At 71.9% G+C, this 55,367-nt stretch carries 49 protein-coding genes and 2 pseudogenes; 23 read left to right on the top strand and 28 right to left on the bottom strand.

The annotated features are described in order from the left end of the window. Positions 1-8 precede the first annotated feature (8 nt). Together K8612_RS29405 and K8612_RS29410 are read left to right on the top strand one after the other, a co-directional pair. The gene (locus K8612_RS29405; protein WP_223739321.1) at positions 9-206 is read left to right on the top strand and encodes a hypothetical protein; all 198 of its coding nucleotides are present in this window, start codon (positions 9-11) and stop codon (positions 204-206) included. Positions 207-242: 36 nt separating this feature from the next. Then, positions 243-992, top strand: coding sequence for a hypothetical protein (locus tag K8612_RS29410; RefSeq protein ID WP_223764702.1), 750 nt, complete (start codon positions 243-245; stop codon positions 990-992). A 508-nt stretch (positions 993-1,500) separates the two neighbouring features. Here the strand turns inward: K8612_RS29410 and K8612_RS29415 are convergent. Further along, on the bottom strand, positions 1,501-2,292 hold the full coding sequence (locus tag K8612_RS29415; protein ID WP_223764703.1) for an FRG domain-containing protein: 792 nt from the start codon (positions 2,290-2,292) through the stop codon (positions 1,501-1,503). Between the two features lie 111 nt (positions 2,293-2,403). Continuing rightward, positions 2,404-2,640, bottom strand: coding sequence for a hypothetical protein (locus K8612_RS29420; protein ID WP_223739317.1), 237 nt, complete (start codon positions 2,638-2,640; stop codon positions 2,404-2,406). Positions 2,641-2,915: 275 nt separating this feature from the next. Here K8612_RS29420 and traC point away from each other — a divergent pair, with 275 nt between their 5' ends. Further along, positions 2,916-4,730 carry an outer membrane exchange accessory lipoprotein TraC gene (gene traC, locus K8612_RS29425; protein WP_223739316.1) on the top strand — a complete coding sequence of 605 codons (1,815 nt, stop codon included), beginning with the start codon at positions 2,916-2,918 and terminating at the stop codon, positions 4,728-4,730. A gap of 6 nt (positions 4,731-4,736) precedes the next feature. Here the strand turns inward: traC and K8612_RS29430 are convergent, their stop codons facing one another. Continuing rightward, positions 4,737-5,990: an MFS transporter gene (locus tag K8612_RS29430; RefSeq protein WP_223764704.1), complete on the bottom strand. Its 1,254-nt coding sequence runs from the start codon at positions 5,988-5,990 to the stop codon at positions 4,737-4,739. 185 nt (positions 5,991-6,175) lie between these two features. Here K8612_RS29430 and K8612_RS29435 point away from each other — a divergent pair, with 185 nt between their 5' ends. Beyond that, positions 6,176-7,081 carry an AEC family transporter gene (locus K8612_RS29435; protein ID WP_223739314.1) on the top strand — a complete coding sequence of 302 codons (906 nt, stop codon included), beginning with the start codon at positions 6,176-6,178 and terminating at the stop codon, positions 7,079-7,081. A gap of 105 nt (positions 7,082-7,186) precedes the next feature. On the opposite strand, the gene K8612_RS29440 is transcribed toward K8612_RS29435, so the two are convergent. After that, positions 7,187-7,396 (bottom strand): hypothetical protein, encoded by a 210-nt coding sequence (locus K8612_RS29440; RefSeq protein ID WP_223739313.1) that lies wholly within the window; start codon positions 7,394-7,396, stop codon positions 7,187-7,189. A gap of 276 nt (positions 7,397-7,672) precedes the next feature. Here K8612_RS29440 and K8612_RS29445 point away from each other — a divergent pair, with 276 nt between their 5' ends. Both K8612_RS29445 and K8612_RS29450 read left to right on the top strand, forming a co-directional pair. Continuing rightward, positions 7,673-7,888 (top strand): hypothetical protein, encoded by a 216-nt coding sequence (locus K8612_RS29445; protein WP_223764705.1) that lies wholly within the window; start codon positions 7,673-7,675, stop codon positions 7,886-7,888. Continuing rightward, on the top strand, positions 7,881-8,171 hold the full coding sequence (locus K8612_RS29450; RefSeq protein ID WP_223739311.1) for a hypothetical protein: 291 nt from the start codon (positions 7,881-7,883) through the stop codon (positions 8,169-8,171). The genes K8612_RS29445 and K8612_RS29450 overlap by 8 nt, the downstream gene beginning before the upstream one ends. A 61-nt stretch (positions 8,172-8,232) precedes the next feature. Here the strand turns inward: K8612_RS29450 and K8612_RS29455 are convergent, their stop codons facing one another. Continuing rightward, entirely contained in the window at positions 8,233-9,420 is a 1,188-nt protein-coding gene (locus K8612_RS29455; protein ID WP_223739310.1) for a hypothetical protein, read from the bottom strand. Positions 9,421-9,524: 104 nt separating this feature from the next. On the opposite strand from K8612_RS29455, the gene K8612_RS29460 reads away from it, so the two are divergent. The 4 genes from K8612_RS29460 to K8612_RS29475 all read left to right on the top strand — a co-directional run bounded on the left by K8612_RS29460 (position 9,525) and on the right by K8612_RS29475 (position 18,658). Further along, positions 9,525-12,635: an MG2 domain-containing protein gene (locus K8612_RS29460; RefSeq protein ID WP_223764706.1), complete on the top strand. Its 3,111-nt coding sequence runs from the start codon at positions 9,525-9,527 to the stop codon at positions 12,633-12,635. Continuing rightward, positions 12,632-15,001 carry an alpha-2-macroglobulin family protein gene (locus tag K8612_RS29465; RefSeq protein WP_223764707.1) on the top strand — a complete coding sequence of 790 codons (2,370 nt, stop codon included), beginning with the start codon at positions 12,632-12,634 and terminating at the stop codon, positions 14,999-15,001. The genes K8612_RS29460 and K8612_RS29465 overlap by 4 nt, the downstream gene beginning before the upstream one ends. A gap of 209 nt (positions 15,002-15,210) precedes the next feature. Beyond that, complete coding sequence (locus tag K8612_RS29470) at positions 15,211-16,248, top strand: trypsin-like peptidase domain-containing protein (protein ID WP_223764708.1); 1,038 nt, start codon at positions 15,211-15,213, stop codon at positions 16,246-16,248. 58 nt (positions 16,249-16,306) lie between these two features. Then, positions 16,307-18,658: a hypothetical protein gene (locus tag K8612_RS29475; RefSeq protein ID WP_223764709.1), complete on the top strand. Its 2,352-nt coding sequence runs from the start codon at positions 16,307-16,309 to the stop codon at positions 18,656-18,658. Between the two features lie 2 nt (positions 18,659-18,660). Here K8612_RS29475 and K8612_RS29480 read toward each other — a convergent pair whose 3' ends face one another. The 3 genes from K8612_RS29480 to K8612_RS29490 are packed head-to-tail and all read right to left on the bottom strand — an operon-like array spanning position 18,661 to position 21,045. Next, a complete protein-coding gene (locus K8612_RS29480; RefSeq protein WP_223764710.1) occupies positions 18,661-19,461 on the bottom strand; it encodes an SDR family oxidoreductase in 801 nt (266 codons plus the stop codon). 28 nt (positions 19,462-19,489) lie between these two features. Further along, positions 19,490-20,284 (bottom strand): ZIP family metal transporter, encoded by a 795-nt coding sequence (locus K8612_RS29485; protein WP_223764711.1) that lies wholly within the window; start codon positions 20,282-20,284, stop codon positions 19,490-19,492. Continuing rightward, positions 20,266-21,045, bottom strand: coding sequence for an alpha/beta fold hydrolase (locus tag K8612_RS29490; RefSeq protein WP_223764712.1), 780 nt, complete (start codon positions 21,043-21,045; stop codon positions 20,266-20,268). The genes K8612_RS29485 and K8612_RS29490 overlap by 19 nt, the downstream gene beginning before the upstream one ends. 88 nt (positions 21,046-21,133) lie before the next feature. On the opposite strand from K8612_RS29490, the gene K8612_RS29495 reads away from it, so the two are divergent. Next, the gene (locus tag K8612_RS29495; RefSeq protein ID WP_223739302.1) at positions 21,134-21,673 is read left to right on the top strand and encodes a nuclear transport factor 2 family protein; all 540 of its coding nucleotides are present in this window, start codon (positions 21,134-21,136) and stop codon (positions 21,671-21,673) included. Positions 21,674-21,806: 133 nt separating this feature from the next. After that, positions 21,807-22,208 carry a hypothetical protein gene (locus K8612_RS29500; RefSeq protein ID WP_223739301.1) on the top strand — a complete coding sequence of 134 codons (402 nt, stop codon included), beginning with the start codon at positions 21,807-21,809 and terminating at the stop codon, positions 22,206-22,208. 24 nt (positions 22,209-22,232) lie between these two features. Here K8612_RS29500 and K8612_RS29505 read toward each other — a convergent pair whose 3' ends face one another. Together K8612_RS29505 and K8612_RS29510 are read right to left on the bottom strand one after the other, a co-directional pair. Beyond that, the gene (locus K8612_RS29505) at positions 22,233-23,333 is read right to left on the bottom strand and encodes a PE-PPE domain-containing protein (protein WP_223764713.1); all 1,101 of its coding nucleotides are present in this window, start codon (positions 23,331-23,333) and stop codon (positions 22,233-22,235) included. Positions 23,334-23,399: 66 nt separating this feature from the next. Beyond that, complete coding sequence (locus tag K8612_RS29510) at positions 23,400-25,076, bottom strand: amidase (protein WP_223764714.1); 1,677 nt, start codon at positions 25,074-25,076, stop codon at positions 23,400-23,402. Between the two features lie 78 nt (positions 25,077-25,154). On the opposite strand from K8612_RS29510, the gene K8612_RS29515 reads away from it, so the two are divergent. Beyond that, positions 25,155-26,126, top strand: a complete 972-nt coding sequence (locus K8612_RS29515) for a hypothetical protein (protein ID WP_223764715.1) — start codon at positions 25,155-25,157, stop codon at positions 26,124-26,126. A gap of 3 nt (positions 26,127-26,129) precedes the next feature. On the opposite strand, the gene K8612_RS29520 is transcribed toward K8612_RS29515, so the two are convergent. Then, positions 26,130-27,701: a hypothetical protein gene (locus tag K8612_RS29520; protein WP_223764716.1), complete on the bottom strand. Its 1,572-nt coding sequence runs from the start codon at positions 27,699-27,701 to the stop codon at positions 26,130-26,132. Between the two features lie 73 nt (positions 27,702-27,774). On the opposite strand from K8612_RS29520, the gene K8612_RS29525 reads away from it, so the two are divergent. Further along, on the top strand, positions 27,775-28,923 hold the full coding sequence (locus K8612_RS29525) for a BMP family protein (protein ID WP_223764717.1): 1,149 nt from the start codon (positions 27,775-27,777) through the stop codon (positions 28,921-28,923). 4 nt (positions 28,924-28,927) lie between these two features. Here K8612_RS29525 and K8612_RS29530 read toward each other — a convergent pair whose 3' ends face one another. The 3 genes and pseudogenes from K8612_RS29530 to K8612_RS29540 form a co-directional block, all read right to left on the bottom strand. Next, on the bottom strand, positions 28,928-29,095 hold the full coding sequence (locus tag K8612_RS29530) for a hypothetical protein (RefSeq protein WP_223764718.1): 168 nt from the start codon (positions 29,093-29,095) through the stop codon (positions 28,928-28,930). Between the two features lie 116 nt (positions 29,096-29,211). Then, positions 29,212-29,739 (bottom strand): YkgJ family cysteine cluster protein, encoded by a 528-nt coding sequence (locus K8612_RS29535; protein ID WP_223764719.1) that lies wholly within the window; start codon positions 29,737-29,739, stop codon positions 29,212-29,214. A gap of 97 nt (positions 29,740-29,836) precedes the next feature. Continuing rightward, positions 29,837-29,977: pseudogene (locus K8612_RS29540) on the bottom strand (SDR family NAD(P)-dependent oxidoreductase); the annotation flags it as partial. Between the two features lie 188 nt (positions 29,978-30,165). Between K8612_RS29540 and K8612_RS29545 the strand changes: the two are divergent. Next, the gene (locus tag K8612_RS29545; protein ID WP_223739293.1) at positions 30,166-32,715 is read left to right on the top strand and encodes a hypothetical protein; all 2,550 of its coding nucleotides are present in this window, start codon (positions 30,166-30,168) and stop codon (positions 32,713-32,715) included. Between the two features lie 34 nt (positions 32,716-32,749). Here the strand turns inward: K8612_RS29545 and K8612_RS29550 are convergent, their stop codons facing one another. Together K8612_RS29550 and K8612_RS29555 are read right to left on the bottom strand one after the other, a co-directional pair. Further along, a complete protein-coding gene (locus tag K8612_RS29550) occupies positions 32,750-33,514 on the bottom strand; it encodes a glucose 1-dehydrogenase (RefSeq protein WP_223739292.1) in 765 nt (254 codons plus the stop codon). A gap of 33 nt (positions 33,515-33,547) precedes the next feature. Next, positions 33,548-34,534 carry a zinc-dependent alcohol dehydrogenase family protein gene (locus K8612_RS29555; protein ID WP_223764720.1) on the bottom strand — a complete coding sequence of 329 codons (987 nt, stop codon included), beginning with the start codon at positions 34,532-34,534 and terminating at the stop codon, positions 33,548-33,550. 282 nt (positions 34,535-34,816) lie between these two features. Here K8612_RS29555 and K8612_RS29560 point away from each other — a divergent pair, with 282 nt between their 5' ends. Next, the gene (locus K8612_RS29560; protein ID WP_223739290.1) at positions 34,817-35,893 is read left to right on the top strand and encodes a lysylphosphatidylglycerol synthase domain-containing protein; all 1,077 of its coding nucleotides are present in this window, start codon (positions 34,817-34,819) and stop codon (positions 35,891-35,893) included. Here K8612_RS29560 and K8612_RS29565 read toward each other — a convergent pair. After that, the gene (locus K8612_RS29565) at positions 35,890-36,036 is read right to left on the bottom strand and encodes a hypothetical protein (RefSeq protein WP_223764762.1); all 147 of its coding nucleotides are present in this window, start codon (positions 36,034-36,036) and stop codon (positions 35,890-35,892) included. The two genes, K8612_RS29560 and K8612_RS29565, sit on opposite strands and share 4 nt — an antisense overlap. Here K8612_RS29565 and K8612_RS29570 point away from each other — a divergent pair. Continuing rightward, positions 36,030-36,295: pseudogene (locus K8612_RS29570) on the top strand (SDR family oxidoreductase); the annotation flags it as partial. The gene K8612_RS29565 and the pseudogene K8612_RS29570 overlap by 7 nt on opposite strands. Before the next feature lie 103 nt (positions 36,296-36,398). Next, the gene (locus tag K8612_RS29575; RefSeq protein WP_223764721.1) at positions 36,399-37,322 is read left to right on the top strand and encodes a homocysteine S-methyltransferase family protein; all 924 of its coding nucleotides are present in this window, start codon (positions 36,399-36,401) and stop codon (positions 37,320-37,322) included. Positions 37,323-37,729: 407 nt separating this feature from the next. Here the strand turns inward: K8612_RS29575 and K8612_RS39390 are convergent, their stop codons facing one another. The 3 genes from K8612_RS39390 to K8612_RS29585 form a co-directional block, all read right to left on the bottom strand. Further along, entirely contained in the window at positions 37,730-38,377 is a 648-nt protein-coding gene (locus K8612_RS39390; protein ID WP_306799742.1) for a molybdopterin oxidoreductase family protein, read from the bottom strand. A gap of 12 nt (positions 38,378-38,389) precedes the next feature. After that, entirely contained in the window at positions 38,390-39,895 is a 1,506-nt protein-coding gene (locus K8612_RS29580; RefSeq protein ID WP_306799743.1) for a molybdopterin-dependent oxidoreductase, read from the bottom strand. Between the two features lie 107 nt (positions 39,896-40,002). Next, entirely contained in the window at positions 40,003-40,989 is a 987-nt protein-coding gene (locus K8612_RS29585; RefSeq protein ID WP_223764722.1) for a hypothetical protein, read from the bottom strand. 417 nt (positions 40,990-41,406) lie between these two features. Between K8612_RS29585 and K8612_RS29590 the strand changes: the two genes are divergently transcribed. From K8612_RS29590 to K8612_RS29605, 4 genes are all read left to right on the top strand, one after another. Then, positions 41,407-41,910 (top strand): chalcone isomerase family protein, encoded by a 504-nt coding sequence (locus tag K8612_RS29590; protein WP_306799744.1) that lies wholly within the window; start codon positions 41,407-41,409, stop codon positions 41,908-41,910. A 121-nt stretch (positions 41,911-42,031) separates the two neighbouring features. After that, complete coding sequence (locus K8612_RS29595; protein ID WP_223744649.1) at positions 42,032-42,844, top strand: OmpA family protein; 813 nt, start codon at positions 42,032-42,034, stop codon at positions 42,842-42,844. 30 nt (positions 42,845-42,874) lie between these two features. After that, positions 42,875-45,493 carry a TonB-dependent receptor domain-containing protein gene (locus K8612_RS29600; RefSeq protein WP_223764723.1) on the top strand — a complete coding sequence of 873 codons (2,619 nt, stop codon included), beginning with the start codon at positions 42,875-42,877 and terminating at the stop codon, positions 45,491-45,493. Positions 45,494-45,497: 4 nt separating this feature from the next. Further along, on the top strand, positions 45,498-46,391 hold the full coding sequence (locus tag K8612_RS29605) for a hypothetical protein (protein WP_223744651.1): 894 nt from the start codon (positions 45,498-45,500) through the stop codon (positions 46,389-46,391). A 27-nt stretch (positions 46,392-46,418) separates the two neighbouring features. Here the strand turns inward: K8612_RS29605 and K8612_RS29610 are convergent, their stop codons facing one another. Next, positions 46,419-47,675: an Hsp70 family protein gene (locus K8612_RS29610; RefSeq protein ID WP_223764724.1), complete on the bottom strand. Its 1,257-nt coding sequence runs from the start codon at positions 47,673-47,675 to the stop codon at positions 46,419-46,421. A gap of 159 nt (positions 47,676-47,834) precedes the next feature. Here K8612_RS29610 and K8612_RS29615 point away from each other — a divergent pair, with 159 nt between their 5' ends. Beyond that, positions 47,835-48,692: a hypothetical protein gene (locus tag K8612_RS29615; protein ID WP_223764725.1), complete on the top strand. Its 858-nt coding sequence runs from the start codon at positions 47,835-47,837 to the stop codon at positions 48,690-48,692. A gap of 100 nt (positions 48,693-48,792) precedes the next feature. Here K8612_RS29615 and K8612_RS29620 read toward each other — a convergent pair whose 3' ends face one another. The 7 genes from K8612_RS29620 to K8612_RS29650 all read right to left on the bottom strand — a co-directional run bounded on the left by K8612_RS29620 (position 48,793) and on the right by K8612_RS29650 (position 55,367). After that, positions 48,793-49,680: an RNA polymerase factor sigma-32 gene (locus K8612_RS29620; protein ID WP_223744654.1), complete on the bottom strand. Its 888-nt coding sequence runs from the start codon at positions 49,678-49,680 to the stop codon at positions 48,793-48,795. Between the two features lie 324 nt (positions 49,681-50,004). Continuing rightward, on the bottom strand, positions 50,005-50,910 hold the full coding sequence (locus tag K8612_RS29625) for a DUF4114 domain-containing protein (RefSeq protein ID WP_223764726.1): 906 nt from the start codon (positions 50,908-50,910) through the stop codon (positions 50,005-50,007). Next, complete coding sequence (locus K8612_RS29630) at positions 50,859-51,737, bottom strand: hypothetical protein (RefSeq protein WP_223764727.1); 879 nt, start codon at positions 51,735-51,737, stop codon at positions 50,859-50,861. The genes K8612_RS29625 and K8612_RS29630 overlap by 52 nt, the downstream gene beginning before the upstream one ends. 76 nt (positions 51,738-51,813) lie before the next feature. Next, positions 51,814-52,701 carry a CHAD domain-containing protein gene (locus K8612_RS29635; protein ID WP_223764728.1) on the bottom strand — a complete coding sequence of 296 codons (888 nt, stop codon included), beginning with the start codon at positions 52,699-52,701 and terminating at the stop codon, positions 51,814-51,816. 6 nt (positions 52,702-52,707) lie between these two features. Further along, the gene (locus tag K8612_RS29640; protein WP_223764729.1) at positions 52,708-53,247 is read right to left on the bottom strand and encodes an inorganic diphosphatase; all 540 of its coding nucleotides are present in this window, start codon (positions 53,245-53,247) and stop codon (positions 52,708-52,710) included. Between the two features lie 76 nt (positions 53,248-53,323). Then, positions 53,324-53,824, bottom strand: coding sequence for a hypothetical protein (locus K8612_RS29645; RefSeq protein ID WP_223764730.1), 501 nt, complete (start codon positions 53,822-53,824; stop codon positions 53,324-53,326). A gap of 76 nt (positions 53,825-53,900) precedes the next feature. Beyond that, on the bottom strand, positions 53,901-55,367 hold the full coding sequence (locus K8612_RS29650; protein WP_223764731.1) for a YdiU family protein: 1,467 nt from the start codon (positions 55,365-55,367) through the stop codon (positions 53,901-53,903).

Here is a 55,367-nt window from a genome sequence, read left to right on the forward strand (position 1 = left end):
TGGTTCAGATGCTCATCGTCGGCGCGATGGTGGTGGGAATCCTGTTGATGATGCTGGTGATAGGTGGGGTCATCGTGGGAGGGGCGCTCGCGCACAAGAACGCGCGCGAGGATGAGGCGCGGTGGGCGCGGGAGGACGCGGAGCGCGCGGCACGGCGCGACCGGGACAGGTCCGGGCCCGTGGGTGGAGAGCCCGTGCACGCGTGATGCGGTCTCCTCGCGTGGATGCGAGGATGCCGCGCCGTGCGATTCGCGCTGCTGTCATGGATGGTGTTGCTGGTGGGGTGCGCTGCCTCGGCGCCAGCCCCCACCCCGTTCGCGGACGCGAAGACGGGCCGCGGCCCCTGGACGGAAGTGCCCGCGGTCGAGATGCCCGCGGGGGACAACTCCATCCCCATTGGCCTGATACGGGATGTGGCGGACGCCTTCCTCACGCGTCCGGGGGCCCGGGCGTGCGACCCCGCGACGCTGCGGCCCATCCAGGGGTTGTCCACGGAGTACTGCGCGACCGTCTATGTCGCAGGCGGGCGAGAGGCCCTGTCCTGGCGCGTGTCCGAGCCGGTTCGCGGAAGCCACAGTCGCTGCTCCGCGCCTCAGCAGGTCCGGGACGCGGATTACCCGGCCTCGCAGGTCTGGGTGGTCGGGTTCATTCACAATCATCCGTGTGGCAGCCCTCCTTCGTCGGTGGACCTCATGGCCTGGCCGACGGATGCGATTGATCCGCTGACGGCCATGGCCGTGGTGCGCCTCGTCCCCGGCAATCCCGCGCCCGCCCTCTTCAAGAGCCTGGCAATCGAGATGGCCTCCGCCCTGGTCGCGGAGCGCATGGACGGCTCCCGGGTCTACCTGCGCTATTTTCCCACGGGTGAGGTCGAGCAATGGAGCGAACGGCGGCGAAGGTGGATCCTCCTGGGCACCTGCACGCCGACACAGAGTCACCTGGGGGCGGTGCCCCGGTGCACGAATGGCTCGCTGCGGCTGCTGCGTGAATAGGGAGCATCGATGAGGGGCAGGGTCGTGGCGGCAGGATGCATCGCGGTGCTCGCGGGATGTGCCGCGAAGCCGAAGGCGTGGACGGCGCCCATTGAATGGCCCGACGAGACGTCCGCCACGCTCGTGGGGCAACCCATGGAAGCCGGGGCCGCGGTGGCTGCCGCCGGCGCGGTACGGGAGTTCATCCGTACGAATCCCGACCCCACGTTGTTCCAGGGCTGTTCCACCCCCGAGCAGGGCCTGTCGGTCGCCGTCTTCACCGGGCCCACCCAGGGCCTCTACTTCGTCGCGATACACCAGGACTTCAGACGGTGTGGAGGGCCGCGCATCCGGGTGCTCGACGCATGGGATGCCTATGCCGTCACTCCCCAGGGAGAGGTGCTCGCGAAGGCCCCACCTCCGGCGGGAGATGCTTCCTTCGCGGCTCCGGAGACGGCGCCTCCTCCAGCGCCTCCCGCGCAAGAGGCTCCGGCCCCGCCGCCCGCGCCGGAGCCACAGGCTCCTGTTCCTACCGGGGACGCGGCGCGTAGTAGCGGCGCAGCCAGCGGCTGAGGCCGTCCAGGCCGGGGAAGAGGACGCGCTCGGTGATGTTCGCCTGGTCGAGCTTGTCCCTGACTTCCCACTTGAGCTTCGCCGGCACCACCAGCCGGCGCACGCCCTGGTGCTGGTGCCCCAGGAACTCGTTCAGGCTCAGCCCCGGCCCGTTCATCACCGAGAACAGCGCGAACTGATTCACGATGCGCGCGTCCAGCGACGGCGGCTCGAAGAACAACACGAACGGGTGCTCGCCCAACCCGTCGAACGTCGTCAGGTCCCCCGCCACCGTCGCCAGCATCTCCGCCGTGAACACGTCCGCCCCCTCCAACCGCAACTGCTCACGCAGCGGCCGGGGCAACTGCTGGTTCGTCTGGTGATAGTCCACGCACCAGACCGCGCCGTCCTGCTCCAGCAGGTCCACGCGCTCCGTCATGAAGTGCAGCGCCACGTAGGGGCTGAACGTCCAGTCCAACAGCCGCGTCGGCATCCCGTGATGCTGCGCCAGCGCCAGCCAGTCCCAGATGGACGTCAGCCGCTCCGTGCCCTCCACGCCTCGCGCGTACTTGCGGAAGGCCCGCAGCAGGTCCCGCTCCAGCCGGACGAACGCGCCCTGGCGGTTGAGCGTCGCCGTCAGGTCCAGCGTCGCGTCCGGGACGCCCCGGAACACGAAGCTCGTCCGGAACCGGCCCAACGGCTCGTTCCAGGAGCCCGCGAACAGCAGGTCCTGCAGCTCCAACCAGGATGTGACCCGACGCTCCTCCATCCGCTGTCCCCTCGCCGCCTGACAAGGTGGGCCGGGTCCTCCCGGGATGCAGGGGCCGGGCGCCCAGGACGCCCGGCCGGTTCAATCACAGACCCTGAAACACAAGACACCTCAGGGCTGCCCGTAGTTCGCCGGCTGCGTGAAGGCGAACGAGCTGGCGCCCGGCGCCTTGTCCTCGCGGAACAGGGGGCACTTGGCGCAGGTGAAGCTCTCCCAGTCCTGACGGACCGCCACGTCGATGCAGCCGCCGTAGAAGCGGCAGTGGACGTTGCGGTGCTCCTCGATGGAGAACGTATCGGCCCGCAGCGGGAGGTGGAACTTGGTGGGACGCGGCTGTGGACAAGGCATTGGATTCTCTCTAGCCCCCCTCGTGGGTGCTGATTCCCTCTACTGACTGGTGCGTCGCGTCATTCCCGGCCGTCCGCCGCCTGGAACCTGAACGCCCGCACCCAGGCTCATCGCTGCCAGCAGAAGACGGTGTGGGTGTGACACATTCAAAAGGCACAACAGCCTAATGACGTCGGGCGCCCCTGGCCCGTCCCGCCAGGATGTCTGCCTTCACGCGGAGCAACCAGCCGGGCGGGCCACCGGAATCTTCACGCCCGGAGCGCTTTCCCGCGAGAATGCGGCGCGTGAGCTCCCCCGCCCGACCCCCTCGCGATTCCTCCCGCTGGCTGAGCGCCCTGGCCGTGCTGTCGCTCGTGCTGCTCAGCGGCTGTTCCGCCTTCTCCCGCGCGGTGCGCGAGGGCGACGGCGCCGTGAAGGAGCGCCACTGGGCGGAGGCCGAGGCCGCCTACCTGCGCGCCCTGGCCGCGGACCCGGAGGCCTCTGAAATCACCGTGAAGCTGCGCGCGGTGCGCAAGGAGTGGGGCGCGGAGGTGTACCAGGAGGCCGGCGCCGCCCACGCCTCCGGGGACCTGCCGTCCGCCACCAGGCTGCTGGTGCGCGTGCTGGAGCTGGACCCCGACCATGATGGGGCCCGCGCGCTGCTCGCCCAGACGCTGGAGGCGCGCGTGCAGGTGGCCCTGGGGCTGCTCAAGGAGGAGAAGCTCCAGGACGCCCGCGCGGAGCTGGACGCGGTGCTGGCCGTGTCTCCGGAGCACGTGAACGCCCGCAAGGGCGTGGACGCCGTGCAGGTGGCGTGGGCGAAGCGCTTCTTCGCCAGCGCGGAGACGCTGGAGAAGTCCGGCAAGCTGGGCAACGCGCTCGTGGCCTACGTGCGCGCGGACCAGGAGCGCGTGGGCGCCACCGCCGCCCGCGAGCGCGCGGAGGCCGTGCGGCAGCGGCTGCGCGACGAGGTGGCCTTCCTGGTGGTGGCCACGCCCGTGGAGGACAACGCGCAGGCCCCCGACGTCGCCCAGCGGCTGAGCGCGGGCCGGCTGGCGTCCGCGCTGCCCACGAAGCTGCCCCTGAAGGTCGTGACGGAGGCGCCCCCGGGCCGCGTGGGCGTGAAGCTGGATTTGTCCCTGGAGCGCGTGCTGCCGCTCAAGGCGGTGGAGGACTCCCAGCGCAGCCAGCGCTACCTCGCGGGCAACCGCTCCGTGCCCAACCCCAGGCGCGGCGACTACGAGAAGAAGCTGCTGGAGGCCGAGCGCACCCTGGAGGGCGTGGAGCGCAAGCAGGCCGCCGTGCTGCGCGAGTACCTGCGCGCCCAGGTGGAGCTGGGCACGCTGCGCGACGCCGCCGAGCGCTGCCGCGAGCGGGAGAAGCGCGAGTGCCGCGCGGCCATCCAGGAGTGCGGCGAGGAGGCCCGCGACGCGAAGAGCCCGGGCAAGGTGCCTGGCGAGTGCGACCCGGAGCGGTGCTCGGGGCAGTGCACCCAGGACGAGGGCCTGATGTCCCAGAAGGCCAAGGCGACGCGCGTGCTGGAGCTGGCGGTGCAGGCGGCGCTGGAGAAGGCGGAGCTCCAGCGCTCCGAGGTGCAGCGCAACCGCGACGCCGTCTTCCGCGAGCCCATCACCGTGGAGGAGCCCATGTACTCGGACTTCGTCTACGACGTGCAGTTGCACCGGCTCACCGTGACGGCCACCGTGACGTCGGTGATGCGCGACCTCCTGGCGCCCCAGCAGGTGCCCGCGCCCAGCACGCAGGACTACGCGGTGCTGCACGAGGACCTGGCGCACAAGGGCTATGACCGCTACGGCGTGCTCGCGGACCCCGTGCAGCTTCGCAACGAGCTGGAGCTGCGCGTGGACGCGGGCGACAAGGCCGTGGCGGACGTGGCGAAGCACGTGAAGGAGCGCTTCGACCTGTACCGGGGCAAGCGCGTGGAGGACGCCCGGCGCGGCATGGTGCGCCCCGGCGCGGAGGACGTGGTGGAGACCGCCGTGCGCGCGCTGCTGCTGACCGCGGACGCGCCGCCGCAGGACATCCTCCAGCCCGTCGCCCGCGCGCGCGGCCTCACCCGGCCGGAGGCCCTCCTGGGCGTGGGGCAGTAGCCGCTCTCAGTCCAGGCTGGCGCTCATCTCCGGGCGCTCCAGCCGCAGCGCCTCCACCCGGCGCCTGCGCGCTCCCGCGATGGTCAGGTGCCACGCGGCGGCGGCCAGGCCCACGCAGAAGCAGCCCGCCCACAGCGCGGTGGCGCCCACGTGGCCCAGCATCGCGCCGCCCAGCGCGGGGGCGGCGCTGGACGCCAGGCCCCACATCATGTGGTACGCGCCCTGGTAGCTGCCGCGCAGCTCCGCCGGCGCCAGGTCCGCCACCACCGACGGCGCCACCGGCGAGTGGACGATCTCCCCCAGCGTCCACACCGCCACCGCCGCCATCGCGAGCGGCACGGTGGCCGGCAGCGCGTGCAGCCCGAAGCCCACGGCGGTGAGCACGCCCGCCACCGCCAGCGCGGTGGAGCGGCGCACCCGGCCCACGCCTCGCACGACCAGGGGCTGGAGCGCGACGATGAGCACCCCGTTGACGGACATCACCAGCCCGTACTCGGCGGGCGTCAGGCCCTGCTGGGTCAGCGTCACCGGCAGGCTCATGAAGCTCTGGTGGAAGAGCAGGGCCAGCGCGAACACCGGCAGGCAGAAGGCCAGGTACACGCCGTCCCGGAAGGGCGTCAGCACCGCCCCCAGCGGGGAGTGCGCCGCGTGCGCCGCCCGCGCCTCCGGGGGCCGCGTCTCCGGCACGAACGCCCAGACGCAGCAGCCGTAGAGGAACGTGGTCACCGCGTCCGCGATGAAGAGCAGCCGGTAGCCCAGCCCCGCCAGCAGGCCCGCCAGCGGCAGCGCGATGGCGAAGCCCAGGTTGATGACCCAGTAGAGCAGCCCGTACGCGCGCGCCCGGTCCTGGGGCGGCACCAGGTCCGCCACCGCCGCGGACACCGCCGGCCGGTATAAATCCCCAAGGATGCCCAGCAGGAAGGCCGCCACCGCGATGCGGCCCGGCGTCTCCGAGTGGCCGATGAGCAGCATGGCCCCCGACCCCAGCCACAGGCCCCCCGCCAACGTCAGCCGCCGGCCCACCCGGTCCGCGAGCATGCCCCCCAGGGGCGCCGCCAGCACCGCGCCCGCGCCGTTGAGGGCCACGATGAAGCCCGCCTGCTCCACGCTGAAGCCGCGCTCGCGCGTGAGGTAGAGCGCCAGGAACGGCGCGACGAAGGACCCCAGCCGGTTCACGAAGGTGCCCACCCACAGGACCCAGTACGTCCGTGGCAGGCCACCCCCGCCCAGCGCTCTCAACACCGTGGCAACGGGATTCATGGCGTGTGCCCGACGGCCGTGGGGTGGAGGGACTGACCGCGGGCGCCCGTCAGCATGCCCCCGATTCCAGCCGCGCGCGAAACGCGACTTCCCCGGGCGCGCCTTCAAGGCGCTGGACATCGCTTCCGGGCTCCTCCAGGTTGCCGCGCCAATCCACACCCAGGAAGGCGGGACGCAAGGCGGGCATGGGGCAGGTCATCGGTCTTTTGGGGGTGTGCCTGGTCCTGGGCGTCCTGGCGCGGCGCAGCGGCCGGTTCCCGGAGGGGACGGCGCCCGCGTTCAACGTCTTCCTGCTCAACGTGTCCCTGCCGGCGCTGGTGCTGCGCGCCATGCACCGGCTGGAGTTCGCGCCGGGGCTGGTGGTGGCCGCCGCGGCGCCGTGGCTGCTCTTCGCGGGCGCGACGCTCTTCATGCGGCTGCTCGGGCCGAGGCTGGGGCTGGCGCGCGAGTCGGTGGCGGCGCTCATCCTCACCGCGGGGCTGGGCAACACGGCCTTCGTGGGCCTGCCCATGGCCGCCGCGCTCCTGGGGCCCCCGGGCGTGCCGGTGGCGGTGGTGGCGGATCAACTGGGCTCGTTCCTGGTGCTGGCGACGCTCGCCACGCTGACGGCGGCGAGGGCCCGCGCCCGGACGGAGCTGTCCGTGCGCACGCTCCTCCGCAAGGTGCTGGGGTTCACCCCGTTCCAGGCGCTGGTGGTGGCGCTGCTCCTGCGCCCAGTTCCCTTCCCGGACTGGCTGGAGTCCGTGCTCCAGCGGCTGGGCGACCTGCTCACGCCGCTGGCGCTGTTCGTCGTGGGCTTCCAACTGCGGCTGAAGGGGCTGTGGCCGCGCGCGCCGGCGTTGGCGCTGGGGCTGTCCTACAAGCTGGTGCTCGCGCCGCTGGCGGTGATGGGCCTGCTGATGCTCATGCCCGGGCTGGCGCTGGTGGTGAGGCAGGCCACGGTGCTTCAAATCGCCATGGCGCCCATGGTGACGGCGGCCATCCTCGCGGCCGAGCACGACCTGGACGCGGACCTGGCGGTGCTGATGGTGGGCGTGGGCATCCCGCTGTCGTTCTTCACCGCGCCGCTGCTGCTGTCCCTGGTGCACTGACGCCCGTGCGGCGGAGGGGTCGCACGGGCGCTTTCGTCATCGCCGCGCCGGGAAGGAGACGTGCCCCCGGGCGGGCTGTCAGCATGGGGAAGGGCGCCCGTTGCTTCAGGCGAGCGCCGTGGTCTCGAAGGAGAGCTCGACGCCATTGGGCTTCACGCGCATCTGCGGGCGCGACAGCACATGGCACTGCGGGCAATAGCCGTGGGCACCGGCTGGCGTGGCCCGGATGGAGACCGCGCCGCCACACATCATGCAGCCCTCGGGAAGATCGAAGTCCGCGAACCGCTCTCCGCTCTGGGTCTCGAAGTGGGTCATGCCATTGAGTTAACGCAGGATCCGCCCGACACAAGCAGACCGTCGCCGCGCCGCGAGGACCCGGTGTGGCGCCCTGCCCCACCTTTCAGGGACAGAAGCCCGCCCTCCAGGGCAGCCTGCAAAGGTTACCGGCCGGGCTCCCACTGCTCACCCTTGGACAGCGCAAGCTGTTGGTCGGGCTCGCGGGCGCTGGCACGGGGATTTCATGGCGTACCCCCTCGGACAGCAGCGGGACGGGGGAGGCGTGGGATGGGTGCAGGGAACACAGTGAAGGTCATGTGCGACCGGAAGGGCTGGCGCGTGGAGGTGGCGCACGCGGGGGGCGTGCGGCGCTACCGGTACGGCAGCGAGTCCCAGGCGCGCTACTTCGCGGCGGTGTTCGAGCTGGGGCCCAGCGTGCTGCCCCCCAAGAACCATGCGCGAAGGCGGCGGGAGCCCCGCTTGGCTCTACCCAATGAGGTCTCTTTCGGAGAGGCTTGGCTTCATGAGTGATGCTCCCAAGCCCAAGCCCTTCATCCTCCCCAACCGGCAGCACGTCACCAAGGAGCCGGATCCCGGCGGCCGTTGGTCCGCGCAGTTCCCGGACATGATTGGTTACACCAGCCAGGGCGGCGGCAAGGTGCCGGCCGACTTCGGGTGGAACACCAACCCCAAGCAGTGGCAGGAGGAGCTGACGCCGCAGACGCTGGCGGAGCGCTTCGAGGAGCTGCGCATCCTGCCTCCGAAGAAGGACGCCCCCGCGCTGCCCGCGCCGGCCACGCCCGCGAAGCCCTGAGCCGGCCAGCCGTTCGCCTCCTGGGCCCGGTGGCACCCGGGCCTTGTCGAGGCGGGGCCCGCTAGCTGAACGGCAGGCTGGCCAGCCGCTCGCGGAAGCGGGCGAGCAGGTCGCGCGCGCCGGCCTCGTTGAGCCCCGCGGAGGCCTCCTGACGGCCCTTGCGCAGGAACGCGTCGAAGGGCGCCGAGCGGCCCGAGAGCGCGCCCGCCGCGGCCACCGCCTCCTCCAGGACGCGCGCCGCGCCCGGAGAGCCCAGCTCCAGGTGCATCTCCACCTGCTCCAGCCGGACGCCGCTCGCGGCCCACACCTCGCGGTCGTGCACGGTGAGCCACGCGCGGGTCAGCTCCTCCATCGCCTCTTCCAGCAGCGCGAGGAAGGGCTCCACCAGCCCGGGCAGCACGTCCGGCCCCAGCTCGGCGCGCGCGCCCGCTTCGCGCAGCCGGCCTCGCGCCGCCACGATTTCGCGCTTGGTGGGCGTCTTCAGCGCGAGCGACGCGGGCAGGGACACGAACGCGGCCAGGCTCTCCTCGGCCTGCCTCGCCAGCGCGGGCCGCTGGGCGTCCGTGGCCTTCGCGGCGCGCTCCAGCCGTCCTTGCAGTGAGCGGCGCAGGTCCGCCGCCGCGCCCCGCAGGGCCACGCGCGCGCCCACCTGGTTCGCGTAGCCGGGCACCACGTCCTCGCGGCGCACGTCCGCGAAGGCCGCGGCGGTGAGGTACACGAGGTCGCCGATGCGGTTGCGGAAGTCCGCGCGCGACGCGGCCAGCTCCGACATCAGCGTCCAGCGGTCGCTCACCACCTCCGGCCGGCGCATCTGCACGCCCAGCTCCTGCAAGCGCCTGGACAGGCGCTCCGCGCTGGCGTGCAGCACGGCCTCCGCCTCCTGCGACAGGCGCTCGTCGGAGCTCGCGGGCGGCGGGGCCCAGCCGCCGTCGCTGGGCGTGGCGGGGCGCGCGGGCGGCGGGAAGGCGTCGCGGATGGCGGCCACCAGCTTGTTGACGTCCGTCAGCGTCTCGCCGATGGCGGGCGCCATCGTCTCCCAGAGGGACAGGTCCGCGGCGTCGTCGGGCTCGGCGGTGGTGGGCTCGTACTTCACGATGCTCAGGTGCCCCAGCCGGTCGATGGCGACCGCGGCGGCCTGGTAGACCTTGCGCAGCCGCGTCGCGAAGTCGCGGTCCATCAAGGCTTCGAGCAGCGCATCCAGGCGGGGCGGCAGGGCATCCTGCGGGGGGCGGTTCTTCGACACGGCCATGACGCGTCACCCTAGCCCAGCCACCCCACGGATACGTCAACGGGGGGAGGTGGGGACCGGCCCCGCGCTTTCCGGCGTACAGTGGAAAGACGGGGAGAAGACGCATGACAGATGGCATCCAGCGCCGGCGATGGGTGGCCGGAGGGCTCGGGCTGTTGTTCGTGGGGGGAGGCCTGGCCTTCATGGCCTCCGGGCGGTGTCTGTCCGCCTGGATGTTCCAGGGCGTGGAGGTGCCGGCGTGTCCGGACGGCGAGCTCCGCCAGACGGTGAGCGTGTCCACCGGCGCGCTCGCGCGCGGGGTCTCCGGCCGGGTGGATGTGCAGGCGGTGGCGCACGGCGTGGACGCGGAGGGCCGCGAGCTCCGGGCCCCGGTCGGCCGGGGCTCCGCGGCGCTGTTCCTGGTGGACGCGGCCGGCAAGGAGACGCCGCTGCCGCCGGACGCGGAGGGCCGCTGGGAGCGCGAAGGAGACGGCCCCCTGTTCGCGCCGGTGACGCTGCCCGCGGTGCCGGACGGCGACTACCTGCTGCGCGCGCGCGTCACCACGCCGCTGGGCGCCGGCACGGTGGACGCGGCGCTGCCCCTGTACGCGCCCGCGCGGGTGCGCGTGCTGACGGACCGGCCCCTCTACGAGCCCGGGCACCGGGTGCGCTTCCGCGCGGTGGCGCTGCGCGCGAAGGACCTGTCGCCGCTCGACGGGCGGCCGGGGACGTGGAAGGTGACGGACCCCTCCGGCGAGGTGGTGCTGGAGGAGCGCGCGCCCGCGGGCCCCTGGGGCGTGGTGGCGGGGGACTTCCCGCTGGACCGGGGCGCGCCCACGGGCACGTGGACGGTGGCGTGGTCCAGCGGCGGCGCCTCCGGTGACGCGGCCTTCACGGTGGAGCCCTTCACGCTGCCGCGCCTGCGCATGGAGGCGAGGAGCCCCCGGCCCTTCTGGCGCGCCGACGACACGCCGGAGGTGACGGGGCAGGTGTCCTACGCGTCCGGCGCGCCGGTGGCGGACTCGGACGTGACGCTGACGTGGAGCCACGCGGGCGCGTGGCCGCCTCCGACGGAGTGGCTCCGGGGCGAGCTGCCCACGAAGGCGCGCACGGACGCCGCCGGCCGCTTCCGCGTGACGCTGCCGCGCGTGCCCCAGGACCTGCGCGGCCAGGCCACGCTGAGCGCGAGCCTGGAGGCGAAGGACCCCACGGGCGAGCCGGTGCGCGGCGGCGTGTCGCTCCTGTTGTCCGAGGACGCGCTGGCCGTGTCCTCCGTGACGGAGCTGGAGGACGGGCTGGTGGCGGGCTTCAACAACCGCGTCTACCTGCGCGCCACCACCGCGTCGGGCCAGGTGCTGCCGGGCGCGGAGGTGACGGTGACGCGCGCGTGGGACCCGCGCGACCCGGGCGTGAGCGCGGTGGCGGACGAGGACGGTGTGGCCGCCTTCCAGTTGGACCCGGGCCCCGCGGTGAACGTGGTGGTGCCGCCCCTGCCGGTGCGCGTGCAGCCGCGCCCGCCGCCCGTGTCGCTCGTGTCGTCGCGGGACCTGCTGGGCGCGCAGGGAGGGCAGGCGTCGCTGGAGGATCAGCTCGCGCTGGAGCGGCTGCTGCCGGTGCTGCACCCCTGCGCGCGCTTCGTCAGCCCGGCCTCCGGCGCGGCCCTGGCGGAGTTCGCGGTGCGGGTGGGCGCGGCCGGGCAGGTGCTGGACGTGGGCGGCGCGGAAGAGGGGCTGGAGGCGTGCATGGCGGCGGCGCTGCGCGCGAAGGGACTGCCGGCGCGCGCGGAGCGGATGCTCCAGTTGCGCTTCCAGGTCCGGGACCCGGGGCTGCCCTCCTTCCGCTGGGACACGCAGGTCGCCTTCGGGGACGAGCGGGGCGTGAGCGAGGGGCTGACGCTCGCCGCGCTGGACGCGCGCTCGTGCCTGCCGTCCACGCTGGACCGCGCCGTGGCCCTGCCCGGCGCGCTGACGTGGCGGCTGTGGGCGGACAAGCCGGAGCTGGCGCTGTCCTGGGTGGCGGAGCCCGCGCCGGAGGACGCGCTCCCGGCGGCGGCGCTGGCGTGCGTGAAGGAGCGCTTCGCGCGCATCCGCGTCCCGGCCTCGATGCGGGCGGAGCTGCTGACGGGACGGCGGTTGCCGGAGGCCATGGGCGTGGTGCGCTTCACCGCGCAGCCCACGTACGGCGGAAGCGGCACGCCCCGGCCGCCGCAGGCCACCACGTTCCTGGGCTACGAGCTGAGGGTCCGGGCGAAGTGGGACGGCCAGGACATGGGGGAGACGAAGTTCGTGCTGCGCCCCGCGAACCTGCGGCCGCTGCGCCTGCGCGCGACGCCGGTGCTGGCGAAGGCGGGCGAGTCCGTGAAGGTGGAGCTGCTGCGCGGCCCCGGCTTCCAGGGCGAGCTGCCCCCGACGCTGGAGCTGGTGGCCGGACAGACGCGGCTGAAGGAGAAGGTGGACCCGGCCACGCGCTCCGCGCGCTTCACGCTGCCCCAGGACTTCGAGGGCTGGGCGCAGGTGGAGGGCGTGCCGGCGACCGCGCGCGTGTACGTGGCGCCCCGCGCGTCGCTGTCCGTGGAGGTGGCTCCGGACAAGCCCGCGTACGCGCCCGGGGAGCTGGCGCACCTCCAGGTCCACACGCGCGTGGACGGCAGGGACGGCGAGGCGGCGGTGGGCCTCTTCGGCGTGGACGAGACGCTGTCCCAGTTGGTGGTGCTGCCGGGCGCGGACGCGCTGGACGGGCTGCGGCCCTCGCCCTCCGTGGCCACCCCGGCCTTCGGCGTGCTGGACGGCCAGGCGCTGGCCATGGGGCGCATCCGGGGCGCGAACGCGGCCGCGGCGGCGCTCCTGCGCGTCACGGCGGTGCCCTCGCTGGAGGACGAGGAGCCGCCCCTGACGGCGAGCGCCACGAGCCCCTTCTCCCCGGACGCGGAGCTGACGGAGCCCTTCTACGCGGTGCTGACGGAGCTGCACGCGCGCACGCGCAAGTGGGAGGAGACCGCGCCCGCGGGTGAGACGTTGGACCCCGCGGGGCTCGCGCGCCTGTGGGCGGAGTCGCTGGCCGCGTGCGAGCAGCGCGGGCAGAAGGTGACGGACGCGTTCGGCCGCAAGCTGCGGCTGTCGCGCCTGCCGCGCGATCTGCTGGCCCTCACGGATCCGCGCGCGGTGGTGGTGAATGGAACGCGGTTGCCGGAGGACGTCGTGAACTGGGACGCGTGGGTCGCCCGGGAGGCGCCATGAAGCAGCGCTCGTGGATGTCCGGGGCCGTGGGCCTCGGGGTGGGGTTCGTGCTGGGCGGAGTCACGCTCGCGCTGGTGGCGGGGGATGTCATCCGCCGCACCATGGGCCAGTCCGCCGCCGCGCTCGCGGGGGACGGCGTCGTCGTCACCATGGCGCAACGCCCCGGCGGTCCGGAGGGCATGAAGCGCAAGGCGATGAAGGGCTTCGGCTCGTCGAACGCCTACGACGAGGCCGTCGGTTCGCGGGGGGGCGGCGGACCGGCCGAGGCTCCGAAGGCCGCGGCGCCCGTGATGGAGATGGCGGCGCCTCCGGAGCCGGAACTGGAGGAGGGGGGCGTCAGCGCGGACAAGGGCGGCGCTGGCGCGCCCACCCGCGCGTGGTTCCCGGAGACGTTCCTCTTCGAGCCCCTGGTGGTGACGGACGCGAGCGGCTCGGCGACGGTGCCGGTGCGCGTGCCGGACCGGCTGACGCAGTGGCGGGTGCTGGCGCTCGCGCACTCGCGCTCCGGCGCGCAGGCGGGGGCGGTGACGTCCTTCGCGGGCACGCTGCCCACGTACGTGGATCCGGTGTCGCCGCCCTTCCTGCGCGCGGGCGACACGGTGCGCCTGCCGGTGCAGGTGGTGAACACCACCGACAAGGCCGTGGAGGCCGCGCTCAAGGTGGACGTGAAGGGCGCGCAGGTGGAGTCCGGCGCGCGCACGGTGCGGGTGCCCGCGCGCGGCAGCGTGGTGGAGTGGGTGACGGTGAAGGCCCGGGGCGCGGGGCCGGTGACGCTGCGGGCCTCGCTGGGGGACACGGACGCGGTGGTGCGCGACTTCGACGTGTGGGCCACCGGCCAGCCCGTGGTCCAGACGCGCGGCGGCTCCCTGGCGGCGCCGCGCACGCTGTCCCTCGCGGTCCCCGCGGACGCGCAGGCCGGCAGCGAGCGGGTGCGCCTGCAGGTGTATCCGGGCGCGCTGGGCATGGTGCGCGCGGAGCTGGCGGCGGTGGAGCGCCGGCCGGTGGACGTGGCGGGGGACGCGTACGCGCTGCTGCTCGCGGGCCAGGCGCCGGAGCTCCTGAGGTCGCTGGGCGAGACGGCGGACCCCGCGGCGCTGAAGGCGCTGTCGCTGGTGGCGACGCAGCGGGTGCTGCGCGCGGCGCGGGCGCCGTCGGTGGAAGTGGCGACGCGGCTCGCGGAGGGCGCGCTGGCCCACCCGGACAACCCGGTGCTCTCGCGGCTGGGCGAGCGGCTGGTGGCGCAGGTGGCCCAGGCGCAGCGGCCGGACGGCACCTGTCTGGGCGGTGAGGGCTGGACGCTCCAGCGCCTGCTGGTGGCGACGGCGGACTGCGCCCGCACGGTGCGCGCGGCGCAGGGCACCCCGGAGGGCAGGCAGCGCGCGGCGGCCTTCACCGTGCGCGCGTCGGGCGTCTTCGAGCGCTACCTGCCGCAGGTGAAGGATGGCTATACGGCGGCGGTGCTGCTGGCGGAGGGCGCCGCGGAGGGCAGCGTGGCGGACGCCCTGCGCGCCCGCGTGCGGGAGGCGCTGAAGTCCGGCGCGGACGGCACCGCGTGGCTGCCGGTGGATCCGGACACGGTGCGCGCGGACGGGGAGGCGCCCTCGGAGGCGGAGGCCACGGCGATGGCGGTGCTCGCCCTCCAGGGCGATGCGAAGGCGCCGCTCGCGGACCTGGGCGCCTGGCTGCTCGCGCACTACACGCCGGGCCTGGGCTGGGGGGATGGGCAGGCCAACCGCGTGGGGCTGCGCGCCGCGCTGGCCCTCTTCAAGGACCCGCTGCCGGCCCGGGTGCGCGTGACGGTGGCGCGCGACGGACAGGTCGTCACGGAGGGCACCTACGACACGCAGGCGCTGCGCCAGGTGCTGGCGCTGGAGGCCGCGGCGCCGGGCTCGGCGGGCACGCACACGTGGACCGTGCGCGCGGAGCCCGCGGTGCCGGGGCTGGGCTTCTCCCTGGCGCTGTCCGCGGCGGTGCCCTGGAAGCGCGAGGTGAAGGGCGGCCTGCAACTGGCCGTGACGGCGCCGGCGGAGGCGCGCGTGGGGCAACTGACGAACGTGCGCGTCCAGGTGGGTGCGCCGTCCTCGCTGCCGCTGCGCTTCCAGCAGGAGCTGCCCGCGGGCGTGCAGGTGGACCCCGCGAGCCTGGCCGCGCTCGTGGCGTCCGGACAGGTGACGTCCTGGGATGTGCAGGATGGAGCGTTGTCCCTGGACCTTTCTCCCAGGGAGCAGGGCGCGCCGGTGCAGGTGGAGTTCCGCGTGCTGCCCACGCTCGCCGGGACGTTGCAGGCGGGCGCGGCGCGACTGGGCGTGCCTGGCCGGCCGGACATCACCGCGTCGCTGCCGCCCACCACCTGGGCGGTGCGCTGAGGCCCTCCGGCGTCCGTGGGGTCATTCTCCACTCACGGCGCCGGTGCTGGTCCCTTCCGTCCGGCCCCGGAGGCGGGTGGAATGGGCGCCTGGCGCGCGGCAGGGGCCCGTCCCGCCGGGTGCCCCCCGCCCGGTGCAATCGCCGCCCTCATGCGTACACTGCAAGGAGTGCGGCGGAGATGCTTCGTGCGCTGCGGCGAGGAAACCGGATGGAGCTTGAAGGCTCCGAACAGGAGGAACTGACCCACGCCCTCCTGGGCGCGTTCACCTCGGTGGAGGAGCTCCACCGGATGGTCCAGGTGAAATGCGGCCGCAGCCTGGTGCCCCCCGTCGAACGGGAGGGGGCGGCGCGGGCGCGGGCGCTCGTGCGCACCGCGGAGGCGGAGGGGTGGACGGACGTGCTGGTGCGCGGCGCGCACGCGGCGGCGCCGAGCCATCCGCGCATCCGCCGCTTCCTCCAGAGCTACCTGTCCTCCGTGCAGCGCAGCGTGTCCGGCAGCACCCTGGCGCGCATCGTCCAGCAGTCCCGGCTGGCGCTGACGCCGCAGGTCTGGCGCGACCGGCTGGCCACGCTGTCGCGGCGCGTGTGCCGCGTGGAGCTGGAGGGCGGCCGCGCGCTGGGCACGGGCTTCCTGGTGGCGCCGGACGTGGTGCTGACGAACTCGCACGTCATCGAGCACCGGCTGCTGGAGGCGCTGCGCGTGCGCTTCGACTTGAAGGTGCTGCCGGACCGCATCGCGGTGCACCGCGGCCGGGTGTACGCGGTGAAGGCGTGCCTGGCGCAGAGCCCGCACAGCCCGGCGGACCTGATGCACCCGCGCCCGCGCGAGGCCACGCGCGACGAATTGGACTACGCCTTCCTGCTGATCCACGAGGCCCCCGGCGAGGACCGGCTGGGGGACCAGCGGCGCGGCTTCATCCCGCTGGCCCCTTCGTCGCCCACGGCGTTCGCGCCCGGCGCGCTGGCGCTCGTGGTGCAGCACCCGAAGGGGCGGCCCATGCAGGTGGCGCTGGACACGTTCCAGGCGGTCAACCGCTCCCAGACGCGGGTCACCTACTGCACCAACACGCACCCGGGGTCGTCCGGGTCGCCGTGCTTCACGCCGGACCTGGAGCTGGTCGCGCTGCACCACAGCGGAGACCCGCGCCCCGGCCACGAGTCCGCCGAGGACGACGAGGGCATCCCCCTGGACACCATCCGCGCGAGCCTGTCCGGGAGCGTGCTGCGCCGCCTGGGCTGGGAGTGAAACAAGGCCCCGGTCGAACATGCGGGCGCGGAGGAGGGGACTGCTATCGTCCGCGCGCATGCGCCTCCCCGCTCGAAGCACCCTGGCCGCGAAGGTCCCGCTCTCCACGGGCGTGACGCTGGCGTGCGCCGTGCTCTGCCTGTGGCCCATGCTCGCGGGCGCGGCGCCGCGCTTCGGCCTCGCGGGCCTGTCCTCCAACAACGAGGTGCGCCTGCGCACGTCCACCGCGCACCTGGAGACGGTGCTGCGCGTGGACCTGCTGCCCACGCCCATGGACGCCTCCCCGGAGTCGCCGCGCGACGCGGAGGCCACGCGGGTGACGGTGCTGGTGGATCCGCTGCTCGCGGCGGACGGCACGCAGGTGCCGGTGACGGTGCGCGTGGGCGCGGCGGAGGGCGTCGCGGAGGTGCCCATCTCCGTGAGTCAGCCGGTGACGGTGACGCTGTCCGCGGACCTGCCCTCGGCCGGTGACTTCCACGGCCGCGTGGTGCTCCTGGGCGACGGCGTGCGGGAGTCCACTCCGCTCATCGTGCGGCGCGTGGCGGCGGCGCCCACGGTGCAGTTCTATCCGGTGGCCCCCGCGCGCGGTTGGACGCTGGGGCCGTTCTCCGGCAAGGCCACGGTGCGGCTGGCCTTCCGGGAGACGGCGGGCGTGGGCGGCGTGGTGGGGCCCGCGGCGGTGGTGCAACTGGACCGCAAGGCGGGCGGCTCGGGGGACGGCGCCGCGCCCGTGCAGGCGCAGGACGCGACGTGGTCCTTCCGCGGACCGGAGGGCCTCCTGGAGGTGCCCGCCTACGGCACCGGCCTCTTGAGCCTGGACGTGGATGGCCTGCCGGAGTCCGGCGAGTACACCGGCACGGTGCGGCTGCTCGTGCCGGAGGGCGGCGCGGTGGAGCAGGCCTTCACCGTCTGGGTGAAGACGCCCGCGATGTTCGGCGCCTTCCTCATCTTCCTGGGCGTGGTGACGTCCGCGGCGGTGCGCTTCTACGTGCAGCGCGTGCGTCCGCGCGTGAACCTGCGCAGCCGCGCGGAGGCCGCGCGCCAGAAGCTCCAGTCCCTGGTGCCCGCCCGTCCCCTGGAGCGCGAGGCCACCGTGGCCGCGTCGCTGCGCCGTCAGGTGGACGCGCTCCTCGCGGACATCCAGCGGCCCTTGAGCGGGCTCGTCGTGCAGGACTCCGTGCTCGCCCTCTTCGAGGCCCGCCTCCAGCTCTTCTCCCTCTGGTCCGTGCTCCTGCGTCAGTTGGAGGGGCTCAGGGGCGTGGCGCTGCTGGACGCGGAGCGCAAGCTCAAGGCGGTGGAGACGCTGCTCCAGAACGACGAGGCCACGTCCGCGGACTTCAGCGAGCAGGCGCAGATGCTGCGCACGCTCGACCTGGAGGCGGTGGCCCGCGCGGTGCTGGAGGCGCGGCTGACGGAGCTGGAGCAGCAGTCGCGCACGCTGGCCTCCCAGCGCGGGGATGACCCCGTGAGCCGCCGGCTCCAGGGCGAGCTGCCCCTGTACGTGCTGCGCGCGCGCCAGCAGTTGCCGGGGCCCGACCTGGAGGCGTCCCGCCGGCTGGTGGAGACCGCGCGCGAGGCGTTCCTCGAAATCCTCCTGACGGACCTGGAGGACGCCCTCACCGCGAAGGAGCTGCCCGGCGGCTTCACGCAGGAGGAGTGGGCGGCGCTGCGCCTGCGCGTGGGCGAACAACTGGCCCGGGCGCGGGCCCGCGTGCACGCCAGCGTGGACGAGGCCTACCTCTACTACCAGTCCGCGCACGCGCTGTACCTGCGCGAGCTGGTGGACAACCTGGAGGAGGCGCTGACGCAGCTCCAGGCCCAGGCCGGCGGCGGGCTGAACACCCTGGCGGACGACTGGCGGACCGGGGCGGACGCGCGGCTGGCGGCGGCGCGCGAGCACCTGGACAAGGGCGAGGCGAACCTGGCCGCGGCGGAGTACCGCGCCGCCCGCGAGGACTTCTCGCGCCACGTCACGCTCCCGCCGCCCCCGGTGTCCATGGGCGGCCGGCTGGCCCTGGAGTCCGTCCCCTCCGCCGTGACGCTGGACCCCTTCTCGCAGCCGGCCGCGGAGTCGCCCCCGCCGCCCTCGCCGCTGCCCGGCGGGCCCGCCACCGGGAACCTCTCCCCGCTGCCGCCGTCCTCCACGAAGGCGAGCACCGACGTGCTGGTGCACCTGGACTGGATCCCCCTGCCGCGCTCGCGCGACCTGTGGAAGGTGGAGCTCGCGGTGCTGGGGATGATGTCCATCATCGCGGTGCTGCTGGGGCTCCAGGTGCTGGACGTCTTCGCGCCCACGTGGGGCGGCTCCGGCGCGTGGATGACCGCCTTCCTCTGGGGCTTCGGCCTGCACCAGGTGGGCAACGCCACCTTCGACGGCCTGTGGGGCATGGTGTCGCGGCTGGAGAAGTAGCCTCAGGCCTTCTTGCCACGGATGGCGCGCGCGGCCAGCCGGTCCACCAGCGCGGGCGCCACCAGCTTGAGCACCTGGCCCACGCGGCCGGTGAGCGTCATCACCAGCTCCCGGTCGCGGCGCTCCATGGCGCGCAGGATGAGGGCCACGCAGGTGTCCACGTCCATGGTGGGGCCCGCCTCGTCGCGAGGGCTCTGGCCCAGCGGCCGGCCCTCCGGACCCAGCGCGTGCGCGCGGATGTCCGTGGCCACGAAGCCCGGCGACACCACGAGCACGTCCGTGCCGGTGCCCAACAGCTCGATGCGCAGCGAATCGAAGAAGCCCTGCATGGCGTGCTTGCTGCCGGCGTAGCCGGTGCGCATGGGCACGCCCGTCTTGCCCGTGAGCGACGACACGGCGACGAGCAATCCCTTGCGCGCCTTCACGTGCGGCAGCGCGTGGAAGGTGCAGTGCACCGCGCCCAGGTAGTTGATGCGCATGAGGCGCTCGTAGAGGCCCAGGTCCTTCACGTCCTCGAAGCGCGAGTGCATGGTGATGCCCGCGTTGTTGACGAGCACGTCCACGCCGCCGAACGCCTCCACCGTGCGCTCCACCAGCAGGCGGCACGCCTCCGGGTCGCCCACGTCGGTGGGCACCACCAGCGCCTTGCCGCCCGCGGCCTCGCACTTCGCCTTCACGCGCTCCAGCGCCTGGGCATCCCGCGCCGCCAGCGCCACGTTCGCGCCCCGGCCGGCCAGGGCCACCGCCAGCGCCTCGCCGATGCCCGCGGAGGCACCGGTGACAATCACGGTCTTTGCTTGCATGCCCCCATCCTCTCAGGGGGGCGGCCCTTCAGCCATGGCCTCCCGCGAACCGCTCCGCGAAGTGCAGCCCGCCAATGAGCAGCAGCCCGCACAGGAAGCCCACCACGCGCTGGCGCGCGTCCGGGCCCCGGCGCAGCTCCGGCAGCAGGTCCACCGCGCCGATGTAGAGGAACGAGCCTCCGGCGATGGCCAGCACCGTGCCCTGGAGCGAGGGCAGGTACCGGGTGCCCAGCAGCACGCCCGCCGCGCCCACCGCGGCGGTGAGCTGCACCGCGGCCAGCGCGGCCAGCGACCGCGCGCGAGTCCAGCCCGCGGCGCGCAGGAGCGCGTAGTCGCCCACCTCCTGCGGCAGCTCGTGGACGATGACGGCGAACGCGGTGGCGAAGCCCGCCTCCGGCGACACGAGGAAGGCCGCCGCGACCGCCGCGCCGTCACCCACGTTGTGCAGCGCATCCGACGCGAGCAGCGCGCTGGGGAGCGTGGGCGAGCCCGGGTGCCCATGCGCGCCGTGCGCGTGTCCGGCGGCGGCCTCCGCGTCGTGGTGGTGATGGCCCAGGCCCCACTCCAGGAGCGCCAGCGCGACGAAGCTGGCGAAGGCCCACGCGAAGGCGGCGTCGCCCTGGGCCTTCACCGCCTCCGGCAGCACCTCCAGGAACACCGCGCTCAGCAGCGTGCCGGCGGCGAAGGCCACCAGCGCGGGCAGCCTGCGCTGCAGCCACGGCTCGGACAGCACTCCGCCCGCGAGCCCGGCCAGGCCGTCCAGCCCCACCGCGATGAAGACGAGCAGGACGGTGTTCGCATCCATCAGGGCGCCATCAGCCACGCGAGCACGGCCTGGGGACTGTCCACATGCACGAAGTGGCCGGCGTCCGGCAGCAGGGCCACGGGGCAGCCCGCGTCCTCCAGGCGCCGGGCGCTCTCCTCGGGCACGTACCGGCTGCGCCCGCCGCGGATGCAGCGCAGGGGCGGGTGCACGGGGCGCTCCACCGCGGGCCAGAGGTCCTCGCCGTTGACGCGGCGGTGCAGCCGCAGGAGCGCGTCGCGGTCGAAGCGCCAGCGCACGCCGTCACCGTCGGGCGTGAGGTTCATGAGCAGCCAGTCCGACAGCGCCTCCGACAGGCCGTTGCCGGTGAGGTTCTCCCGCAGGGCCTTGCGGCTGTCCGCGCGCGGCGGGGCCTTGAGCAGGATGTCCAGGACATAGCCGCTGTCCGACAGGTTCAGCGGCACGGGGCCGGGCGCGATGTCGAGCATCGCCACGCTGCGCACGCGCTCGGAGGACTCCAGGCTCGCGGCCAGGGACACGCGGCCGCCCAGCGAGTGGCCCACCCAGTCCACGGCGCCGGTGAAGCCCCGCGCCTCCAGCGTGTCCACCACGTCGCGCGCGAGCGTGGTCAGGTCCGCCTCCGGAGGCAGCGCGGGGGAGGTGCCGTGGCCGGTGAGGTCGGGCAGCAGGATGCGGCGGCGCGGGTCGGCCTGCGTCCACGCGACGGCCAGCGAGCGCAGGTTGCGCCCCGTCCCGAGGAAGCCGTGCAGCATCACCGTGGGCACGTCACCCGTGCCCACCTGGAAACTTTCGAGCACCACGCCACCACCGCCTTGTGTCGCATGCCTTGACCTGGGGGCACGCCTGCCGCTTCATACCGCGAACCCCCCTGACGTCGAGGTGAACCCGATGGCATCCGTCTCCTGGTTGTTGCTGGCGCTCGGCGCCAACCCCGTCGCCGCGCCGGCCGCGGCCCAGGCTCCGGCCGACCCCAAGGTCGCGGTGGCCACGGTGCTGGACGATTGGCACCGCGCGGCGGCGGTGGCCAACGAGGCGCGCTACTTCGCCTTCTTCACGCCGGACGCGGTCTTCATGGGCACGGACGGCGAGGAGCGCTGGACGGTGGACCAGTTCCGCGCGTGGTCGAAGCCCTTCTTCTCCAAGGGCAAGGCCTGGTCCTTCAAGTCCGTGTCCCGCAATGTCTTCTTCTCGAAGGACGGCCAGGTCGCCTGGTTCGACGAGGCGCTGGACACGCCCAACCTGGGCCCCGCGCGCGGCAGCGGCGTGCTGGTGAAGGACGCGGCCGGCTGGAAGATCGCCCAGTACAACCTCTCCGTCCCCATCCCCAACGACCTGATGGGCGAGGTGACGAACCGCATCGCCACGTACTCCAAGGCAAAGGCAGCCACACCGCCCGCCCCGGCGAGCAAGCCCGCGCCGAAGCCCTGACGCATGCCTGCCTGCGTCATGGTCCGGGTCCATGACAGAACCATGACAAACGCATGGAGGAGCTGAGGCCCTCCGTCATTTCCCACGCTGTACGTTGGAGTCCTTCGCCGCTCTGTACCGGAGGCCCCAACGCATGCGTGTCATCACCCCCGACCTTCTCGTCGCGGCCGTGACGGAACTCTCCCGGGGATCGAAGCTGGTCCGACTGAAGGACGTCCAGGCGTGGTGTGAGTGGAACGGCGTGGACGCGCAGGGCGACGGTCTGCGGAACCAGGCGCTCTGGGAGGCGGAGCGCGCCGAGGCCCGGGGCCAGCGCCGCCTGCTGAAGTTCAAGAGCGGCGAGTGCAAGCAGTCCCGGCTGGGCTGGGCGCTCATCGCCCACGGGCCCAAGGCGCGCGAGCTGGCCACGGACCTGCGCTGGTGCGAGCAGTCCTGGAACGGCATGGACTGGGAGTGGGTGGGCGGAGTCGCCCCCGTCCCCGAGCGCCGCCCCAACCGCGTGCGCACCGTGGAGGAGGCGCCCGCGTCTCCGTGAGCGTGGGGCGTGCCGGGGCGCGGTTCAGACCGCGTCCTGGATGTTGTCCAGGTACGTGTCGATGCCGTGCTTGCCATCCACGGCGAAGACCTCGCCGTTCCCGGCGGAGTCGAAGGTGTGGACGGTCGCTCCTTCCGGGTACTGGATGGACGGGCCGCCGTTGAGGATGCCGATGCCCGGGAAGAGGCCGGACACGATGCCGCTGACGATGTCCGTCACCGGGTTGAACGCGTGCGTGCCCAGCCACGTGGGCACGGGGTCCTGCTTGTTCACGTAGAAGGTGTAGTTCGGCCCGTCCGGGAAGGTCTTGCCCGCGCCCGCGAAGGTGGAGACGTTGATGTCGCCGAGCATCGCCTCGCGCTTGTCGCGGTTGCCGTCACCGAGGATGGGAAGGTTCCCCCAGAAGCCGCCCATGTCGTCCTGGATGCGGCGGTCCACCTCGCGCAGCGCGCTCGACACGATGGCGCCACCCTGGCTGTAGCCGGTGACGTTGACCTTCTTGCCGGCCTGCAAGTCATTGTAGATGGCGTCCGCCAGCGTCTGGGCCGCCTTGTTGTCACCGACACCCAGCCGGTCCAGGCCCGTCTGCGCGACGTCCGCGGGCAGCCCCTCCGTGGCGTTGTAGATGGGCACCACGTTGGTGCCCGTCTCGTTCGCCAGCTTCTGGGCCTCGCCCGTGGCGTTCCCGTCGCCCTGCGGCTGCGTGAGGATGCCGTTGACGTGGTACGTCGTCGGCGTCGGGGAGGCGATGGGCTTCTCCGGCTTGAACGGCGGCACCTCCGACACGGAGAACTTGTCCGGCGGATAGGCGTAGCCGTCCGAGCCCAGGTACATGCCGTCGTAGCGCTTCGGATCCGCGCTCGGGTCGAGCTTCAGCGCGCCGCGCGCCACCTTCGTCGCCTCATCCAACTGCACCGTGCCGGCCTGCACCGTGCCCGTGTTGGACTGGATGGGCGGCAGGTTCGCGTTGCCCGGGCTGGAGGACGGGGCGCGCTTCGCCTCGAAGACGTCCTTGGAGGCCAGCGGACGCGCGAGCGCGTTCTTCGCCACGGGGCCGGACGGTCCCTCCAGGGGGCGCGGCGCCACCGGCCGGACTCCGCCTCTTCCCACTCCGTCGATGGACATGTCCCGGACCTTCCGTGCTCGCGGTTCGAGAGGGTTATCGGGAGATGAGAAGAAGAGTTGTCCCGGTCAGGGCAGAACGCTGACGTGGATGCCGGGCGTGCGGTGCTCCGCCGCGCGCTCCACCACGCGGCCCAGGCGCAAGAGCAGGTGCTCCTCGTAGGGGCGCCCCATGAGGTGCACGCCCACGGGCAGGCCCGCGCGGTCGAAGCCCGCGGGCACGGAGAGGGCAGGGCAGCCGGTGAGGTTCGCCAGGCGGATGAAGCGCATCAGCGCGTCCACCACCGGCAGGTTCGACTCGCCGGCCGGGAGCGTCTCCTCGGGGATGGCGGGCGCGGTGCTCGCCGTCGTCGGCGTGACGATGACGTCCACGTCCGCCATGTGCGCCAGCAGCTCGCGGGTCAGCCGGTGCCGGTGCCGCAGCGCGTGGATGAGGTCCGTGGCCCGGAAGTGGCGCCCCAGCGCCAGGTTGGTGCGCGAGTCGAGCCCGAACACGGACGCGCCGGCCTTCAGCCGCGGCAGCATCGCCTCCGTCATCTCGCTCAGGATGATGCAACTGTGCGTCCAGAGGATCGTGTTCAGGTCCGGCGCGGGCAGCTCCACCACCGTGGCGCCCGCGTCGGTGAGGGCGCGCACGGCCTCGCGGCAGCGGGACACCACGTCCACGTCCGCGTCTTCAAAGTAGGGCGTGCAGATGCCCAGCCGGACGCCCTTCAACGCGCCGTCCTCCAGGCCAGACAGGTGGTGCGCGGGCTGCTGCCGGGAGGCGACGTCGTGTCCGTCCGCTCCCGCGACCAGCGCATACGCCGCCGCGACGTCGTCGACGGTGAGGCCCAGGGGGCCCACGTGCGCCACGTTCCAGCACAGCGGCGGCACGCCCGTCTCCGGGATGCGGCCCCAGGTGGCCTTGAGTCCGACGATGCCGCACAGCGCGGCGGGGATGCGGATGGAGCCGCCCCCGTCCGCGCCAATGCTCACCGGACACAGGCCCGCCGCCACCACGGCCCCGGAGCCGCTGGAGCTGCCGCCGGTGATGTGGCCCCGGTTCCACGGGTTGCGCGCGACGCCGTGGTGCGGGTTCAACCCGATGGGGTTGATGCCAATCTCCTGCATGTTGGCCTTGCCCAGGATGAGCGCGCCCGCGGCCTTCAACCGGGCGGCCACGGTGGAGTCCGTCCGGGCCGGCTCGGTGCGGAACGTGGTGCCCAGCGTCGTGGGGAAGCCGGCCACGTCCAGCTCGTCCTTGATGACGACGGGCACGCCGTCGAGCACGCTCAACGGCGCTCCGGCGCGCAGCCGCTCCGCGGACGCCTCCGCCGCGCGCAGCACCTCCTCCGGCTTGCGGGAGATGAAGAGCCCCAGGCGGTCCGCGCCCGAGTCCAGCCGCTCGATCGCCTCGTGGACCTTGCGCGCCACGGCCACCGGATCCGTGCTCCCGTCCCGGTAGGCGCGAGCGAACGCCGCGACCGTCTCCCGCTTCGGCGTCACGGGCGACGCGGCGGTGGCGCGGGCGGCCTGCTCCACCGGTGTCTGTGTTTCAGCGGGAGGCGCCCCCGGGGGCAGCGGATACTGGAGGGGCGGAGCATCCCCGGCGGACAGCTCGCGCCACTGCTCGATGCCGCTGTCCCTCATCAGCTTGTCCACCAGCGCCGGGCCCACGCCGCCCCGCTCCAGCGTGTTGACCATGGCCTTGAGGGCCATGCCGGAGAGTCGCGGAGCCTTCACCGGAGCGCGTCGGTAGGTCATGGCCTCCGAGCCTACACCCCGTGCACGTCCACGCAGCAGGTCGTTCCCCGCGCCTGGAACACCCCGTAGATTCGGGTCATGCCCAAGATCGCCAAAGGCACCCGCCCGAAGCGCTTCTCCCATCTGTCCAGGACGGAGAGCCAGGCGAGCGTCGCCACCCTCTCCGAGCGGATCCGCACCGAGTTCGACCAGGTGCTCTGCATCCGCAAGACGCGGCGGGTGGAGGATGAAATCAAATACACCCTCCACCCCAGATACAAATACTACCACCTGGGCATCGACCCGGTGGAGCCCGCGCTGGACAAGAACTACTGGCACGCGGCGTTCACCGTGCTGCGGGGGCTGCCCATCCAGGAGTACGACTCCTTCAAGTGCCCGGGGGTGGTCATCAGCAACCAGGCGGAGCTGGCGGGCTGGGGAAAGACGGACCTGGGGCTGCCCACCAAGAACGTCCTCGAAACCCAGTACCCCGGCGCGTTCCCCCGCACCGCGGCGCCGCAGGCCAACGGGAAGACCCTGGGCACCTGGGACCTGGTCAGCGCGAAGCTCCAGGAGATGCGGGCGCGGGTGAACGGCACCCGGCCTGACGTCAGCTCCAGCGGGAAGGCGCGCGGCGTGGAGCGGATGATCACCCTGGATGACGGTGACTCGTTCCCGAGCGGCGTCCTCAAGGCGCCCTACCGGAACGCGGCCTCCATCCCCTACGGCGAGGCCCAGGTGCACTACCTCCCCGAGCACGTCCTGGGCGTCTACGCGGAGCTGCTGAGCCAGCAGCAGATCACCGCGTATCAGCAGGCGGACCACGCGCGCACGGCGGAGCTCGCCCTCCAGGACGCCGTGGAGGCCATCCGGGGGGCGCTGGACCTGCGCTTCTACCTGAAGACCACCTGCAAGCTGGCGGTGCCGCTCGTCGAGTACTCCCTGGGCGCCATCACCCTCCACGCCTCCCCCAAGGCGCTCATGACGGCGGCCGAGGCGAAGTGCCCCGCGGCCGTCATCGAGGCCGTGAAGGCGAAGATCCCCATCGGCATGTACGGCGATGACGCCTGAGCGTCAGGAGTGCTTGGGGGAGGGCGGGATCTCGGTGTCGAAGATCTTGTCCGACCCCGGCTTGCCGTACACCATCGTCTCGTGGGTGGCCGGGAAGGTGACGCCCGGGACGTGCGTGCCGGACGCCTCCCAGTAGTGGCCGAAGGCGTCCGTGGGGAGCACGAGCTTGTCGCCCAGGGTGGCGGAGGCCGCCTGGAGCACCTCGTAGCAGGTCCGGCACGGCGTCTTCACGCCTCCGATGAAGGCCGGGGACGACGCGCTCAACACCCCCAGCGCGTCCAGGTTCATGAGGATGGGGTAGAACAACTGCTCCGCGTGGATGTCCTTCTTCGTGAAGGTCCCGCGGCCCTGCTCCGGCACGACCAGGTAGATGCGGCCCGCCGTCACCGCGGGCGCCGTCCAGTCCGTGTAGGCGTCGCCGTTCTTCGTGATGGTGAGGACCGAGTGGTTCGGGAAGTCCAGCGCGGCCCGGAGCTGCTTGAAGACGTACTTCCATTGATATTGGAAGTACTCCGAGTAGGCCGACTCGGTGTTCTGGGTGAAGGCGGTCTTGTAGGCCGGCAGGCGCTCGGTGTGGCTCGGCTTCAGGTTGCGCTTGGAGGACTTGATGGAGCCCGCGCCATTGCCAATCTTGATCTGCCCGATGACCTGCTTGAGCGTCCCGTGCGTGGTCAGGGAGTTCTCCAACTCCAGCCCGTAGGAGTAGTTGTTGGAGGAGATGAAGAGCGAACCGTTCGCCCACAGGGCCTGGAGCTCGATGGGGTTCATCGAGGGGCCGCCGTAGTCGATGGTGTAGAGCAGCGTGCAGAGCCGCCGCATGAAGGAGTTGGGGCCCAGCTCGCGGTAGTCCCAGACGACGTCCCGGCCGACGATCTTCGAGGCGTTCACCACCGTGGGCGCGGACTGGCTCAGGCGGGGATAGCTGGTGCCGTTGACCGTCTCCCGGTGCTGCAACTGGGCCTCGTACTGCTGGAGCGTCACCACGCGGCCCGGATGGGTGGCGGAGGTCAGCGGGTTCTGGTCGTTCTTCAGCGCCCCGAACTTCGTGTCGTAGTCCGTCCGGCGCTTCTTCACCTTCCGGTAGGACCGCTCGGTGTCGATGCGCGCCTTCGCGCCGTCATCGTCCACGGCCTTCACGCTGAAGGTGGGCTCCTGGTCCTGGAAGCCGTCGTCCATCCGCCGCCGCTTGAGGTTCTTCACCGTCGCTTCAGGGGGGATGTCGAGCGAGCCGGTGACGTCGTGCCGCACCGGGTTGAGCAACCCGGCCTTCCTGCGCTTCTGGGCCTTGGCGGGGCCCGTGGTCAGCGGGACGAAGAAGATGGACTGGTTGTCATTGCAGGTCGGGCAGTCCGGACGGATGGCCTTCTGCTGCGAGTAGGTGCTGGGCGCGGAGTACATCCACTGGCCCTTGCACCGGGAGCAGCCGAAGAAGAAGGCCATCGTCTCCAGCCGGTCGACCTGGCTGCCCCCGTCCTTCGCGCAGTGGTTGCACGTGGGCGTGTCCGACGGCAGCTCGCTCTCCAGGAAGAGGCCGGTGGTGTTCAGGCACTTCTGGCACTTGAAGTAGTAGAGCATCGGCCACCCTGGCTGGGGCGCCCCCGCCGTCCCGCCGGAGCGCCAGGAGTCACATGATACATTACGCGGCGTCATGAGCCCGCGCCGCCGAAGCCTCTCGCTCGTCCTGTGTCTGCTGGCGGCCGTCACGGGCTGCAAGAAGGAGCCGCCCGCCGCGCCGTCCAGGCCCGCCATTGGCCTGGTGCTGGGGCTGGGAGGCCGGGGCGACCACGCCTTCAACGACTCCGCCCTGCGCGGACTGGAGCTGTGGGCCGGAGGCGTGAAGTACGAGAAGGCGGGCTACCAGGAGGCCACCGCGTCCGAGCGGCGGGCCTCGCTGGCCCCGGACCTGGCGCCGCGCGGGGGCGAGCTGATGCCGCTGGGCATCACCCCGGTGGTCCTCCAGAGCCGCGTGGCGGAGGACTACGAGCCGAACCTCCAACTGCTCGCGGAGCAGCGCGTGTCGCTGGCGATGGGCGTGGGCTTCATGCTGGAGAACGCCGTGGAGACGGTGGCCCGGCGCAATCCCTCGCTGCCCTTCCTGCTGGTGGACAGCCCGCTCCTGGACGCGCAGGGCCGGGTCATCACGCTGCCCAACGTGCGCACGGTGGTGTTCCGCGAGGAGGAGGGCTGCTTCCTCGCGGGCGCGCTGGCGGGGCTCGTCACCAGGACGGGCCGGGTGGGCATGGTGGGCGGGATGAAGATTCCCCTGGTGCAGCGCTACGAGGCCGGCTTCCGGGCCGGCGTGGCCGCCACGAACCCGGGCGCCACGGTGCTGGTGAACTACACCGGCAGCTTCACGGACTTCGCCCTGGGCAAGCAGGTGGGGCAGGACCTGCTGCTCAAGAACGCGGACGTCGTCTTCGCGGCGGCCGGCGTGGACGGCCTGGGCGCCATCCAGGCGGTGAAGGAGGCGCGCGAAGCCGGCAAGGCCGTGTCTGTGATTGGCGTGGACTCCGACCCGTCACACCTGGCGCCGGAGGCGGTGCTGTCCGCCGTCGTGAAGCACGTGGACCTGGTGGTCTACGAGGCCATCCGCGAGCAGCGCCAGGGCCGCTTCCAGGGCGGCGATGTCTCGCTCGGCTTGAAGGAGGGAGGCGTGGGGCTCTCGCCCGTGCGGCTGGACTTCCCGGGCAGGGAGGACGCGCTGCGCACGGTGGACGCGCTGCGGGCCCGCATCATCTCCGGCGAGCTGAAGGTGCCCACGCAGCCCGACGCCGCGCGGGCGGCCGAGGCGCGGTAGTCCGTCAGAAGAGCGGCCCGCGCGTCTCCACCTTCAGTTGGCCCTCGTTGATGGCCACGCTGAGCCGGCGCAGCAGGTCCACCTGCTGTTGCTGCGTGAGCAGGGGCACGGACGCCGCCAGCTCGCGCGCCTGGGCATCTCCCCACTGGCGGGCGGAGAGGGCCCGCTCCACCACCTCGTTGCCGCGGGCCCAGGCCTCGGCGTTCCGCGTGTCGGGCGCGGGGGGCTGCTGGTGGGCCGGGTTTCTATGTCATCAGACAGAGGGGTCCGGTTTTCGAGGAAGGGGGCTCAGCGCGTGTCGCGCTCCTTCCGCGTGAGCCATTCAGGGAGCGGGCGGGTCGCTCCACCCAGCCGCGCCACCGCGTCCTCCAGCGCGTCCTGGTTGGCCCAGACGATGTCCGCGTCGCCGTGCCTTCCCACCAGGTCCAGGATGAAGTGGCAGAACAGGCCGCCATCGCGCGCGGCGGCGAAGCCATACGAGCGGCACGCCAGCGGCCGGTGCGCGTAGACGCGGCACGCCCCCGTCTCCCGGTCCAGCATCGGGCAGGTGTAAGGGCGGGCCTCCTGCCGGGCCATGGCGTCGACGCGTTCGCGGATCTCCTCCAGCGCCTCCGGGGAGAGCTGCTGGAGCCCTTCCTCCAGGTAGCTCCACTCCAGATATGTCATGGGGAGCGGCGCGGCCAGGTGGCGGCAGCAGTGGTCACACCCCCGGCGGCAGGGCCACCAGTCATGGGAACGGGAGATGTCCGCCGCGCGCGCCTCCACGCGTGCGTAGACGGCCTCCAGCGCGCGCCGCGCTTCGTCTGACGTGCTCATCGGCGCGCATTTTTATCGCTCCTCAGGCCCCGGCGGTCCATCCGCCGTCGATGTCGATGACCTGCCCGGTGGCGTACTCGCAGGTGGCGAGGAAGTACGCCGCGTCCTCCAGGCGCTGCCGCCGGCGCCCGGCGATGACCACCTCCGCGCCCTCGCTGGCGAAGCGCTCCGCGATGGCGAAGCCAATGCCTGTCCCACCGCCCGTGACGACCGCGATCTTCCCGTCCAATGCGCCCATGTGCGTGCCTCCCTGCAATGACATACGGACGGCCCGGGCGCGGCGGGTCATGGAGCGCACCCGGGCCAACATGCGTGACGGCGAGTCTCGTCGCGAGCACCGCCCGGCCGCCATGGCCTGACAGGGCAGGGCCCCTGGGGGAAGCCCGGGCCGTGCGCGGCACCCCCGGACCGGGGTAGACACACGGCATGTCCGCCCTGCTCGACAGCGGCGTGCGTCAGGGCGCGGAGGTTCGCTGCCCCGGATGCATCCGCTTCATCCCCGCTGATGCCGCGTGCCCGCACTGCCTCTGTGGCGCCATCCCGCCGGAGCGCTATGGCTCCGCGCGGGCGTTGGTGAAGTCCGGCGTGGACCGCTTCTCCCTGGCGGCCCGCACCGCCGCGCTGGAGCCCGCCCAGGTGGTGGTGCTGGAGGCGCGCTACGCACGGCAGTGGGGCGCGGTGCGGCGCCTCGCGGAGGACGCCCGGCGCATCGAGTCCCTCCTCATCCAGCGCGGCTTCACGCGGGAGCTGGAGGACGCGTGGGCGGTGATACTGCCCATCGAGGATTCGGCCCTGGAGGAGATGCTCGCGCCCTTCAGCCCCATGCCGGACTCGGTGGAGTGGCTGGCGAACAAATCCCCGGATCCAACCCTGCGCCTGCTGGCCGCGCTCGCCTGCGTGCACCAGGGCTCCGGGATGCGGGACGCACGCTTCTCCGTGAGCAACCAGGTGCTGCACGGGGAGGGGCGCATGGCGGTGGAGGCCATGCTCGCGATGACGCGCTGGCGCAACGGCCTCTCTCCGCGCCTGAGCGCCGAGGAGCGCGAGCGGATCCGCACCCTCGCCCTGGGCGTGCTCCATGTGCCGGAGCTGTCCGCGCGCGCCGCGGTCGCCTGGACGCGGGCCTCGCATGAGCCGGCACCCGCGAACGTCACCGAGGCGCTGCACCGGGGCCTGGATGGCTCCGACCCGGAGGTCCGCTTCGAGTGCGCGCTGTGCCTGCGCGACGAGATGGAGGTCTCCCAGGCGCTGGACTCCTCCGACGCGGACGTCGCCGCCTTCGCGCGGCGCGCGTTGAGCCGGTGGGGTTCGCGCCGGCTGCTCGCGCGCCTGGAGCGGGACGGGGACGCGGCCTTCGCCAGGGAGGTCCTCCGCGAGCTCCCCACCCCTCCGCCCGAGGGCGCCCTGGAGGCGCTGCTCACCGTGTCGCTGCGCACGGTGGGGGCGCTCGCGGACGAGCTGCGCTCCTTCGCGACGCGGCGCCCCTTCCGCGAATGGGGACTGGAGGACCAGCGGCGGTGGTCCCGCTGGGCGCGCTCGGTGCTGCGCGACCTGCCCGCGGAGACCGCGCTCGACTTCTTCGGCTGGGCCGCCACGCCTCCCCGCGACGACCCCGAGCCCCCCGAGGAAGAAGAGTCCGAGGCGATGTGGGCCTTCCTGGAGGAGACCGTGCACGCCATCGACCGGGGCACGACGAAGGACCGCACCGCGTGCTTCGGTGCCCCCGGGTTCGCGCGCTTCCTCCACCACTCGGGCGTGGACGAGCAGCGGCGGCTGAACGACTGGGCCCGCGACGCGTACAGCGGAGAGGCCCTGCTGGAGGCGTTGCTCCTGTTCCCCTCCAGGGCCCGGCACCTGGGCCTCGCTCCGGAGCGCCGGAGCTCGGAGGCGCACCCCGACCCGGGGCACGCGGGCCGGCTGCTGATGGCCGTCTGGGAGGGGCCGGGCCAGTACCTGCTGGTGACGCCGCTGTCCCGCGTGGTGCGCTCCTGGCGCTCCATCACCGGAAGCGAGCTGTTCGTCGAGGCCGTGTGGCGGCGCTTCCAGTCCCACCCCGCCGAGCGCGCGGCCCTGCTCACCGCCTTCGCGGCCTGGCGCGACCGCCTGTGGGAGCACCAGTGCGAAGTGGAGCCGGACGCGCTCGTGCGCTTCCAGACCTGGTGGCGCGTGGATCCAGAAGGGCTCTACCGCCAGACGGAGCAGTTGCTGGACAGCGTCCCGGAGGGGGCGCTGCCCGGGCGGCTGCGCGCCCTCTGGGACGCGGCGGAGGAGCAGGTGGGCACGCGCCCGCGCACGGCGGCCCTCTCCGTGTCGAAGGGCGCCATGGCGCTGCGCAACGGGCTGGAGTCCCGCGACGTCCACGTCCTCGACGTCCTGGACGCGGAGCTGGAGCGCTTCGAGTCGTGGCTCCCCGCCTTCGAGCAGCGCGTGCGCGCCACGCCGTCCCCGCCGGAGGAGTCCAACATCCACCGCGACTTCCTGGACGACACGCACGGCGCGCTGCGGATGATGCGGGAGCGCCGCGAGCGCAGGCGGGAGGACCAGGAGCGCGAGCGGCAGCGAGAAATCGACCGTCAGGTGGCCGAGTCCCGCCGCCGCGACCAGGAGCGCCAGCGAGAGCTCCAGCGCCGCGCCGCGGAGGAGCTCCAGGCCCGGCAGGCCGCGGAGCGCGAACAGCAGGAGACGCTCGCCCGCGTGAAGGCGCAGCGCCTGCTGGTGACGCTCCAGCCCCGCGTGCCGCTGAAAGACGTGGACCGCGAGGTGCTCTTCCCGGAGTCCGCCTTCCCCACGCTCGTGGACTACGCGCGGATGATCAAGGCGATGCAGCAGGGCGGAGACGTGATGAAGCTCTTCGAGACCCTGGGGCTCACCCCCGCCACCTGGGCCGCGCAGGCCACCGCCTGGGGGCAGGCGCTGGTGGGCCGCGTGGAGCTGGGCATGCGCTTCGGAGAGCTGCTGACGGCGCCCTGGGAGTGACGTCCCCGGGCGCTGTCGTGGGGGACTCGCCGCGCTACTGCGCGGTGGCGCCGCCGTCGAGGACCATCTCCGCGCCGGTCATCAGCTTGGACTCGTCCGACGCCAGGTAGACGACGGCGTGGGCCACGTCGTCCGGCTCACCGAAGCGGCCCGCGGGGATGCCCTTGAGCATGCGCGCGCGCGTCTTCTCCGCCTGGCCGCCGGCCTGGGCCAGCGCCTCCACCATGGCGGTCTCCACGTAGCCGGGGTGGATGGAGTTGCAGCGGATGCCATAGCCCTTGTAGGCGCAGTGCAGCGCCACGGACTTGGACAGCATGCGCACGGCGGCCTTGCTGGAGCAGTACGCGGGGAACTGCGGCACGCCCACGAGCCCCGCGATGGAGGAGATGTTGATGATGGAGCCCTGGGACCCGCACTCCCTCATCACGCGGATGCCGTGCTTGCAGCCCAGGAACACGCCGTCCAGGTTGACCGAGTGCACGAACCTCCACTCGTCCAGGGACATCTCCTCCACGTCCTTCACGATGCCCATGCCCGCGTTGTTCACGAGCACGTCCAGCCGCCCGAACGTCTCCACCGTGCGCGCCAGCGCGCTCACCCACTGGTCCTCGCGCGTGACGTCCAGCGGGAGGAAGAGGCCGGAAGCGCCCAGCTCCTCCACCACCGCGCGGGCCTCGCCCTCGCGCCGGTCGGTGACCACCACCTTCGCGCCCTCGCGCGCGAGCATCCGGGCGGACGCGGCGCCCAGGCCCCCCGCGCCGCCGGTCACCAGGGCCACCTTGCCTTCGACTCGCTTCATGGTCGTCGTTCCTTCACGTGAGCGGCGGGTGCTTCACGCCGCGGGGTTGGGGGTGAGCAGGATCTTCCCGTTGCGGCCCGGCTCCAGCGCGCGCTTCACCGCGTCCTGGATGCGCTCCAGCGGATAGGTGCCGTCCACGGGCGCCTGGAGCGTGCCCACGGCCATCAGCTCCGCCATCCGGGCGAGCGTGGCGTTCTGCTCCTCACGGGGCGCGTCGCGCAGCCAGCGCGTCAGCCAGAAGCCGCGCAGGGTGACGTCCTTGAAGATGGTGGCCGCCGCGGACAGTTGGGGGCACTTGCCGCTCATGGCGCCGTAGTTCACCAGCGTGCCGCCGGTGGACAGACAGTCGCCCACGCGGCGCGCGGACTCGCCGCCCACCGCGTCGATGCCCAGCCGCACCTTCGCGCCGCCGGTGGCCGCGCGCACCTGCTGGGGCAGCTCGTCCGTGTCCAGCAGCACCACGTCCGCGCCCTGGGCCTTGAGCTGGTCGGCCAGCTCCTGGCGGCGCACGACGTTGACGGTCTTCAGGCCCATCACCTGCGCCAGGGTGATGAGGTAGCGGCCCACCGCGGAGTTGGCGGCGTTCTGCGCCACCCACTCGCCGGGCTGGAGCGTCACGAACTGGCGCAGCATCAGATAGGCGGTGGGCGGGTTGATGAGCAGCATGCTCGCCTGGAGCAGGTCCAGTCCCGGCGGCACGGGCAGGAGCTGCGCGGCGGGCGCGGTGAGGTGGGTGCGCCAGGTGCCCGCGCCCAGCGGGAGGAACACCAGGTCCCCCACGGCCACGGCGTCGGTGCCGGACACCTCCACCACGCGGCCCACGCCCTCGTTGCCGGGCGTGGCGGGCAGCTTGGGCAGCACGCCGTATTCGCCGGAGAGGGTGAGCAGGTCGGACGGGTTGATGGGCGTGGCGAGCACGGCCAGCCGCGCCTCGCCGGGCTTCAGCGGCGCGGGGGATTCCTCCACCACCTGGACGACGTCGGGGGGCGGCCCGAAGGCCGAGAAGCGCACTGCTTTCATGGCATTGCTCCCGCGCTGTGAAGGCGCCGCCACCCTAACCGCCTTCCGCCCTGCTGCCGAGCGTGCGCTGGGGTGCCACGCGCGGTGTGCATCCGGTGGTGGATGGATCCGCTCCGCCTGCATTCGTCGCCCCGAGGAAGCGGCGCTCTGTCCACCCCCGGACGCGAGCGGGAGGAGGCTGCCGGCCGGCGACGATCGGGCCTCGCCATGACGGTGGGGGCTGCACAGGTTCTGAAGTGGACCCCTCGGTGGGGCGGGTGGGGACGGGCGAGGAGGGCGAGTGTGAGCAACGTGCACCACGAAGGGGCCCTGGCCGGGCCGGGGGCCGTCGCGGGGGAGGGGCTTTGCGCCTCACCGTGCGCCTGGAGACGCAGGCTGCTGACGGTCCTCAAGCCGGTGTTCGCGATGGGCGGCCTGGGGATGTTGGGGGCCCTGGTGCACAAGGCAGGCGCGGGCGAGCTGAAGACCACGCTCCTGGAGGCGCTGCCGCTGCTCCCCTGGGTGGTGCTCATCGAACTGGGACGGCAGACGTGCGACGCCACGGCGACGCGACTGTCCTATGGCGCGCGCGCGGGGCAGGTGCCGTTGTCGGTGTTGGTACGCGCGCAGTTGATTGGAACCGCGGTGTCGAGCATGGCGCCCGCGGGTCGCGCGGCGGCGGAGGCGACGAAGGCCACGCTGCTGACGCCGTACACGGGGGGCGCGTCCGCGACGGCGGCGGCGGCCACGTCGCAGTCGGCGTCGCTGGGAGCCGGAGGGCTCATCTCCTTTCCGTGCGCGCTGGCGGCCTATCTGATGACGGGGTGGAGCGCGTTCACGGTGGCGATGCTGGTGCACGGCGTCGTGTTGCTGCTCGCGTCGCTGGGCGTGCGCGCGGGGCTGCGGGCGAAGCGGCTGGGCGCGTGGATGCGCAGGCGGTGCGGGAAGTGGGGCGAGCACGCGGAGGCGTTCCAGGCCTCGCTGTGCGCCGGAGGGCTGTGTCCGTGGCGGCCGATGATGGCGTTCCTGGGCAGCCGGGTGTTGCAGGTGATGCAGTACGCGGTGTTGGCGCACGCGGTGGGCATCGACGCGACGGTGGTGCAGGCGCTGTTCACGCAGGGGCTCTACCTGGTGGCGCTGGCGATGGGCTCGCTGGTGCCGGGGCAGGTGGGCGTGACGGACGGGATGTTCTCGCTGGCGGCGGGAGCGATGGGCACGACGGCCGCGAAGGCGATGTCCATCGCGCTGCTCGCGCACACGGTGCAGGCGGTGTTCGTGCTGGTGGGAGCGCTCACGCCGCTGGTGTGGCGAGCGAAGGCGAAGGTGACGGCCGCCGCGCCGGTGGTGCCGCCCGTGCTGCCCGCGCCGGTGTACCGCTAGGTCCTGTTCGTCAGGCCCTGGCGCTCGGGGCGGTAGACGACGGAGTAGGCGAGCACGGAGGGGAACCCGACCTCCGGGAACAGGCGCACCCACCGTCCGGCCGCGAGGTCATCATGCGCCATGATGCCGCGGGCCAGCACCACGAGGACCTCACTCGCTGACGCAGCACCTGGCGATGGAGTTGGCCGGCCATGGCATCCGCGTCAACGCGGTTTCGCCCGCTGTGGTCGAGAAGGCGCCTATCTACGAGGGCTTCATCCCGAAGGAGCAGGTGCACCGTACGCTCCAGAGGAGGTCGCGCGGACCATCGCCCATCTGTTGTCGAACGAGGCATCCTGGGTCACCGGCGCCATCTGGGATGTCGACGGCGGCGTCATGGCGGGGCGCAACAAGGACAACTGAAGGCAGAAGAGGTCCGGAGGATGCTGACGATGACGGGGACGCGCTGATGGGTGGCCTGGCGAACCACGCATCATTTCTTCGAGCCTTGCATGAGGCCCCGCGGGTGCTCACCGAGGGCTCGGTGGTCGAGCGCTTGCGCCGCCACCCCGCGGGGCTGCTGGACCCGCACGTGGCCAACGCGGGCCTCCTCTTCAATGCAGAGGGACGCGAGGCGCTCGCCGGCATCTACCGCGACTACCGTGACATCGGCCTGCGCCACGGCCTGCCCACGCTCCTCCTCACGCCCACCTGGCGCGCGAACGCGGAACGGCTCGCGCGAGCGGGGTTCGCCGGCCGCGACGTCTTCGGCGAGGCCGTGGGGCTGCTCGCGGGCCTGCGCGATGAGATTGGCGGCCGAGGGGAGGGCGTCTTCATCGGCGGGCTCGTCGGGTGTCGCGGGGATGCCTACCGGCCCGAGGAAGCCCTCCCATGCGAGGAGTCCGCGGCCTTCCACGCGCCCCACGTGGAGGCGCTCACACGCGCCGGGGTGGACTTCCTCGTGGCCCAGGCGCTGCCGGCCTTCACGGAGGCCGAGGGCCTCGCGCTGGCGATGGCGCGCACGGGAGCGCCGTTCCTGCTGAGCTTCATCCTCCGTCCCACCGGGACACTGCTCGACGGAACCCCGCTGGCCGAAGCCGTGGAGCGCATCGACGCCCGGCCCGGCGCACGTCCGGCCGCGTACATGGTGAATTGCGTCCACCCCACGGTCTTCCGAGAGGGCCTGTCGCGCCAACTGGCCGCCTCGTCTGCCCTCAACGCGCGAGTGGTGGGCCTGCAGGCCAATACCTCCCGTCTCTCGCCCGAGGAACTCGAAGGGCGCGCGGAGCTGGACAGCGAGACCCCGGACGCATTCGCGCGGGAGATGGCCCGCGTCCATACGGAGTTCGGCACGCGGCTGCTCGGAGGGTGTTGTGGCACCGACGAACGGCACATCGCCGCGCTCGCCAGAGCCCTGACGGAAAGAGCGCCAGGCGAGCGGCACGAGTGATGACAACCCTGCCGTGAACTGCCTGTCCATGATGCAAGCCTGGGTCCACCGCATCCATCAGTCGGGACCCAGGCCCTCGGACCTGGATTCTTCATGAGAAGGTGAGAACTCCCGCAGGGCCGCCCGGCGGCGGCGACCACCAGAAACCTGTCGGACAGTCGGACAAGTTCCGGAGGACCGCAGCCGGGCCACCACTCCAGCCGACCAGCGGAAACCTGTCGGACAGTCGGACAAGTTTTGGAGGTCCGGGTTCGGGGCCCTCCCCTGCCAAGCAGCGGAAAGCTGTCGGACAGTCGGACAGGTTTTGGAGGACCGGGACCGGGAGCCTCGGGTTCAACCAGTTGTCGGACTCTCAACCCGGTTGGGTCTGTGTCGGACCGGCGGTGTACACCCCGAGGGTAAGGGGCTCAGGCTGGTCGGACCTGGACCGGTGTCCCGCTGAAGGCGGCGTTGCCGCTGACGACGTCCAGCGCTTGATCATCCGTGAGGTCGTTGATGCTGGCGCCCGCGTGCGCGCTGGCGACCTGCTGGCGGATGCCAGGGCGCTGGTGTCCGTAGCCGTGCGGCAGGCTGACGACGCCGGGCATCACATCGGCTGTGACGGCGACGGGCACGGTGACCTCCCCCACTCGCGAGCGGATGGTGGCGTTGGCGCCATCCGCGAGCCCGATGCGTGAGGCATCGTCCGGATGGACCATCAGCGTGCAGCGGGGACGGCCCTTCACGAGCCCCGGCACGTTGTGCATCCACGAGTTGTTGTCGCGCAGGTGCCGCCTGCCGATGAGCAGCAGCTCGCCTTCGCGAGGTGCCGCGTCGTCCGGGAACGCGGCGCGAAGCCGGGCCACGTCCGCGACGAGCAGCTCCGGAGCCAGTTGGATGCGCTTGGAGCGGTTGCGGAGCCTGCCGGGCAGGCTGGGCTTCATCGGGCCCAGGTCGATGCCGTGCGGCGCGGCGCGCAGCTTCGCGAGCGACAGGCTGTGCTTCTTGAGTGGATGGAAGCGCGAGCCATACGGCCCCATGCGAAGGCCCAGGTCGAGGATGCGCTCCGGCCCCATGCGCTTGAGGGCCTAGTACTGGAGCGTCGCGCGAACGCTTCGTCCCTTGCGCAACGTCTCCAGCCGGTGCTGGAGCTCTAGGAGGATCTCCCAGTCCTGACGCGAGTCCGGACCAGCGGGGAACACCGGCGGCGAATACTTCGCGGTGTTGCGCACGGCGAGCACGTGGAAGACGAGGTCGTAGTGTCCCCGCTCCAGCAGGGACGCGGGCGGCAGGATGTAGTGAGCGTGACGGGTGGTCTCGTTGAGATACGGATCCACGCTCACCATGAAGTCGAGCTGCCCCAGCGCGGTGTCCAACTGCGTGCCATTGGGCGTGGACAGCACGGGGTTGCCGGCCAGGGTGATGAGCGCGCGGATGCGGCCCTCGCCAGGAGTGAGGATCTCCTCCGCGAGCGCTGCGACAGGAAGCTCACCGGAGGACTCCGGCAGGCCTCGGACCCGGCTCTTCCAGCGCCCATGGCTGCCAGGGCTGACGCCGAACGCGCGAGGCCCGCCGATGAGGTCGAAGGCCGGCAGTGTGAAGAGGGCGCCGCCTTCGCGGTCCAGGTTGCCGGTGACGATGTTGAGGACGTTGATGAGCCATTGGCAGAGCGAGCCGAACGGCTGCGTGGACACACCGACGCGCCCGTAGCAGACGGCCCCATCCGCGGCGAGGAAGTCCCGGGCGATGCCGCGAAGCACGTCCGGCGAGATGCCCGTGTGAGGCGCCGTGCGCTCCGGAGGAAAGTCGCGGACGAGCGGCAGCACGGTGTCCACCCCGTCCACGAACGCCGCGAGCCGGCCCATGCGGTGCACATTTCCCTCCAGCACGACATGCAGCAGGGAGAAGAGGGCGAGCGCATCCGTACCGGGCCGGACGAAGACGTGCTGGTCCGCGATGACAGCCGTTTCGGTGCGGCGAGGGTCGATGACAACGACCTTGCCGCCGCGCTCCTGGATGGCACGCAGCCGGGCGCGCACGTCCGGCGTCGTCATCAAACTGCCATTGGACGCGAGCGGGTTCGCGCCCAGCATGAGCATGTACCGCGTGCGGTCGATGTCCGGGATGGGCACCAGCAACTGGTGGCCGAACATGAGGTGGGCCGCGAGCTGATGGGGAAGCTGGTCCACGGACGTCGCGGAGAACCGGTTGCGCGTGCGCAGCGCGCGAAGGAGCTGGGGGCCGAACATCATCGCGCCCAGGTTGTGCACGTTGGGGTTGCCCAGGTACGCGCCCACGGCGTTCGGACCGTGCTCCTTCTGGAGGGCATGGAGCCGCTGGCTGATGTCGCGGAACGCGTCCTCCCACGACACGCGCTCCCAGCCGGAGGCGGTGCGCTTCATGGGGTGGCGGAGCCGGTCCGGATCCTCGTGCAGGTCGCGCAGCGCCACGGCCTTGGGACAGATGTGGCCCCGGCTGAATGGATCCTCCGCGTCCCCCTTGATGGACGTGATGTGCCCGTCCGCCACTTCGATGCGCACGCCGCACATGGCTTCACAGAGATTGCAGGTGCGGAAATGGACGGAAGCGCTCATGGGCCATGAGCCTACGCCGGCTTCTCCCTACGTGGGGCCGCTGGGGGGCAGATCGAAATCGACTTCCACCTCGAACCTGGTTGGAAGCGGACAAGGGATGACAGCGGCTACTTCCATTCCTTCAACCAGTGATGAACGGGTCTCGGTCCAATGTGGCCTTGCGCCGTCAGGGGCCAGAGCCGGATCCAGATGGGGGCGTCCTTCATCTGCCAGATATCCTCCACATGGGAGTAGGTGAGGTCATAAGGCTCATCCCCTCCGTTCCGGTCTGCGAGCCTGCGTTGAAAGACGCGAACGCTCTCTCCGTTCACCTGGAGCTCCGTTCGAGCATTGGAATCCGGCAGGGGGCGGAAGCGCCAACCGCTCTTGTCCGCAAGCGCTGTCACGATCTCCAGCAGGGTGCCATCCCAATCAAAATCGTTACCTGGGAGGGGCATGTCCTGTGTCAGGTACGTCTGGACGTGGCGCACGCGCGTGGGACCTGTCGTCCAGGTATGGGTGACACTCAATCCGTCGGGTCGGACATAGGTCGCGGATTGACCTGAACGGACCGCGACGACTCCCTCCGAGGCCTCGACCTTCCGCTGCCCCATATCGAGCAGTTGGATGCGCAGAGAGGGCCACCGCGCATCGTTGTAGTGCTCCTCCAGGAAGAAGACCCCGCCCGCGAACAGGACGCGGGGATCCTTCGCGCGGATGCATCCACGCCCGGAGCGCGGTGGCTCCATCTGGTACGCAGAGTCCTCGCATTCGAACGTCTTTCCGTTCACCTGGAGCTTCATGGGCGTGGAGGTCACCGACCTGTGGAGACGCTCCGGGCCCACGAAACGCTCTTCATCCGTGGCGAACCGCGTATGGAATGGAGGATGGGAGGGTCCTTCCGGGAGCGGCTGGAGCTGCATGACGAAGATCAGCGGCCGGTCGTACAGCCCCTTCAGCAACTCCTCGGGGCGGGCCTCGCGCCGCATCCGCACCTCGACCCAACGCTCGGTCTGGGTTTCGCGCAGCACCGTGAAGGTCGCTCGCAGGTCGGTCAGATACGGCGTGTCGATGCGGTACTCGACGAACGTCCCCGGAGGCAGGGACGTGGGCATGGGCTCCACGCTGCAGGAGGTGCAGCGGCGGCCCACCCCCTCGTAGTTCGCCCCCGCGCAGCCCGTCAGCACCACGACGCCCCACGCCAGAAGCGCCCGAAACCCACGTGCCAGGTCCATCCCGCCATTCTGCCCTGGTTGGAGGCCGCCTCCCGGGCTAAGCCCGCCTCCCGGGTTTCATGACGTCCCGCGCCATCCGCGCTGTCCGCCCGACGGCCGGGGAGTCACTTGAACCCCCAACAGCCTTGCCTTGGGCCTCCGGTTGCCGTCCAATGGTGCACAAACCAATGATCGCCGCCGGTGGCGGTTTTCCAGAGCATGCACACCGTTGCGATCACCGGATTTGGGAAGAGGGTGAAGGGGAAGGCGATGACGGGGACGGCGTGGACAAAGGGGGCGCGAGGGGTCGCGCTGGGGATGCTCCTGCTGGTGGGCGCTGCGGCCCACGCGGGACAGGCGGGCGGGGTCAACATGCCGGATTCCCTCCAGGTGGAGGGCAAGACGCTGGCGCTCACCCACATGGAGCTGAAGAAGAAGCTCTTCTTCAACGTGTACGTGTGGAGCCTCTACATGGAGGAGGAGCCCACCTGCTTCAAGGAGGCCGTGGCCTCCAACAGCCTGAAACGGCTGCACTTCCGCTTCCTGCGCACCATCACCAAGGACCAGCTCGTGGGCAGTTTCCGCGAGGGCCTGCGCCAGAACCCGGCCATGCGCCAGGACGCCCTCAGCCAGTCCCTGGAGAAGCTCCTGTCGTCCCTCCATGACGTGCGCAAGGGCGACGACCTCGTCCTCACCTACCTGCCCGGCTCCGGCCTCCACGTCTCCGGCGGCGCGTCCGGCGGCGTCCACATCCCCGGCAAGTCCTTCGCCGACGCCCTCTTCAGCTCCTGGCTGGACACCCACCCCATCTTCCCCAAGTAGGCTGGCCGCTCGTCCAGCCGGGAAGTTGGGCCTCAAATTGGATGCGCGTTTCTCCTAGGCTGCGGGCCCGAGAGCGGTACTCTCGGACCCACCAACATCCTTGTCAGGAGGAATCGCACCTATGCGGACACGTCTGGTTCTGGCTGCCCTCGTTGCCCTCTCCACGGGTTGCGTCTCGCAGGGGAAGTTCAATGAGAAGGCCCTGGAGGCGGAGGGGCTGACGAAGAACCTCACGGACGAGAAGGCGGCCCGCGCGGCGGCCGAGGCGAAGGTGAAGGAGCTGGAGGAGAAGCAGGCCGCGCTGGAGCAGGAGAAGGCCGCGCTGCAGACGCGCCTGGACGCCTCCGAGAACCGCCTCACCACCGCCGCGGCCGAGCGCCGCGCCCTGGAGGACAAGAACGCGCAGTTGGCCGCGCTCAACGACGAGCTGGGGCGCAACGCCAAGAAGCTCGCGCAGGCGAAGGAGGAGCTGGAGAAGAAGAGCGCCGAGTACGAGAACCTGGCCCAGTCCCTCAAGCAGGAGATCTCCGACGGCAAGATCGAGCTGTCGGAGATGAAGGGCCGGATGACCGTGCAGCTCAAGGACAAGATCCTCTTCGCGTCCGGCTCCGCGCGTGTGGGCAAGGAAGGTCAGGAAGCGCTCGTGAAGATCGCCGACGCGCTCAAGACGGTGAAGGGCCGCATCGTGCGCGTGGAGGGCCACACGGACGACGTGCCCACCGGTGGCGGACAGTTCCCCACCAACTGGGAGCTGAGCCTGGCGCGCGCGATGGCGGTGGTGCGCTCGCTCCAGGACTCCGGAGTGGACCCGACCATGCTGTCCGCAGCGGGCTACGGACAGTACCAGCCGCTCGTTCCCAACGACACGCCGGAGCACAAGAGCCAGAACCGGCGCATCGAAATCGTGCTCGCGCCCAGCCTCGGGGGGCGCTAGGAGGGTGCGCGGGAGACCCGCGCACCCTTCATGAGAACGCTCCTCTGCGTCGTCTGTTTGCTGCTTGCGACCGGAGCCGTGGCACAGGCTCCGGACGCAGGAACCCCCGCCAGCGACGCTGGCGCTCCCACGGGCGTGCTGACGAAGCCGCCCGCCCTCCTGCGTCAGGTCGAAGCGACCTACCCGCCGGAGGCCGCCGCCCAGCAGTTGGAGGGCACGGTGGTGATGTTCATCGACATCTCGGAGACGGGCGCCGTCACGAATGTCGAAATCACCCAGCCCGCGGGCCACGGCTTCGACGAGGCCGCCACCGAGGCGGTGAAGCAGTTCCAGTTCGAGCCCGCGGAGGTGGACAACGTCCCCGCGCCGGTGCGCATCCAGTACGCCTACCAGTTCGTCTTCCGGGCGCCCGAAGCGCCGCCCGAGGCCGCCACGGACGGCGGCGTCCAGGAGCCGCAGGGGCCGGTGAACTTCAGCGGCCAGGCGCTGGAGCGCGGCACGCGCAAGCCCCTGGTGGGCGCGGAGGTGGTGCTCACGGAGCTGGACCGCTCCACCGTCACGGACGCCGAAGGGCGCTTCTCCTTCCGGGGCGTCCCCGTGGGCACGCACCCGGTCGTGGTGGTGATGGGCAACTACGACCGCTTCAAGACGCAGGAGACGATTGAAGAGGGCAAGGAGACGCGGGCCACGTACTACGTGCAGAAGCGCATCTTCAGCCAATACGAGACGGTGGTCCGCAGCGACCGCGAGCGCAAGGAGGTGACGCGCACGACCATCACGGTGGCGGAGGTGCAGCGCGTGCCGGGCACGCAGGGTGACACGCTCAAGGTGGTGCAGAACCTGCCGGGCGTGGCGCGGCCCGCGTTCAACGGCGGCGCGCTGGTCATCCGCGGCACCAGCCCGCAGGAGTCCGGCGTCTTCCTGGACGGCCTGCGCATCCCCATCCTGTACCACTTCGGCGGCCTCACCTCCGTGTACAACTCGGACCTGCTGGAGGCGGTGGACTACCTGCCCGGCAACTTCTCCGCGTACTACGGCGACATCACCGGCGGCGTCATCAACGTGCGCAGCCGCGAGCCCCGCACGGACCGGCTCCACGCCACGGTGGGCATCAGCCTGATTGAGTCCAACGCGGTGGTGGAGGGCCCCATCACGGACACGCTGAGCTTCGCGATTGGCGGCCGGCGCTCGTACATCGACCTGGTGCTCAAGGCGGTGCCGTTCGACGACGACAGCCTCCAGGTGGCGCCGCGCTACTACGACGCGCAGGCGAAGCTGGTGTGGAAGCCGACCAGCCGCCACACCTTCACGCTGCAGGGCCTGACGTCTCGCGACCGGCTGGCGTTGCTGCTGGACCAGCCGGCGGACGGCGACCCGTCCGTCAACGGCAGCCTGGACGTGACCACGGGCTTCAACCAACTGCGCCTGCGCCACCAGTTCCGCGACGGCAGGCTGACGCTCGACACGCACGGGTTGATTGGCAACACGATTCTGGACTTCCAGATTGGCGAGCGCGGGCTGCGCATCGCGTCCACGGACCTGTATCTGCGGCCCACGGTGGAGTTCGCGTTCAACGACAGCGTGACGCTGGCGGGCGGCCTGGACGTGGTGGCGAACCTGGCGAACGTGAGGGCCAGCATCCAGCAGCCGCCGCGCGAGGGCGAGCCGCCGTCGCCGCTGGTGACGGAGGACCTCATCAACATCGACGGGAAGTTCACCCAGTACTACCCGTCCGCCTGGGCGGAGGTGCGGTGGCGGCCCATCAAGGACCTGCTGGTGGTGCCGGGCGTGCGCACGGAGAGCTACCTCTTCACGGACCAGCAGGAGGTGAAGCGCACGGTGAACCCGCGGCTCGCGGTGCGCTACGCGCTCACGGAGACGCTGACGCTGAAGGGCGGCGCGGGCGTCTACCACAGCCCGCCGGTGCAGGATGAGCCGTCGACGGGGTTCGGCAACCCGGACCTGGGGGCGAAGCGGTCGCTCCAGTACAGCGTGGGCGCGGAGTGGCAGGCGCGGCCGGAGTGGTTCGTGGGCAGCGAGGTCTTCTACAACGACCTGGACGACCTCATCGTGCGCTCGAACGCGCGCATCGTGCGGGACGGCGAGTCCGTGCCGGAGAACCTGAAGAACGGCGGCGTGGGGCGCATCTACGGCTTCGAGCTGCTGGTGCGCCGGGCGCTGACGGACCGGCTGTTCGGCTGGATTTCGTACACGCTGTCCCGCAGCGAGCGGCGGGACGCGCCGGGGGCGCGCTGGCGCAAGTTCGACAATGACCAGACGCACGTGCTGACGGCCATCGCCAGCTACAAGCTGCCGAAGGGCTGGGAGGTGGGCGCGCGGTTCCGCTTCGCGTCCGGCAACCCGACGACGCCGGTGCTGGGCGCCAAGCGCGACGACACGACGGACGTGTTCATCCCGTACTACGGGCTGGTCAACTCCCAGCGGCTGCCGTCGTTCAACCAGTTGGACATCCGCGTGGACAAGAACCTGGTGTTCGACACGTGGAACCTGGACCTCTACCTGGACCTGACGAACGCGTACAACAACCAGTCGGTCGAGGGCGTGGCCTACAACTACAACTATTCCAAGCGCGAGTACTTCAAGGGCCTGCCCATCCTGCCCGTGCTCGGCTTGAAGGGAGCCTTCTGACGCCATGCGCACTCCCGTCCTGCTGTCTGTGATTGCCTTGCTGGGGTCGAGCGCGTGCAGCGGCCCCGACTTCGACGCCCAGAGTGAGATTCGCAGCGTGCGCGTGCTCGGCATCAAGGCGGAGCCGCCGGAGCTGGCGCTGGAGCCGAACGCCACCACGCTGCCGCCGCCGGTGACGTTCAGCGCGCTGGCGGTGACGCCGGACGCGCGCCCGGTGACGGTGACGTACGCGCTGTGCCGCCCGGACGTGAACCCCTACGGGGACGTGGCGTGTCCGGGGGACAGCGGGGTGGCGCTGAGCAACGGCGTGCTGTCGTTGAGCGACCCGGCGGTGCAGGCGCTGCTCATCGAATCGTTCCAGGCGGCCACCGGCGGCACGGGCGGAGGGCAGGGGGGAACGTTCGACTTCAACGACCCGGCGGTCCAGCAGGTGTTGCAGACGGGGCTGCCGCTGTTCGTGGGCTACGAGGCGACGGACGGCAGCGGGACGCCGGAGGGCGTGGAGCGGGGCGTGCGGCGCATCACGCTGCGTTCAACGGCCACGCCCAACCAGAACCCGGTGATGCAGGACGTGCTGTGGAACGACGCGCCGCTCTCCGGGCCGCTGCCGCTGGGCACGGAGGTGACGTTCACGCCGGTGCTGGGGGCGGGCAGCGAGGAGACCTACTCCACGGCGGACGGGCCGAGGACGGAGCAGGTCTTCTTCAGTTGGTTCGCGACGGGCGAGGGCGAGGTGGGGTCGTTCCGTTCGCTGGAGCCGGTGGACGGCAAGCCCGGCGACCCGACGACGACGTACACGACGGCCAAGACGCCCGAGCGCATCACGGTCTGGGTGGTGGCCCGGGACGGCCGCGGCGGCACGGACTGGACGACGCGCACGGTGGACGTGGGGCCCTGAGCGCCGTCCGGGCCGCCTGGGCTGGCGTCACCCCGTCAGCCACGCGGACGCGCGGCCCAGGCCCTCCGCCACGGAGGTGAACGCGTCCGCCGTGCGCACCCGGTCCTCTCCGAAGCGCTTCACGTACAGCTCCCGCACCGCCGGAATCTGCGACGAGCCGCCCGTCAGGAAGACCGCGTCGATGTCCCGGGCCTCCGGGTGCTTCGCCAGCAGCCCCTCCGTGCACTGCGACAGCTCATCCAACAGCGTGCGGCTGGCCGCCTCGAACTCCGAGCGCGTCATCGGCTCGTGCAGGTGGATGCGCGCGTCCTCGAAGTCGATGGTCGCCACGTCCTCGCTCGACAGCTTCACCTTCGCCGCTTCAATCGCCCGGAACAGCCGGTAGCCCAGGTTGTCCATCACCAGGTCGTAGAGCGCCTGGATCTCCGCCGGGTGGTCGCTCGTGTCGAGCATCACCTCCAGGAGCTCCTGCGTGGACTTCTCCCGGATGAAGGACATCTCGTGCCAGTTGAGCAGCTTCGCCAGCACGTGCTGCGGGATGGGCAGCCGCTTGTGGCTGAAGCCCTTCACCTTGTACGTGGACCCCGCCCCGAAGCGCGGCAGCAGCTTGTGCCGCATGATCTCCGCGTCGAACCGGTCACCACCGATGCGCACACCCGTGGACCCCACCACGTCCGGCTTGCGGTCCAGGTTCCCCCGGCGTGAGGGCCCCAGCCGCATCAACGTCAGGTCCGTCGTGCCGGCGCCGAAGTCCGCCACCAGCACCAGCTCGTCCTTCTCAAGCCGCGCCTCGTACGCGAGCGCCGCCGCGATGGGCTCAATCAGGAACTGCACGTGCGTGAAGCCCGCCAGCTCCGCCGCCTTGCGCAGCCGCTTCTCCGCCAGTGCGTCCGCCTCCGCGTCCGGCGTGAAGACCGCGGGCCGGCCCAGCACCACCGCGTCCGGCGGCTCGCCCAGGTGCGCCCCGGCCGCCTCGCGCACGCGGCGCAGCAGGATGGCCACCAGGTCCTCGATGGTGAACGTGCGCCCCTTCACCTGCGTGGCCCGGAAGGACGAGCTGTGCAGGAAGGACTTCACGGACTGGATGAACCGGCCGTTGTTGTCCTCCAGGTAGCGCTGGATGGCGTCCGCGCCCGTGAAGACCTCCCGCTCCTCCTCCGCGAAGAAGAGCACGGAGCGGAACAGCCGGGGCTCCGCGGTGTGGGGCTGCAGCGGCAACACGGTGCCGTCCGGCAGTGCCAGGGCGGTGTTGCTGGTTCCGAAGTCGAGTCCGCAGGCGCGCATGGGGGGGCGCCCCTTATCGCCATTCCTCCGGACGCGGTAGCCCCAAAGTGCTCCCCCGCCGTGGGGCGTGCGGCCAGGCGGGCGCCCGCCGCGGCATGGCTTGGCGCCTCACGGGCCACCGCCATCTTTGCCCTGTCATCCCTTTGACAGGAGAACCGCATGAAATCGCGCGCAGCATGGCTGGGTGCCGGAGTCGCCGCACTGGTGGTGGGCACCACCGCCTGCCAGGACGGAGACCGCTCCCGCCAGGACTCCGAGGCGAAGGACACCCCCGGACAGCGGGTGGAGCAGGCCCAGCTCCAGTCGGAGAAGGCCTTCGACGACGCGCGTGACGCGCAGAAGGAGGCGTCCAGCCAGCAGCGCGAGGCCGCCCGCGCCCAGGAGGACGTGCAGCGCAAGCAGCAGGAGCTCCAGGAGGCCCAGGCCAAGGCCCAGAAGGAGGCCCAGGAGGCCCAGGCCAGCCAGCAGCAGGCGCAGGCGCGCACCCAGCAGGCCCAGTCCGTGGCCCAGCAGGCCCAGGCCAGCGCGCTGGCCGCCCAGCGCCAGGCGCAGCAGAACTTCGCCACCCAGCAGCAGCAGGCCTCCAACGAGAGCGCCGCCGCCAACCAGCGCCTCGCGGATGAGAGCGCCCAGCAGCAGCAGGCCGCGAACCAGAACGCCGCCACGCAGCAGGCCGCCATCGCGCGGAACTCGCAGGCCCCCACCGCGCAGGCCCCTCGACAGGAGCAGCAGATCTCCGGCGACGTGCTCAGCGCGAGCGCCCAGGAGGTGCTGGTGAGCCAGCGCGGCGAGCCCCAGGTGCGCCTGAAGGTGGGCCCCGGCACGCAGGTGCAGGTGGACGGCCGGGCCGCGAGCGCCGCGGACATCCAGGAGGGCGCGCAGGTCCGCGCCTCCTACCGCACGGACGCGAGCAGCGGCGAGCCGCAGGCCCTGCGCATCGACGCGACGTCCCGCGCGCAGCCGGCCGCGCCCGCACCGGCGGAGAGCGGCGAGTCCTCGCCCGGTGTGCCCCGGTAGGCGGGACTCCGGACATGCCACGGCCCCGTGCCTTCGCGCTTCCCAACGCGAGGGTCCGGGGCCGTGCCGTGTCGCAGCCTTTTGACGAACTGTCGCGGGACTACGCGGCCAGCTCGGCCTGGTCCAGGCCGGCCTCGGCCATCAGGTTGGCCAGCTCCGCCTTCAGCTTGTCCTTGGCGCGGATCTCCAACTGGCGGGCGCGCTCGCGGGAGAAGCCGAAGTGCTCGCCCAGCTCGCTCAGGGTCATCTCCGTGTCGCTCATCACGCGCTGCTCGATGATGAAGCGCTCGCGCGGGTCCAGGCGCATCAGCGCGCGCTGCACCAGGTTGCGGGTGAGGCCCGCCTGCTGCCGGTCGGCGACCTCGTCCGCGTGCGAGGCGGACTCGGACTCCACGAAGTCCAGGTGCGTGGCGTCGCCGTCCTCGCCCACCGGCGCGTCCAGGGACAGGTCCCGGCCGCCCATGCGCTGCTCCATCTCACGCACTTCCGTGGGCTTCACGTTCAGCTTCTTGGCGATTTCATCCGCGTTGACGATGTGGCCGTCGCCGGCGCCCAGCTTCTCCAGCTCGCGGCGCGTGCGGGCCAGGCTGAAGAACAGCCGGCGCTGCGCCTGCGTGGTGCCCAGCTTCACCAGGCTCCAGTTGCGCAGCACGTAGTTCTGGATGTACGCGCGGATCCACCACACCGCGTAGGAGATGAGGCGGATGCCCTTCTCCGGGTCGAACTTCTGCACCGCCTTCATCAGGCCGATGTTCGCCTCCTGGATGAGGTCGGACATCTTCAGGCCGTAGGAGCGGTACTCGTAGGCGACCTTCACCACGAAGCGCAGGTTGCTCGTCACCAGCCGGTGGCCCGCGGACAGGTCACCCGCGCGGAAGGCGCGCGACAGCGTCTGCTCATCCTGCGGGTTCAGCAGCGGGTACTGGTTGATCTCCGAGAGGTACGTGGAGAGCGAGTCAGCGGAAGAGAAGGAGTTGGAAGCCTGCATGGGGGTCTCTCTCGGGGAAGAGGGCGGTGTGCGTGACCGCCGTTTGCTGCGACGGGGAGACCTTTAGCAACGCACGGGCCAATGCCAGCCGACGGGCAACCTCAATGATTCCAGGGTGTTGCGCGAAACAGCTTCAATGCTTAGGGCGGAACCCGGCAGTTTTTACAGCGCCGGGTTTCGACACTTCTTCCGGATGCCTCGCAGGGAGGGTTGCCAACCCTGCGACCCGGACACAGGGCGGATCACATCCCCCAGGGCTGTGGGCCCGCCCCGGCCTCCCTGCCTGGAGCGCAGGGAGGCGGGGGTGCGGAGGTGAAGGCCGCGTCAGGGGGCCACGGGCTCGGAGACGTAGCCCACGTCCACGGTGACGATGGCGGGCAGGCAGCCGAAGCTCGCCCCCTGCGTCACCTGGGCCTTCCAGCAGAGCTGCTGCCCGGGCGTCCCGGAGACGTCCACGGTGGTCCCGGCCGCGCCCGGCGGCAGCGACAGGGGATGCCAGGTGGGCGTGGGGTTGGGGACGCACGTGCCCGCGCCGCACAGGCCGCAGTCGGTGGCCACCGCGTAGGTGACGCCGGCCGTGGCGTCGCAGCCCGTCCCCAGCACGTCGCGCTTGGTGAAGGACACCTGGGCAATCCGGCAGCTCGCGTCGTCCTGGCTGAGCACGCGCGAGCGCACGCGGCCCTCCTGGGTGCCGCGCAGCAGGAAGACGACGTCATTGAAGTCCCGGTCGCCGCCGCCCGGCATGTCCTCGAAGCCCATCAGCCACTGGCTGGGGGTGGAGGGCGAAGGCTGCATCAGCAGGTGCGGCATGTTGCCGTTGCCGGACGGGAGGACCCCGGCGGAGACCATGGGCAGGACGACGTTGTGGTAGGCGGGCTGCTGCAGGCGCGTGAGGGTGTCCGCGCTCAGCCACCCGCACAGCCGCTGCGTGGAGTTGAGCACGGGGCAGGAGTTCATCTGGGGCAGGTCCGGGTTGCACAGGTCGCTGTACGCGCAGCCGATGTTCCGCTGCGCCACGGGCACCCGGCCCCTGGGGTCCTGGTCCAGGTTCCACCTCGCCTTGGAGAAGAACACCTGGATGGGGGACTTCAGGTGCAGGGTGCACTGCCCGGTGGAGGCCTTGCGCAGGCACGGGTAGACCCAGTCCTGGTCCAGGTCGTGGCGGGACTCGTACTGGGTCACCAGGAAGAAGACGAGCTCCTTCCCGGCGGGGACGACGCCCAGGTCCACGATGCGGTCGTTGGGGGTGATGCCCGGATCCGGGTTGACGGCCCTGAGGATGCCGTTCGCGTCGTACCGGGAGACGTCGTAGTCGGGGATGCCATCCTCCAGCGACTGGATGTCCGGGACGACGCCCAGTTGGTTGAAGGTCGTCGGGTCGTCGTCGTCGTCGGCCAGGAGGAACAGCAGGTGTCCCAGGCCCCGTTGGTTGTTGGAGGCGTGGGCGGGCTCCAGCAGGTTGGGGACGCGCGGATGGAGGCACAGGTCGCGTTGAGCGCCAGCTCGGGCTGGGTCAGCGTGACGCCTTGGGAGATGAAGGTCCGGGGCGCGCAGCGGCGGGCCGCCCCGATGTACGGGCGGGCCTGGGCGCCGGAGGGCGGCGCCAGGTTGTAGAGGTCCTCGTGCAGGTCCGCGATGCCGTTGCCATTGGCATCCACCAGCGTGTCATCCGATGAGTCCGGCGTGCCTTGCGTGTTCACGTAACCGCGCGCCACCAGGTCGTCGTAGAACACATAGCCGAGCGCGTGGCTGGCGCCCGCGGACTCGTGCACGAACGCCACCGACAGGCGCTGCTCATTGGGGAACAGGATGCGCTCGCTGGTCAGCGCTCCCTGATAGACGTTCAGGCGCAGCGGCCCTTCGGGCTGGAACACCATGTTCGAGACCTCGTCGAAGTCCGACGGCGTGAAGTCCGGCTGCCGGTCGACGTCCAGCGACTGCGTGAAGTCGAAGTCGAACAGCGCCTCCGTGGACAGGCCGTAGCCGTTGGTCACGGTGGCCCTCACCTGGGGCGGGCCGGCCACCAGGGCCGGAAGCGGGAAGCGTTTCAGGTGCAAGGACAGCCCCCCTCGGGATGGAACGGCCCCGAGGGTCTACCAGAAATGCCTGACAGGATGATTGTGCCCGGGTGCGTCAGGTCAATGCCTTGCGCAGCCGCTTGGGAATGGCCTCCGCGTGCCAGCGCTGCACCTCGCGGGCGATTTGAGCGGACCGCTCCGCGCGCTCGTCGCGGGCCTGGGGCAGCAGCTTTCGCGCGGCCTTGCGCTGGCCGGGCGGGGCCTCGGCGGCGGCGCGCTCGAAGAGCTCCAGGCGCACGTCCGCGTCGTGCAGCTCGCCCAGGCCGTCCTGGAGCGGCACCAGGACCTCCAGGAGCGCGCTCACGGTGCGGCGGAAGGCGGGCTGGAAGATCTCCAGCTCGTAGCGCAGCTTCTTCAGGTCCTTGCGCAGGGCGTGCGCGGAGGCGGCGTCCGGCGCGTCCGCGTAGCGCTCCAGGCGCTTCTCCACGCGGCGCAGGCGCTGGCGCAGGTGGCTGCGCACGCCCTTGCCGGCGAAGCGGTGGGGGTCCTCCAGCGTGTCCAGCTTCTTCAGGAGGCGCGGCACGGTGCGGTCCGTCCAGCGCTCCAGCTCCGCGCGCAGCTTCTTCTCCTTGGACTTCAGGCCGGACAGGTGGGACTCGCGCAGGCCGGCCAGCGCCTTGCCCGCGTCCTTCTTGCCCTTCGCGGCGGTGTCCAGCCACTGGTCCTGGACGTGCAAATCCCTCACGTCGCCCAGCGCGTCCTGGAGGCGCTTCACGTCCGCCTCCAGCCGGGTGAGCTTGCCGGTGGCCTGGAACACCTGGAGCGCGGCGCGCAGGCGGCGGGTGGCCACGCGCATGTCGTGCACGCCGTCCTCGTCCAGCTCCCCGTCCAGTTGGCTCTCCGGGTGGCGCACGTCCGCGAGCCGGCCGGCGAGGATGCGGCGGGCGGCGTCGCCCAGCGCGGTGTCGGGGCCCAGGCCCCGGATGGGAGTGGGAGGGGGCATGGCGGGTCAGTCCTCCTTCAAGGCGTATTGCTGGACCATGCGCTCGGCGGCGTCCGGGCCTTCCCAGCCGAGGATGCGCGCGTCCTTGTCCGCGAAGTGCACCACCGCGAGGAAGAAGTGCTCCAATTCCTCGCGCTCGCGCCGGGACAGGTCCTGATAGGAATTGAGGTGGTCCGAGCGCAGGGCGTTCACCGGGACGAGCAGCAGGCGGTCATTGCGCTCGCGCTCGCCGTTGGTCGCGCCCCGAGGCTTCTGGTCCACCAGGAGCACGCCCAGTGCCCGGCAGGGCAGCACCACGCCGGGCCAGGTGGGCACGTCCCAGTACACCAGCGCGTCCAGCGGGTCTCCGTCCGGGCCCTTCGTGCTGGGGATGAAGCCCCAGTCGAAGGGGTAGCGGAAGCCTCGCGTCAGCGGCCGGGACAGCGTGAAGGCCTGGAGCTTCGGGTCGTATTTCAACTTCACCGTCGAACCGCGGGGCGACTCGACGACGACGTGCAACGCATCCTGTTCGCCGCGCAGGGGCAGGCGGGTGAAGTCGGTGGCCATGGACCCTCAGGCTGGGGTCGCCCTTCCGCCTCCGGCAAGTGCCCCCGTGCCGGGAGTTTCACTCGCCAACCCTGGCTCAGTGCAGGGGCGGGCCCGGGGTCAGCTCCGCCTGACGGCGCGCCACCAGCTTGCGCGTGGCGCGGGCCGCGGCCAGTCCCCCCAACGTGTACCAGGCCACCGTGAGCAGGGACGTGGATGGGCGGGCCTGGGATGGCTTGCGGCCCAATCCCAGCTTCGGAGGCAGCACCACCGCGCCCAGGCCGGCGAGCAGGCCCAGCATCGCGCCGCGCAGGTACGGCCGCCTGGGGCGCCCCAGGGCCACGAGCGAGAAGAACAGCCCGTTGGACAGCAGGTCGCCCACCAGGGTCTGGCGATGCAGCCGGCGCCCCTTCGCGGGCTCGCCGCCGAAGAAACGGATGCCCTTCTCCAGCGAGCGCATGCCCAGCACGTCCATGCGCGGCGGGTGCTTCAACACGCGCCGGGCGCTCTCGTGGACCAGCGTGAGCGCGGCGGCGCCATGGAGGCCAGGACCCAGGGCGCGGAACACGATGCGGGGCGGAGCAGGAGGTTCAATCATGCCTCCCAAGCTAGGCACCGCGCGCCCGGGACTCCCGCCCCCGTGCGCCCGCCCGCATGCCCGGCATGCAGGCCCGTCAGGAGCTGCAGCTCACCACCAGGTGCCGGCCCCACGTGGGCGGCGAGGCCGCGTAGGCCTCCTGTCCGGGGTGCTCGTCGAAGGGCGCGGACACCAGCGCGAGCACGCGGTCCACCTCCGCGAAGTCCCCCTCCTGCGCCCGGGCGATGGCCTGCTGCGCCACCCAGTTGCGCAGGACGTACTTCGGGTTCACGCGGTCCAGGCTCGCGTGGCGCTCGGCGTCCACGCTCCCCTCCGCCTCCAGCCGCGCGCGGTAGCGCTCCGCCCACCCGTCGAAGCCCTCCGGCGGCAGGAAGGGGTCGCGGAGCGCGTCGTTGCGCGCCCCGGGGCGGGAGTCGAACCGGTTCAGCGCGCGGAAGAAGCGCGTGTAGTCCACGTGCGAGCCGGCCATCAGCGCGAACAGGTCCTCCAGCAGCGCGCGGTCCTCGTCGCGGGCCTCCTTCAGGCCCAGCTTCTCTCGCATGTGCGTGAGGAAGTGCCGCGCGAACGTGGGCTGGAAGAGGGTCAGCGTGGCGCGCGCCTCGTCCTCGGTGATGAGCGTGAGCAGCGCCTCTCCCAGGCAGGCCAGGTTCCACAGCGCCACGCGCGGCTGCTGGTCGAACGCGTAGCGGCCCTGATGGTCGGAGTGGTTGCAGACGAAGCCGGGGTCGAAGTCGTCCAGGAAGCCATAGGGGCCGTAGTCCAGCGTGAGCCCCAGGATGGACATGTTGTCCGTGTTCATCACGCCGTGCGCGAAGCCCACCGCCTGCCAGCGCGCGACGAGCCGAGCGGTGCGCTCCACCACCTCCGCGAAGAAGCGCGCGTGGCGGCCCTCCTGGCCCGCCAGGTGCGGGAAGTGCTCGGCGATGACGTGGTCCGCGAGCGTGGCCACGTGGCCGGGCTGCTCGGTGTGGTGGAAGAACTCGAAGGTGCCGAAGCGCACGTGCGACGGGGAGAGGCGCACCAGCATGGCGCCGGTCTCCACGTCCTCGCGGTACACCGGCGTGCGGCTGCCCAGGATGCACAGGGCCCGCGTGGTGGGGATGCCCAGCGCGTGCAGGGCCTCGCCGGCCAGGTACTCGCGCACGGTGGAGCGCAGCACCGCGCGCCCGTCACCGCCTCGCGAGAAGGGCGTGGGCCCGCCGCCCTTCAGGTGCAGGTCCCACTTGCCTCCGTCCGGGCCTCTCGCCTCGCCCAGGAGCAGCGCGCGGCCGTCCCCCAGGCGCGGCACGTACACGCCGAACTGGTGCCCCGCGTACACCATGGCCAGGGGCTCCATGCCGGGCAGCGGCGTGGCCCCGCCGAACACGCGCGCGAACTCCGGGCGCGCGGCCTCCTCCTCGTCCAATCCCAACAGCCGCAGGGCCGCCGGGTTCACGCTCACCACGTGCGCGTCCGGGAAGGGCGCGGGGGCCACCCGGGCGGCGAACCCGGGCGGCAGGCGGGCATAGCTGTTGTCGAAGACGAGCTGTTCGAGCGAGGCCAT

The sequence above is a fragment of the Corallococcus sp. AS-1-6 genome (assembly GCF_020037015.1).
GTDB lineage: Bacteria > Myxococcota > Myxococcia > Myxococcales > Myxococcaceae > Corallococcus.

Excerpts from the sequence above, each read along its gene's own strand:
- K8612_RS29405 (WP_223739321.1), top strand. The coding sequence starts at position 9 with ATGCTCATCGTCGGCGCGATGGTGGTGGGAATCCTGTTGATGATGCTG.
- K8612_RS29415 (WP_223764703.1), bottom strand. The coding sequence starts at position 2,292 with ATGGAGGAGCGTCGGGTCACATCCTGGTTGGAGCTGCAGGACCTGCTG.
- K8612_RS29420 (WP_223739317.1), bottom strand. The coding sequence starts at position 2,640 with ATGCCTTGTCCACAGCCGCGTCCCACCAAGTTCCACCTCCCGCTGCGG.
- traC (WP_223739316.1), top strand. The coding sequence starts at position 2,916 with ATGCGGCGCGTGAGCTCCCCCGCCCGACCCCCTCGCGATTCCTCCCGC.
- K8612_RS29430 (WP_223764704.1), bottom strand. The coding sequence starts at position 5,990 with ATGAATCCCGTTGCCACGGTGTTGAGAGCGCTGGGCGGGGGTGGCCTG.
- K8612_RS29435 (WP_223739314.1), top strand. The coding sequence starts at position 6,176 with ATGGGGCAGGTCATCGGTCTTTTGGGGGTGTGCCTGGTCCTGGGCGTC.
- K8612_RS29440 (WP_223739313.1), bottom strand. The coding sequence starts at position 7,396 with ATGACCCACTTCGAGACCCAGAGCGGAGAGCGGTTCGCGGACTTCGAT.
- K8612_RS29445 (WP_223764705.1), top strand. The coding sequence starts at position 7,673 with ATGTGCGACCGGAAGGGCTGGCGCGTGGAGGTGGCGCACGCGGGGGGC.
- K8612_RS29450 (WP_223739311.1), top strand. The coding sequence starts at position 7,881 with ATGAGTGATGCTCCCAAGCCCAAGCCCTTCATCCTCCCCAACCGGCAG.
- K8612_RS29455 (WP_223739310.1), bottom strand. The coding sequence starts at position 9,420 with ATGGCCGTGTCGAAGAACCGCCCCCCGCAGGATGCCCTGCCGCCCCGC.
- K8612_RS29460 (WP_223764706.1), top strand. The coding sequence starts at position 9,525 with ATGACAGATGGCATCCAGCGCCGGCGATGGGTGGCCGGAGGGCTCGGG.
- K8612_RS29465 (WP_223764707.1), top strand. The coding sequence starts at position 12,632 with ATGAAGCAGCGCTCGTGGATGTCCGGGGCCGTGGGCCTCGGGGTGGGG.
- K8612_RS29470 (WP_223764708.1), top strand. The coding sequence starts at position 15,211 with ATGGAGCTTGAAGGCTCCGAACAGGAGGAACTGACCCACGCCCTCCTG.
- K8612_RS29475 (WP_223764709.1), top strand. The coding sequence starts at position 16,307 with ATGCGCCTCCCCGCTCGAAGCACCCTGGCCGCGAAGGTCCCGCTCTCC.
- K8612_RS29480 (WP_223764710.1), bottom strand. The coding sequence starts at position 19,461 with ATGCAAGCAAAGACCGTGATTGTCACCGGTGCCTCCGCGGGCATCGGC.
- K8612_RS29495 (WP_223739302.1), top strand. The coding sequence starts at position 21,134 with ATGGCATCCGTCTCCTGGTTGTTGCTGGCGCTCGGCGCCAACCCCGTC.
- K8612_RS29500 (WP_223739301.1), top strand. The coding sequence starts at position 21,807 with ATGCGTGTCATCACCCCCGACCTTCTCGTCGCGGCCGTGACGGAACTC.
- K8612_RS29505 (WP_223764713.1), bottom strand. The coding sequence starts at position 23,333 with ATGTCCATCGACGGAGTGGGAAGAGGCGGAGTCCGGCCGGTGGCGCCG.
- K8612_RS29510 (WP_223764714.1), bottom strand. The coding sequence starts at position 25,076 with ATGACCTACCGACGCGCTCCGGTGAAGGCTCCGCGACTCTCCGGCATG.
- K8612_RS29515 (WP_223764715.1), top strand. The coding sequence starts at position 25,155 with ATGCCCAAGATCGCCAAAGGCACCCGCCCGAAGCGCTTCTCCCATCTG.
- K8612_RS29520 (WP_223764716.1), bottom strand. The coding sequence starts at position 27,701 with ATGCTCTACTACTTCAAGTGCCAGAAGTGCCTGAACACCACCGGCCTC.
- K8612_RS29525 (WP_223764717.1), top strand. The coding sequence starts at position 27,775 with ATGAGCCCGCGCCGCCGAAGCCTCTCGCTCGTCCTGTGTCTGCTGGCG.
- K8612_RS29535 (WP_223764719.1), bottom strand. The coding sequence starts at position 29,739 with ATGAGCACGTCAGACGAAGCGCGGCGCGCGCTGGAGGCCGTCTACGCA.
- K8612_RS29545 (WP_223739293.1), top strand. The coding sequence starts at position 30,166 with ATGTCCGCCCTGCTCGACAGCGGCGTGCGTCAGGGCGCGGAGGTTCGC.
- K8612_RS29550 (WP_223739292.1), bottom strand. The coding sequence starts at position 33,514 with ATGAAGCGAGTCGAAGGCAAGGTGGCCCTGGTGACCGGCGGCGCGGGG.
- K8612_RS29555 (WP_223764720.1), bottom strand. The coding sequence starts at position 34,534 with ATGAAAGCAGTGCGCTTCTCGGCCTTCGGGCCGCCCCCCGACGTCGTC.
- K8612_RS39390 (WP_306799742.1), bottom strand. The coding sequence starts at position 38,377 with ATGGGGCCGGAGCGCATCCTCGACCTGGGCCTTCGCATGGGGCCGTAT.
- K8612_RS29580 (WP_306799743.1), bottom strand. The coding sequence starts at position 39,895 with ATGAGCGCTTCCGTCCATTTCCGCACCTGCAATCTCTGTGAAGCCATG.
- K8612_RS29585 (WP_223764722.1), bottom strand. The coding sequence starts at position 40,989 with ATGCCCACGTCCCTGCCTCCGGGGACGTTCGTCGAGTACCGCATCGAC.
- K8612_RS29590 (WP_306799744.1), top strand. The coding sequence starts at position 41,407 with ATGCTCCTGCTGGTGGGCGCTGCGGCCCACGCGGGACAGGCGGGCGGG.
- K8612_RS29595 (WP_223744649.1), top strand. The coding sequence starts at position 42,032 with ATGCGGACACGTCTGGTTCTGGCTGCCCTCGTTGCCCTCTCCACGGGT.
- K8612_RS29600 (WP_223764723.1), top strand. The coding sequence starts at position 42,875 with ATGAGAACGCTCCTCTGCGTCGTCTGTTTGCTGCTTGCGACCGGAGCC.
- K8612_RS29605 (WP_223744651.1), top strand. The coding sequence starts at position 45,498 with ATGCGCACTCCCGTCCTGCTGTCTGTGATTGCCTTGCTGGGGTCGAGC.
- K8612_RS29610 (WP_223764724.1), bottom strand. The coding sequence starts at position 47,675 with ATGCGCGCCTGCGGACTCGACTTCGGAACCAGCAACACCGCCCTGGCA.
- K8612_RS29615 (WP_223764725.1), top strand. The coding sequence starts at position 47,835 with ATGAAATCGCGCGCAGCATGGCTGGGTGCCGGAGTCGCCGCACTGGTG.
- K8612_RS29620 (WP_223744654.1), bottom strand. The coding sequence starts at position 49,680 with ATGCAGGCTTCCAACTCCTTCTCTTCCGCTGACTCGCTCTCCACGTAC.
- K8612_RS29635 (WP_223764728.1), bottom strand. The coding sequence starts at position 52,701 with ATGCCCCCTCCCACTCCCATCCGGGGCCTGGGCCCCGACACCGCGCTG.
- K8612_RS29640 (WP_223764729.1), bottom strand. The coding sequence starts at position 53,247 with ATGGCCACCGACTTCACCCGCCTGCCCCTGCGCGGCGAACAGGATGCG.
- K8612_RS29645 (WP_223764730.1), bottom strand. The coding sequence starts at position 53,824 with ATGATTGAACCTCCTGCTCCGCCCCGCATCGTGTTCCGCGCCCTGGGT.
- K8612_RS29650 (WP_223764731.1), bottom strand. The coding sequence starts at position 55,367 with ATGGCCTCGCTCGAACAGCTCGTCTTCGACAACAGCTATGCCCGCCTG.